The 44,619-nt window shown below is 73.2% G+C and carries 38 protein-coding genes and 2 CRISPR repeat arrays; of the genes, 12 read left to right on the forward strand and 26 right to left on the reverse strand.

Annotated features, from left to right (window positions below):
* Positions 1-77: 77 nt before the first annotated feature.
* A complete protein-coding gene (locus tag ACFRQN_RS09650) occupies positions 78-953 on the forward strand; it encodes a class I SAM-dependent methyltransferase (RefSeq protein ID WP_234348398.1) in 876 nt (291 codons plus the stop codon).
* Between the two features lie 21 nt (positions 954-974).
* Positions 975-2,047: a CRISPR direct-repeat array (repeat unit 29 nt; unit sequence GTTGCAAGCCCTCCAGGGCTGATCACGAC).
* An 89-nt stretch (positions 2,048-2,136) separates the two neighbouring features.
* Here ACFRQN_RS09650 and cas2 read toward each other — a convergent pair.
* The 14 genes from cas2 to ACFRQN_RS09720 all read right to left on the reverse strand — a co-directional run bounded on the left by cas2 (position 2,137) and on the right by ACFRQN_RS09720 (position 22,260).
* On the reverse strand, positions 2,137-2,400 hold the full coding sequence (cas2, locus tag ACFRQN_RS09655; protein WP_049652019.1) for a CRISPR-associated endonuclease Cas2: 264 nt from the start codon (positions 2,398-2,400) through the stop codon (positions 2,137-2,139).
* A gap of 6 nt (positions 2,401-2,406) precedes the next feature.
* Positions 2,407-3,387 (reverse strand): type I-B CRISPR-associated endonuclease Cas1b, encoded by a 981-nt coding sequence (gene cas1b / locus ACFRQN_RS09660; RefSeq protein ID WP_380739482.1) that lies wholly within the window; start codon positions 3,385-3,387, stop codon positions 2,407-2,409.
* Positions 3,387-3,908 carry a CRISPR-associated protein Cas4 gene (locus ACFRQN_RS09665; protein WP_380739484.1) on the reverse strand — a complete coding sequence of 174 codons (522 nt, stop codon included), beginning with the start codon at positions 3,906-3,908 and terminating at the stop codon, positions 3,387-3,389. The genes cas1b and ACFRQN_RS09665 overlap by 1 nt, the downstream gene beginning before the upstream one ends.
* Positions 3,905-6,325: a CRISPR-associated helicase Cas3' gene (cas3, locus tag ACFRQN_RS09670; RefSeq protein ID WP_380739486.1), complete on the reverse strand. Its 2,421-nt coding sequence runs from the start codon at positions 6,323-6,325 to the stop codon at positions 3,905-3,907. Before cas3 ends, ACFRQN_RS09665 begins: the two co-directional genes overlap by 4 nt.
* The gene (cas5, locus tag ACFRQN_RS09675; protein WP_380739488.1) at positions 6,307-7,014 is read right to left on the reverse strand and encodes a CRISPR-associated protein Cas5; all 708 of its coding nucleotides are present in this window, start codon (positions 7,012-7,014) and stop codon (positions 6,307-6,309) included. Before cas5 ends, cas3 begins: the two co-directional genes overlap by 19 nt.
* Positions 7,011-8,072 carry a type I-B CRISPR-associated protein Cas7/Cst2/DevR gene (gene cas7i / locus ACFRQN_RS09680; RefSeq protein WP_380739490.1) on the reverse strand — a complete coding sequence of 354 codons (1,062 nt, stop codon included), beginning with the start codon at positions 8,070-8,072 and terminating at the stop codon, positions 7,011-7,013. The genes cas5 and cas7i overlap by 4 nt, the downstream gene beginning before the upstream one ends.
* A complete protein-coding gene (locus ACFRQN_RS09685; protein ID WP_380739492.1) occupies positions 8,073-9,431 on the reverse strand; it encodes a hypothetical protein in 1,359 nt (452 codons plus the stop codon). It lies immediately after the preceding gene.
* Positions 9,432-9,481: 50 nt separating this feature from the next.
* Positions 9,482-10,246 carry a CRISPR-associated endoribonuclease Cas6 gene (gene cas6 / locus ACFRQN_RS09690; RefSeq protein WP_380739495.1) on the reverse strand — a complete coding sequence of 255 codons (765 nt, stop codon included), beginning with the start codon at positions 10,244-10,246 and terminating at the stop codon, positions 9,482-9,484.
* Between the two features lie 212 nt (positions 10,247-10,458).
* A CRISPR array of direct repeats spans positions 10,459-10,880; the repeat unit is 21 nt; unit sequence CAGCCCTGGAGGGCTCGCAAC.
* A 2,801-nt stretch (positions 10,881-13,681) separates the two neighbouring features.
* Entirely contained in the window at positions 13,682-15,100 is a 1,419-nt protein-coding gene (locus ACFRQN_RS09695) for a serine/threonine-protein kinase (protein WP_380739497.1), read from the reverse strand.
* Between the two features lie 12 nt (positions 15,101-15,112).
* Positions 15,113-15,874 (reverse strand): serine/threonine protein kinase, encoded by a 762-nt coding sequence (locus ACFRQN_RS09700; RefSeq protein WP_181970501.1) that lies wholly within the window; start codon positions 15,872-15,874, stop codon positions 15,113-15,115.
* A 142-nt stretch (positions 15,875-16,016) separates the two neighbouring features.
* Entirely contained in the window at positions 16,017-18,098 is a 2,082-nt protein-coding gene (locus ACFRQN_RS09705) for a glycosyl hydrolase family 32 (protein ID WP_380739499.1), read from the reverse strand.
* Positions 18,099-18,216: 118 nt separating this feature from the next.
* A complete protein-coding gene (locus ACFRQN_RS09710; protein WP_380739501.1) occupies positions 18,217-19,692 on the reverse strand; it encodes a hypothetical protein in 1,476 nt (491 codons plus the stop codon).
* Positions 19,689-21,263 (reverse strand): peptidoglycan DD-metalloendopeptidase family protein, encoded by a 1,575-nt coding sequence (locus ACFRQN_RS09715; protein ID WP_380739503.1) that lies wholly within the window; start codon positions 21,261-21,263, stop codon positions 19,689-19,691. The genes ACFRQN_RS09710 and ACFRQN_RS09715 overlap by 4 nt, the downstream gene beginning before the upstream one ends.
* Positions 21,264-21,276: 13 nt before the next feature.
* Complete coding sequence (locus ACFRQN_RS09720; RefSeq protein ID WP_380739505.1) at positions 21,277-22,260, reverse strand: alpha/beta hydrolase; 984 nt, start codon at positions 22,258-22,260, stop codon at positions 21,277-21,279.
* Between the two features lie 284 nt (positions 22,261-22,544).
* Between ACFRQN_RS09720 and ACFRQN_RS09725 the strand changes: the two genes are divergently transcribed.
* A complete protein-coding gene (locus tag ACFRQN_RS09725; RefSeq protein ID WP_380739507.1) occupies positions 22,545-23,909 on the forward strand; it encodes a wax ester/triacylglycerol synthase family O-acyltransferase in 1,365 nt (454 codons plus the stop codon).
* Position 23,910: 1 nt separating this feature from the next.
* Here ACFRQN_RS09725 and ACFRQN_RS09730 read toward each other — a convergent pair whose 3' ends face one another.
* The 9 genes from ACFRQN_RS09730 to ACFRQN_RS09770 form a co-directional block, all read right to left on the reverse strand.
* A complete protein-coding gene (locus ACFRQN_RS09730; protein WP_380739509.1) occupies positions 23,911-24,312 on the reverse strand; it encodes an NUDIX domain-containing protein in 402 nt (133 codons plus the stop codon).
* Positions 24,313-24,381: 69 nt separating this feature from the next.
* Complete coding sequence (locus tag ACFRQN_RS09735) at positions 24,382-24,987, reverse strand: NUDIX hydrolase (protein ID WP_380739511.1); 606 nt, start codon at positions 24,985-24,987, stop codon at positions 24,382-24,384.
* A 70-nt stretch (positions 24,988-25,057) separates the two neighbouring features.
* The gene (locus ACFRQN_RS09740) at positions 25,058-25,726 is read right to left on the reverse strand and encodes an HAD family hydrolase (RefSeq protein WP_049655842.1); all 669 of its coding nucleotides are present in this window, start codon (positions 25,724-25,726) and stop codon (positions 25,058-25,060) included.
* Positions 25,723-27,027 carry an MFS transporter gene (locus ACFRQN_RS09745; protein ID WP_380739514.1) on the reverse strand — a complete coding sequence of 435 codons (1,305 nt, stop codon included), beginning with the start codon at positions 27,025-27,027 and terminating at the stop codon, positions 25,723-25,725. Before ACFRQN_RS09745 ends, ACFRQN_RS09740 begins: the two co-directional genes overlap by 4 nt.
* Positions 27,028-27,131: 104 nt before the next feature.
* Complete coding sequence (folE, locus tag ACFRQN_RS09750) at positions 27,132-27,665, reverse strand: GTP cyclohydrolase I (RefSeq protein WP_049650735.1); 534 nt, start codon at positions 27,663-27,665, stop codon at positions 27,132-27,134.
* Positions 27,666-27,769: 104 nt separating this feature from the next.
* On the reverse strand, positions 27,770-28,852 hold the full coding sequence (locus ACFRQN_RS09755) for a phosphoribosyltransferase (protein WP_380739516.1): 1,083 nt from the start codon (positions 28,850-28,852) through the stop codon (positions 27,770-27,772).
* 29 nt (positions 28,853-28,881) lie between these two features.
* Complete coding sequence (locus ACFRQN_RS09760; protein ID WP_375877042.1) at positions 28,882-29,376, reverse strand: thiamine pyrophosphate-dependent enzyme; 495 nt, start codon at positions 29,374-29,376, stop codon at positions 28,882-28,884.
* Positions 29,377-29,462: 86 nt separating this feature from the next.
* Positions 29,463-29,972 (reverse strand): thiamine pyrophosphate-binding protein, encoded by a 510-nt coding sequence (locus ACFRQN_RS09765; RefSeq protein ID WP_380739518.1) that lies wholly within the window; start codon positions 29,970-29,972, stop codon positions 29,463-29,465.
* 9 nt (positions 29,973-29,981) lie between these two features.
* On the reverse strand, positions 29,982-30,287 hold the full coding sequence (locus ACFRQN_RS09770) for a hypothetical protein (protein WP_198959481.1): 306 nt from the start codon (positions 30,285-30,287) through the stop codon (positions 29,982-29,984).
* Between the two features lie 513 nt (positions 30,288-30,800).
* Here ACFRQN_RS09770 and ACFRQN_RS09775 point away from each other — a divergent pair.
* The 7 genes from ACFRQN_RS09775 (at position 30,801) to ACFRQN_RS09805 (ending at position 38,994) form a co-directional block, all read left to right on the forward strand.
* Positions 30,801-31,967 (forward strand): type III PLP-dependent enzyme, encoded by a 1,167-nt coding sequence (locus tag ACFRQN_RS09775; protein WP_380739520.1) that lies wholly within the window; start codon positions 30,801-30,803, stop codon positions 31,965-31,967.
* Positions 31,964-33,091 (forward strand): hypothetical protein, encoded by a 1,128-nt coding sequence (locus ACFRQN_RS09780; protein WP_380739522.1) that lies wholly within the window; start codon positions 31,964-31,966, stop codon positions 33,089-33,091. Before ACFRQN_RS09775 ends, ACFRQN_RS09780 begins: the two co-directional genes overlap by 4 nt.
* Positions 33,088-33,933: a hypothetical protein gene (locus ACFRQN_RS09785; RefSeq protein WP_380739524.1), complete on the forward strand. Its 846-nt coding sequence runs from the start codon at positions 33,088-33,090 to the stop codon at positions 33,931-33,933. The genes ACFRQN_RS09780 and ACFRQN_RS09785 overlap by 4 nt, the downstream gene beginning before the upstream one ends.
* Before the next feature lie 10 nt (positions 33,934-33,943).
* A complete protein-coding gene (locus tag ACFRQN_RS09790) occupies positions 33,944-35,044 on the forward strand; it encodes a Gfo/Idh/MocA family protein (RefSeq protein WP_380739526.1) in 1,101 nt (366 codons plus the stop codon).
* Between the two features lie 4 nt (positions 35,045-35,048).
* Positions 35,049-36,917 carry an amino acid adenylation domain-containing protein gene (locus ACFRQN_RS09795; RefSeq protein WP_380739528.1) on the forward strand — a complete coding sequence of 623 codons (1,869 nt, stop codon included), beginning with the start codon at positions 35,049-35,051 and terminating at the stop codon, positions 36,915-36,917.
* A gap of 67 nt (positions 36,918-36,984) precedes the next feature.
* On the forward strand, positions 36,985-38,184 hold the full coding sequence (locus ACFRQN_RS09800; protein WP_380739530.1) for a cytochrome P450: 1,200 nt from the start codon (positions 36,985-36,987) through the stop codon (positions 38,182-38,184).
* A 30-nt stretch (positions 38,185-38,214) separates the two neighbouring features.
* Positions 38,215-38,994 carry a hypothetical protein gene (locus ACFRQN_RS09805; RefSeq protein ID WP_380739532.1) on the forward strand — a complete coding sequence of 260 codons (780 nt, stop codon included), beginning with the start codon at positions 38,215-38,217 and terminating at the stop codon, positions 38,992-38,994.
* A gap of 141 nt (positions 38,995-39,135) precedes the next feature.
* Here the strand turns inward: ACFRQN_RS09805 and ACFRQN_RS09810 are convergent, their stop codons facing one another.
* On the reverse strand, positions 39,136-39,966 hold the full coding sequence (locus ACFRQN_RS09810; protein WP_117486936.1) for an SAM-dependent methyltransferase: 831 nt from the start codon (positions 39,964-39,966) through the stop codon (positions 39,136-39,138).
* Positions 39,967-40,281: 315 nt separating this feature from the next.
* Between ACFRQN_RS09810 and ACFRQN_RS09815 the strand changes: the two genes are divergently transcribed.
* From ACFRQN_RS09815 to ACFRQN_RS09825, 3 genes are all read left to right on the forward strand, one after another.
* On the forward strand, positions 40,282-40,845 hold the full coding sequence (locus ACFRQN_RS09815; protein WP_147409059.1) for an RNA polymerase sigma factor: 564 nt from the start codon (positions 40,282-40,284) through the stop codon (positions 40,843-40,845).
* Between the two features lie 92 nt (positions 40,846-40,937).
* Positions 40,938-41,540: a hypothetical protein gene (locus tag ACFRQN_RS09820; protein ID WP_380739534.1), complete on the forward strand. Its 603-nt coding sequence runs from the start codon at positions 40,938-40,940 to the stop codon at positions 41,538-41,540.
* A gap of 147 nt (positions 41,541-41,687) precedes the next feature.
* Entirely contained in the window at positions 41,688-42,260 is a 573-nt protein-coding gene (locus tag ACFRQN_RS09825; protein ID WP_375877031.1) for a MarR family winged helix-turn-helix transcriptional regulator, read from the forward strand.
* A 3-nt stretch (positions 42,261-42,263) separates the two neighbouring features.
* Here the strand turns inward: ACFRQN_RS09825 and ACFRQN_RS09830 are convergent, their stop codons facing one another.
* Positions 42,264-42,980: a gamma-glutamyl-gamma-aminobutyrate hydrolase family protein gene (locus tag ACFRQN_RS09830; protein ID WP_380739536.1), complete on the reverse strand. Its 717-nt coding sequence runs from the start codon at positions 42,978-42,980 to the stop codon at positions 42,264-42,266.
* Entirely contained in the window at positions 42,977-44,464 is a 1,488-nt protein-coding gene (locus ACFRQN_RS09835) for an aldehyde dehydrogenase (RefSeq protein ID WP_380739538.1), read from the reverse strand. The genes ACFRQN_RS09830 and ACFRQN_RS09835 overlap by 4 nt, the downstream gene beginning before the upstream one ends.
* Positions 44,465-44,619: the final 155 nt, after the last annotated feature.

Consider the following 44,619-nt stretch of genomic DNA (forward strand, 5'->3'; position numbering starts at 1 on the left):
GCTCGGAGCACCACCACGCTCCCCCACCGCTCCCTGGACGCTCCGCCATCACGTACCGTGTTCGGACCACCACAGGTTTGGGTACGTACCTCGGCGCGCCCGACGGCCGGGCGCCCACCGAGCAGGAGACCCAGCGGCCCATGGACCACAACCGCATCCCCCCGACCGTACGCCGGACGTACGGCGTCGACGACCTCAGCACCGCCCCGTCGTTCGCCGGAGGCTTCATCAACTTCGGCTACTGGCAAGGGATCGACCTCGCCGACCCGACCTCCGAGGACCGGGTGCGCAGCCAGGAACAGATGTACCGGCGAGTGCTGCGGGAGTTCCCCGAGCCGCGGGAGCGGCTGCGGCTGGCGGAGGTGGGCTGCGGCCGGGGGCTGGGCGCCGCCCTCGCCCTGCGGGAGTTCCGGTTCGCGGGCGTGACGGGCGTGGACATCCACCCCGACCAGATCGAACGGGCCCGCGCCGTCAACGCGAGAGCCCTGGCAACGTACCCCGATCGGCTGGCGTACACCCTCGGCTCCGCGGACGAACTCCCCTTCTCCGACGGCTATCTGGACGGCGTCTTCTCCGTCGAGGCCGCCCAGCACTTCCGCGAACTGACCGGCTTCGCCCGCGAGTCCGCCCGCGTCCTGCGCCCCGGCGGCCGGCTCGTCGTCGCCACCTTCTTCACCGCCCCCGGCCCCGACGTCGCCGAACGCCTCAAGATCCTCCTCGCCAGCTTCGCCGACGGCCTCGACATCGCCCACCCCCTCGACGACTTCACCACCTCCCTCACCCGCACCGGCTTCACCGACATCACCACCGAATCCATCGGCGCCGACGTCTGGCCCGGCCTCGACCGCTACCTCACCGACGCCGTCCCCGCCGCCCACTGGACCCGCCACTTCCTCCCCGCCTGGCGCGACGGCCTCCTCGACTACCACGTCCTCACGGCCATCCGCATCTGACCGGCAGTGAGCGGCCCTGGACCCGTTACGGCTCCAGGGCCGCTCACGACCCGGCAGGCGGTCGTCGGGCTGAAGACCCTCGGCATGTTGCAAGCCCTCCAGGGCTGATCACGACGACCTCCGTACTCAAGGGCGGACCGCTGCGCCTCCCGTTGCAAGCCCTCCAGGGCTGATCACGACGGCCGGGGTCCACTGCTGGCCGCCGATCGGTGCGGGTTGCAAGCCCTCCAGGGCTGATCACGACCAGCGGCAGGCCTCTCCCTCCTCCAGGTCCTCGTTGTGTTGCAAGCCCCCCAGGGCTGATCACGACAGCATCCACTCGGCGGTGACCGCCTGGCGTGCCAACCGGTTGCAAGCCCTCCAGCGCTGATCACGACGGGTTGCTGGCCTCGCCAAAGGCCGGCGCCCCCAAGAGTTGCAAGCCCTCCAGGGCTGATCACGACGGCGGTGTAGGGCGCGAGGAAGGCGTTCAGGCGGTGTTGCAAGCCCTCCAGGGCTGATCACGACGACCTCCGTACTCAAGGGCGGACCGCTGCGCCTCCCGTTGCAAGCCCTCCAGGGCTGATCACGACGGCCGGGGTCCACTGCTGGCCGCCGATCGGTGCGGGTTGCAAGCCCTCCAGGGCTGATCACGACCAGCGGCAGGCCTCTCCCTCCTCCAGGTCCTCGTTGTGTTGCAAGCCCCCCAGGGCTGATCACGACAGCATCCACTCGGCGGTGACCGCCTGGCGTGCCAACCGGTTGCAAGCCCTCCAGCGCTGATCACGACGGGTTGCTGGCCTCGCCAAAGGCCGGCGCCCCCAAGAGTTGCAAGCCCTCCAGGGCTGATCACGACGGCGGTGTAGGGCGCGAGGAAGGCGTTCAGGCGGTGTTGCAAGCCCTCCAGGGCTGATCACGACCGGTGGTTGTCGAGTACTGGGACATCGTGTACGCCCCCTGTTGCAAGCCCTCCAGGGCTGATCACGACACGCCGAGGTCAAGGACGAGTCGATCCGCGGCAAGTTGCAAGCCCTCCAGGGCTGATCACGACGTGGCCGCCCGTCTGGGGCGGCCCGTCCTCGCGGAGTTGCAAGCCCTCCAGGGCTGATCACGACCCGAGGGTAAAGCCCAAGGTCAAAGTACCTGCGGGCGCCACCGCAGGCAATGAAAATGCGGCGACCGGCCGGTACTGCAGCGGCACTGGTCACAGGATCTCGCCCGGCCCGCCGAGGGTGGCGCCGAGTGTTGCCCTGTCGATCATGTCCGGGGAGCGGGCGGTGTAGGTGACGATGCTGTCGTAGCTGGGGTCGATCACGCTATTGAGGGTGTGGGTGAGGGCGCGGTACTGGGCGGCGGTGAGTTCGCCGTGGAAGACGCTGCGCTGGGTCCAGTGGAGGTACTTGCGGCAGGTCTTCAGCACTTTCGGGTTGCGTTCGGCTGCGGTGTCGTAGACCAGGATGACGAACATCGGCGGCTACCACCAGGGCCGGAAGGGCTTGTACGGCGTGCCTTCCAGACACAGCCGGACGAGCTTGAGTGCTTCGAGGTGGATGAGCTCCTCGTAGCTGACCTTCCGCTTCAGCGTCCGGTGGTACACCGTCGTCGCGAGTTCCTCCCGGACGAGGGCGGCGATCTTCTTGCGGCCGTCCGCACTGAGTGCGGCGCGGCCGACTTCCGTCTCGAAGTCGCTGGGTTTGAGGTGCTTCTGGCTGGCGGCCCGTCGCAGTAGCCGTTCGGCGAGCAGGGGTTTGAAGGGTTCGGCGAGGTCGAGGGCGAGGGTGTTGCGGCGGCGGTCGGTGTCGCTGTGCAGGAAGCCGATGGCGGGGTGGAGTGGGGTGCTGCGCAGGGCGGTGAGGACGCGGGCGTAGGTGAGGGCGTTGAGGTAGCTGATGAAGGCGTTGCCGGCGTTGGTGGGTGGTCGGCGGGTTCGGCCGTTGAGGCGGAGCCAGGCGGGGAGGCGGGTGTCGAGGACGGCCCAGGCGGTGCGGCGGAAGTTGCCTTCCTGGCCCATGAGTTCGTCGGTGTCGTGGCAGTCGGGCAGGGTGGTGCGCAGGGTTTCGAGTGCCGGGTCGAGGAGGTCGGTGTCGAGGGCCCAGCGGAGGTTCTCGGCGGTGGCGAGGAGGAGTCCGCGCGCGACCGGGAGGCGTTGCGCGGGGTCGCCGGTGATCTCGACCTGTCGGCGGAGGACGGTGGCGGAGGACATGGCCTCGGCGGGCGCGAAGTGTCCGGCGTAGTTGCCGTAGTGGTCGAGGATGTGGACGGTGACGCCGTGGCGGCTGAGGAGGGACATCACGGAGGTGTTGAGGTCGACGTGCTCGAAGGCGACGAGGTCGCGGATGTCCGTGATGGGGATGCGGACGGGGCTGCCGTCGGCACGCTCGATGCGGATGCTGTCGTCCTCGCGGCGGATGCGGCAGGGTCCGGTGAGCCAGTAGGTACGGCCGACGGCGGGCATCAGTCTCCCCAGCAGTAGTCGAGGTAGGAGCAGCCGCGGCAGGCGGCACGGGTCCGGCGGTCGGGGGGTTCGGCCGAGGCGATGACGGCGCGGGCCTCGTCCTCGGCGGTCTCGGCCGCTTCCCGCGCCTCTTCGTTCCAGGGGACATCGGTGGTGCGGCGGATGAGGGGGTAGTGGACGGTGCCGCCGCGCACGTTGACGCCTCGGCGCTCCAACAGCAGGCAGTAGTGCCGGACTTGGGCGTCGTGGGCGGGCGAGGGGCTGCGGGAGGACTTGGTCTCGTGGATGACGGCCCCGGCGGTGACCCAGTCGATGCGGGCTTCGCCGAGGTCGACGTCCCGCCGTCGCGTGAACGTGGTCTCGCTCACGACCTCCCCGAAGGCGACGAGGTCGCTGCCGTCTTCGGGCCGGTAACCGCGCGTGTAGAGCCAGAGTTGGCGCGGGCAGTGGCGCAGGTACTTGATGTGGACGCCGCCGAGGCCCTGGTCGTCGCCGAGTGGACTCGCAGGGATGGGTTTCACAGGATCGTCTCCGTTTCGGCGGGCGGGCGGAGGCCCAGGACGGGGTCGTACTCGCCCTTGACGAGATGGACGCCTAGCGACCGGTCGAACGCGTGGCTGTAGGTCTTCAACTGCCCGTAGCCCAGCGGGATGAGCAGTCCGGCGGCGAGGAGCGGGTCCGCCTTCCTGCCGACCGCGAGTCGGCGGTACTCCTCGGTGTCCTCCTCCAGGAGCACCTCCACGGTGTCGAAGCGTTCGCCGAGGGACTTCGCGTACTCGGTGCGGTCGTGGAAGGGGTCGGCGAAGGTGAGGAACTCGGCGGTGAACCCGTCGCGGGCCTCCCGAGCCCTCTCAGCCCACCTGTGGCCCCAGTCGGTGTCGTAGGCGAGGGCGAGGAGGCGGTCGATGTCCTGTTCGCTGAGGTCGGTGGCGCCTTCCGCTGCCAGGGTGGTGAGCGCCGACCAGGCGGCCTCCACCGCACCCTGGTCGTACGGGCGGTGGCCGTCCGTCCGGTGGACCCGGAACTCGACCGCCCCGTCCGGGTGGAGGCCCCGACGGTTGACGCGTCCGGCGCGCTGGGCGACGGCCTCGATGGGGGCGTTCTCCACCGCGCCCCGGTCGAAGTCGAGTTGCAGCGAGACCTCCACCGTCTGCGTGGCCACGACCAGACCGCCTCGACGCGGCGCGTCGTCGGACCGGCGCTCGCGGTGGCGTTTCAGGAGTCGGCGTTCGATCTCGTCGCGGTCCTTGTTCTTGAAGCGCGAGTGGAGGAGCAGCGCGGCGTCCGGGTCGTCGGGGTGCTGCTCGCGGGCGTGGTCGGCGAGGGCGGCGAAGAGGGCCTGCCCCGCGGCAACCCTGTTGACGACCGCCAGCACGCTGTGCCCCTCGTCGATCCACCCTTCCAGCCGCGCGATGCTCTCCGGGTCCGTCAGCGCGAGCTCGTCGACGACCAGTCGGTGCCGCACCGGCGCCGTCCCGGGCTCGGCCCGGTGGCAGGTGACGGGCTGGTGCAGGCTCTCGTCGACGATGGTCAGCAGCGGCGGGGCGAGGGTCGCGGACAACACGGCGATCCTGCTGCCGAGTTGTTCCCACAGCCGCATCGCGGCGCAGAGCCGGCCGAAGGTCTCGGGGTCGTAGGCGTGGAGTTCGTCCAGGACGAACAGGGAGTTGGCCTGTTCGAGGAGGACGGAGGAATGGGTGGGCCCGGCGATGGCGGCGGCGAGGAGTTGGTGGGGCGTGGCGACGCGCAGGCGTTGGGTGAACAGGCGCATGGCGTTGGCACGGGCGCGGGCTTTGCGGGCGTCGTCCTTGGTGGGGCCGCTACAGCAGTCGTCCTCCGACGCCTCCGTGAGGAGGGTACGGGCGAGGGCGCCGTGGAGGAGGCCGATGTCGGGCTGCTTCTCCCCCGCGGCCGGGTGGAGGGTGTGCTGGAAGCGGCGTCGGGCGGCGTTGAGGGAGGCACGGTAGGGCAGGGTCCACACCACCCTGGGCATGCCCGCCATCGTCGCCAACTGCCGGGCAGCCCAGGAGAGTCCGGCCTCCGTCTTGCCGCTGCCCGTGGGGGCGATGAGGACGAGGTGGCCCACGGTCGTACCGGCGTCGTGCTGGTGCCGGTGCGGCGGGTACGGGAGCCGCGCGAGGTAGTCGGTGGGCAGCGGCATGTGGGTCTGGAGGTCCACGTGGGCGGAGCCGGCGTGGTCGGCCAGGGTGAGGGCGCCCTGGGCCAGGACGGCGAGCAGGCCCTGGTGGGCCTTCACCGGGAGCCTCCAGGCGGTGAGGACGTCCTGGAGGAGCAGGCGGGCCCGGTCGGCGAGCACCGGGTCGTTCGGCCCCGGTGGTGCGGGTTCGGTGCCGAGGGAGCCGGCCAGCCAGGCCAGGAGTTCCTGGTGCAGGCCGCGCGGGACCTGCGGCCGTGGGCCGTCCGGGCCGGGCACGTGGCCGAAGGCCTCGTCCCAGCGGGTCCGTTCGTTGTAGAGGCGGGACAGGGCGGGCTTGCCGCCGCCGAGGGAGGACGCCGCGTGGAGCGGCCGGTGGTGGCCGGCGACGAGCGTGGCGATCAGCAGGCGCTCCTCGCTGCCCCACCCCGCTGGCAGGGCCAGCAGGTCGACGTAGGCGAGGGAGAGGACCTCGTGGCGCTCGCCCCAGGGTTTGCCGCCGGGTTCGACCTGCCGTTGGAACAGTTCGGCGATCTTGCCCGCGTCGTGCAGCAGCGCCGCGACGCGTACGAGGCTCCAGAACTGCGGTTCGGTGGCGATGATGCCGGCGGCCCCGATGCGCGCCTCCAGCTGGGCGACCGCGTCGTGGACGGTCCGCAGGTGGGTGGTGAGGCGTTCGGGGTCTTCCCGGGGCAGCGACTTGGCCCGCAGGTCGGTGAGGGCGCGCCTTCGTGGTGGGGCCAAGGGTGGGGTCAGGGGTGGGGTCAGGGGGTCAGCAGCCATACGGCTTGGGTGTCCTCGTTACTGGTGGGTGCTTCTCGGTAGGCGCCGCGGACCGGTGCCGCCCCGGCGGGTTCGTCGCACCACAGGTACGGCGACCAGCGGGTGGTGAGGCGGTCGGCGGAGACGGTGTCGGCGAGGCGGTGCTCGTGGGCGGAGGGCACGTCGTGGCCGTCGGCGGGGGCGAGGGCGTGGCCGACGACCGCCCGCTCGGCAGGTTCGAGGACGACGTGGGCCAGTCCGGTGAGGTGGACGAGGTCCTGGGAGCGGCCCAGGCGCAGGGCGTGACGAGGCCGACGCAGCGCCCGGGCGAACCGGTCGCCGTCCGCTCCCGGTTCGGGCAGCCACAGGGTCAGGTGGACGTCGGCGAGGAAGGGCCGGTCCTTGGCCGTCGTACCGCCCTTTCCGGCCCGGATGCGGCCGCCGGCGGACGGGTTGCTGCCGTCGGCGGCGATCGGGTGGTAGGTCTCGGTGTCGGTGCCGTGGCCTTCCGACCAGGCCGCCATGCCGAGGACGAAGGGTTCGGCGTACGCGCCGGTGGCGGCCACCAGCAGCCCGCGGACGGTGGACGGCGGCGGCACCGGGAGAACGCGGGTGACACCGGGGAACAGCGGGTCCCGGAAGGAGGCCACGGGCGCGTGGAACGTCGCACGCAGGGCCCGTACCGGCCCGCCCGGTGGCGCCGGGGTCATCGCGGCTCCGGGTCGTCGAACCAACCGTCCAGCTCGCCCGCGCGCAGTTCCTCCGCCAGCTTGAGCAGAACAGTCCGGGGGTGGTCGACGACGATGGTGCCCTCGGCCAGCTGCCGCTCGCACTGCTTCTCGAAGACCTCGCGCGCCTGGTCGCGGAAGCCGGGCCGCCAACCGATCCGTACCGGCCCCTCCCACTCCCCCGCCCACGCTTCGAGCTCCTGGACCAGGACGTCCCCGCGCACCCGCACCCCCGTGTCGGGGTCGCTGTCGATCACGTGGCCCAGCGGGTTGATGCCGCCCTTGAAGGCGACCAGGACGATCAGCGCGGGGACCCGGTCGCCGTAGTGCAGGGCCTGCTTCGCCCCGCCGCTCAGGTGCGCGATCGCCTCGGGCAGCAGCGCGGCCCGGCGGCGCCGCTCCTCCAACGGCAGCCGGACAGCCGGCTGGTCGCGGAACGGGCCGGTGGTGGCGCCGAGCGCGGCGGCCTCCGCCACCTGGAGCGCCTGCTCCTGGGTGAGGTAGTTGGGCCGGCCCACCCCGTCCGCGCCGGGCAGGGTGAACGTGCCGATCCTCGGAAGGTCGAGCAGGAAGGGCGCGGCGAGGTCGGCGGTGTAGAACTCGTGGCCGTGCAGGACGGGTTCGGTCACCCCCCGGGACATGACGCCGAAATCCTCGGTCGGATAGGCGGGTTCGACGGACATCAGGGTGCCGAGCATGAACGGGCTGTCGCGCAGGGTGGTCGCCGCGTCGTCCTTCTTCGCACCCGCCCGCATGTAGCCGAACAGGTCGTCGTCCGCGTAACGGACCGGATCCGCCTGGGTGTTGGCCTTCTGCGCCTTGCCCTGCGCCTTGCCGACCCGGGTGACGGGGGACGGTACCGAGCCGCGCTCGACCATGGTCTCCCGGATCCAGCGACGCGCCGCCTGCGCGGACACGTACGGGTACTTGCGGCCCCTGATCCGCGCGAACTTGACGCGGGACACGGTCTCCTCGCTCCGCCCGTTGTTGGGTGCCCCGGCCTGCACGGAGAGCACCATCATCCCTGCCAGGTAAGCCATCTACGCCTGCTCCATCTCGTATGCGTCGTACTCGTCCTCGGCGTCCACGCCGAACGCCGGTTGCTCCGCCAGCTCCTCGATCTCGCGTTCCTGCTGCGGGTCGGGCTCCTTGCCGCTGATCGCGACCCCTCGGCGCTGGAGCATCACCGACACCAGCGCGAACAGGAGCATCCGCTGCTCCCAGGCGCGCGGCCGGCGCCCGATCAGCGGCTTCCACAGCTCGGGGCCCGCCAACGGCGTCTTGTTCCCGTCCAGTTGCAGACGCGTGTAGGCCTTCACCATGAGCGCGCCGAGCTGGTAGTCGTTGAGCGCGGCCCTGCGGTACTCGGCCAGGCGCCCGCGCGAGCCGTCCTGGGCGATCCAGTCGGCGATCAGCGTCGCCACCGGTTCAAGATCCGTTTCCATTCCGAAGACCTCCTCGGCGTAGGTGAAGGCGAGCCGGACCAGGGCCTCGCGGTCATCGACGCTCCACGCGCCGTCGGGATCCGCGAGGAGGCGGTGCAGCTGCCCGAGCAGCGGGCGGCTCCGCCCGTCCTCCGCCTCGAACAGCAGCCGCGCCGCCTCACTCGCGCCGCTCCTCCCGGCGTCCGGCCGGGCCAGGGCACGACGCAGCAGGTGCCAGCCACGGCGCAGCGGTGCGTTGCCGTCGACGGTGGCGAGGAAGGCCGGGACAGCGCGCCGGGTGCGGGTGACGCGCAGCCAGGGCTCCTGGTTGTCGTTCTTGAAGCTCCACAAGGTGGTCGCGCACAGGCCGTCGGTGGCGTCCCGCAGCGCGGCGAGGACGACGAGCTCGGGCCTGGCCCCGGCGGGCATCCCGGTGAAGCCTGCCTGCATGACGCGACGGGCACGCCGTACGTTACGGCGGGCGAACTCCCTTTCGGTATCCTGCTCTTGGCAGGACAAGACGGTGGCCGAACCGGCCGTCACCCAGGCGCCGTAGGGCAGCGTCCACATCGCGATCCGGCACCCCCGGCAGACCGGCCAGCCGGGGACTCCGGGCGGCAGGGTGTTCAGGGCCTTGCTGGTGTCGTACAGGGGGAGGTTCGACTTCGCCCAGACCACCACCGTACCGGCGCCGCAGAACGTGCACGGCCGCACCGGCCCGGACTGCGGGGCGTCCGGGGCGAAGAGCCTTTCGATGTCCGGCCTCAGCACGTTCGGGTCGGAGGGCCGCTTGCTGTGTGTGGCCTTCGAGTTCGGGTACAGCGCGAACAGGACCTTCCACCAGTCGTAGCGGCCGCCGCTGTCCTTGGGTGCCGTCGCGGCCGCCAGCACGTCCGCCACCAGGACGGACGCCATGGCGTCGAGGTCTGCGGCGCTCACCCGGCCCGGGACGTCGCGCTCGGCGATGACGGCCACGGCCCAGGCACCCGCCCGCTGCAAGGGATGACCGGACGCGACGAGGGCCGTCACCGTACCCACCCGAAGCCCTGGATCGTGTCCAAGCCCAGCCCCCAGGAACGGATCGCGTTCACGAACCGACCGTCAGCCTCCATCGCCACCCGCACCCGCGCCCCGATCCGCGGCGCCCCACGAACCGTGAACCGCCGCCGGGGGCCCGCCTCCAGCACCCGCAGACCGTGCGGGGCCGGCAGGCCCAACACGTCCGCTTTGTGCGCCAGGTTGTGCTGGAGGCGGTCGAGGTAGTGCTCGTCGCCCGGGAGCAGGTTCCAGCTCTCGTGCTTGAGCACGACCGGCGTCATCGTCTCCAGCTCCACCGACCCCTCCCCCGCCGGCAGCACCGCATCCATGTCCACCGCGACCCCGCGCACCCGCAACCGCGTTGCGCCCCACACCAGTTCATCGGCCCCCGCCAGCGCGCGCACCAGCACGGACGCGATCTCCGGCACCGGCGACCCGAACCACACCGAACCGTCCCGCGACGTCGAGTACACGCCCCTCTTCCGCGGCGCCCCCAGAAACAGCGGCCCGGCCACCCCCACCGGCTTCAGCGGCTTCCCCCGCCACCCGCCGTCGTGCAGGGCCTGTGCCAGGGCCTCGTCCTGCCCACTGAGCAACCCGTACACCACACCCCGCGCCGCCCCGTGCACGTCCTCCCACCGCACACTCGACGCATCCGGCGTCACATCGACCCTCACCCGCACCAGACTCTCCCGACCCGCGTGCCGCAACCCGAACACGCCGCAACGTAGTTGGGCGTAAACGATCGACACCGCATTCCTCACGATTTGGAGCAATAGCCAGCCATATGTGCTAGAGGCCCCGGCGTCACCGCCGCCAGCCCCGCGACGGGAACAGCGTCCACCCTCAGAGGCAGCAGACCCAAAGCGCTCTGACCTGCGATGATGCACTACCGCCGAGTCGCCGCAACGGCATCGCCGGAGGCAAATCGGGCACACCGCTGGACCTGGTGCTTTACCCTCGGGTGGTGATCAGCCCTGGAGGGCTCGCAACCCACCGGCGTTGATCCGGCCGGTGACCGTCACCATCGTGGTGATCAGCCCTGGAGGGCTCGCAACGGGCGACCGAGCAGCCGCAGTTCGCCACGAACAGCAGTCGTAACCAGCCCTGGAGGGCTCGCAACTCCCAGGGCGCGACGAACCAGTTGTTGAAGAAGCTCGTGGTGATCAGCCCTGGAGGGCTCGCAACGTGAGGGTCTTCGGGGCGGTGCGGTCGGCGCGCTCGCGTGGTGATCAGCCCTGGAGGGCTCGTAACATGACCAGGGCGCGCATCAGAGCGTCCCAGGTCGGGGTCGCAACCAGCTCTGGAGGGCTCGCAACCCCGTGGCGCGGAGCAGCGCGGCAACCGTGGCCCGCAGGTGGTGATCAGCCCTGGACGGCTTCCAACGCGATTCACTGGGGAGGGCAGTTCAGCGCCGCAGAGACCCTGATCAGCCTTGAAGGACACGACGTTGGTGGGCTCCGACAAAGGCCGCTAGCCTTGGCGGGCCGACGCTAGTTCGGTGCCCGTCGTGGCGCTGGTCAGGTTCGTTCTCATCAGCCCTGGAGGGCTTGCAATGAGCGCGCCATAGAGTTGGTCGACGCGCGCCATAGAGTCGGTCGAGGCTGGCGGCGGTGAAGTCCTCGGGCGGACACCGCCGCTGGCCAACACGCTCATCCGAACCAGTCTCGACAGCTCCGCGACCAACGCTCAGGGTCGACGTAATCACCCATGAGCGGTGCCAGTCCGCTCCCGGTGCCACTGCTCCCGAACTTGCTCGCAGGTTGATTTCATCGGAGCGAGTCATCTAGTTCGTTGATGAGCTCATCGGCATCGCGAGGGCCCACCTATCAAGACAGGCGTCCCACGATCGGGTGACATCAGCCTCGGGCAGGACTGCTCCCAAACCACACTCATCATCCGACATTTAGCCTCTCACCTGCGGCTTTATCAACTGTCGGATGCGGCAGCCAAGCCCAACGGCCAGCAGGCCTCGGACCGATCTATGAACAACCAACCGATACTGATGCTGCCTTGAGCGCGAAGACCCCAGCACCACGCGCGGCTTGTCGCCAAGGCCTCTGTCCCGTGGGGGGGATGACCAGGTGAACGTCTCGGAATCCGTTCTCGTGCTCGTCGACGCGCTGCTGGCCGCCGTCGTGCCGGGCGCTGCGGCTGCCCGCGTAGTGCCATCCGCAGCGATGCGTCCGGGTTGGCACCGCGAGCGGCGCGTTCAGGGACCGCAACCCCTCACCCCGCTGTACACCCGCCGGCGGCGGCTGGAAGCCCGAACAGATCCTCCGCCAGCTGCCGCGTGCGTCCTGAGGTCGGGGACCGAGGGTGCGCCGGAGCCGCTGGCCATCGCCTGTGGAGTCTCCCGGCTCCGGGTGCCTCTGGTTCCCCGGGCTCCCGGGAGGGCCGACGCGGCCGGTCGTTCCGGGGTGGGCACCCACAAGCTGGGTGTCGGCCCGGCCGCGTGATCTACGCCCCTCCAGCTTGTCGAATCACTGGAGGATAGAAGTGCAGTTTATCGAGTTACTGTGGCAGGACGAAGCTACGGTCAAGGCCGCGGGAGTAGTCCTGAGCATCGTGTTGGAGTGGTCCCTTCAGTTCATCAAGGGCCGCGCCAGGCGGCGGGCGGATCTGCCGCCCGGTACAACGGTGGAGCCGTCCGTACGGCGCCCGCGCCGTACCCGGCGATCGTCGCGTCGGGTGGCCGAGTTGAAGCGGTCGAGGGCTCGGTTCGACCGTGCCCCGAAGCCGCGTCCGAAGGGGGGTGGCCGGAACAGTGCCCGGCTGCGCCGGCCCGGGCAGCGCCGCCGTCCCGGCAGGCGTGCCTCTTGACGGCGGGCACGATCGGCCCGTGCGCCCGGAACTGGATGCCGGGCGTTCCGTAGAGCCGGTTGCAACGCCGTAGCGGGCTGCCAGGGTACAGAGTGGCCTCCAGCCCGCCCACCGACGGGTTACACGGGAGTGTGCGCCGGCGGCTCCTGGGGATGCAACTCCCCTGCCGGGGCGACATACTGGACGTCTCCCTGGGAAACCCCGGGCGTGCGGCTTCGTTCGCACGCCCGCGCTCTGCCTGCTCTGATGCACCGCCAGGGGCGATCGGCGGGTACCGGCCCCGGAGGTCCGGCCACAAGGGGACCATGAGACTCCGTGGATCGTGCGGGCCCGTCCGTGGTTCCGCTTCGTCGTCGTCCGTCGTGCCTCCGGTGCGGCGCTCCCGTGCGCACCGGGTGCTTCCGCTCGGGCGGCCGGGCGTGCTGCTCGGGGTGCCCATGGCGTTGTGCTGCCAGCTCGCGGCGGCGGCTCCCGCCCACCCCGCGTCCCGAGGACGGCGGGCTCCCCGCCCTGGCCGACCAGCCCCACGGCCAGCAGGCGTACGGCAAGGCCGACATCTACCTCTTCAAGGTGACCGAGGGCGTCACCTCGCTGAACCTGTACGCGCTCGGCCCGGGGGGCGGGGGCGCGCCCGGTGGCGGAGGTGGGGTGGGGGCGGAGGAGGAGGCGGTAACTGGACCTTCCTCGGTAGCGCCACGGGCGGCGGCGGCGCCGGAGGGGCCGGTGGCGGCGGGGGCGGCGGAGCGGCCCTGGCCAGCACCGCCGTGCCGGTGACCCCGGGCATACGCCTCGCGGTCATCGTCGGCCGGGGCGACGTCCCCGAAGGTCGGAGTGGCGGTGGCGGTGCAGGTGGTGGGGGCGGTGCGGCGGGCGCCACTCTGCGCCCGACCGAACCCGGTGACGCGGGGACGGCGGGGTCCGTCGGCGCGAGGCCCCGCAATGGCGGGGACACCTTCGTCCGCGTTCACAACGGTTCTGCGATCGCCGGATCCTCCGGGGCGGGGACGGAGGCGTGAGCGGCGGCGCGGGCCGGGGCGGTGGCAGCGGCACCGGCGGCAGCAGCGGCGGGGCAGGGGCGAGAACGGCGGCGCACCGCCGCCCGGCCCGGACGACCAGTCGGGTACCGGTGGCGGCAGCGCCAGGAACACCGCTGTGAGCACCGGCGGTGACGGGTACGTCCTGATCACCTGGCAGCCCGCCGCCAGGGCATGTCCCGCCCGTTCCGTCCCGCACACCCACTGCGCGGACGGGACGGGCGCGGTCGCGACGGGCCTGGTCGGCGGCGGCGCGGCCGTAGGACGGTGGCGACCTCGCGGCCGGGGTCGGGAAGGCCATTGGCGCGCAGGGCCGTTCTGGCTGTCCGGTCAGGGGCAGGGGTGCAGGGGTGGGCGGTCGCGGGTGCGGACGGCGGGGAGCCAGGCGGGGGTGTGGCCTGGGAGGCGGATGCGGTACCAGAGGGTGGAGGTGAGGTCTTCCTCGTTGATGACGGGGAGGCCGGTGGGGAGTTGGCAGTCGGCGTCGAGGGTGTCGTTGTGCCAGACGCGGACGGGGCCGACGTTGTCGGCGGTGTAGGGGCGCAGGGGGTCGACGGCGAGGCCGAGGCTGCACTGGGGGTCGTGGTCGGTGCGGTCCTGGCAGCCGCGTTCGGCGTTGAAGACGCGGACGTGGGCGGGCTGTCCGGGCGGCGGTTCCGGGTGTGGCCAGAGGGCGGTGGCGGTGACGGCGGCCGTGGCGCAGGAGGCGATGGCCAGCAAAGCGGTGCTCGGACGGCGCGGGCGGCGCGGGCCCCGGTCGGCGCGGATGCGCGCGAGCAGGCTCTCCGCCGTGTGCGGGGCGCGGGCGGCGTGGGTGGGGGCGAGGCAGTCGGCGGCGAGGGCGCGCCAGAACGGGGGGACGGCGGCGGCCAGTCGCAGGGCGGCGCGGCCTTCCGCGTACTGCTGGGCGGCGGCGCTGCGGGCGGTGGGGGTGACGCCGGGGAAGGGGCGGCCGCCGGCGGCGAAGACCTCGTGGATGACGATGCCGAGCGCCCAGATGTCCGCTGTGGTACGGACTTTGACGCCGTGTTCGCCGAGTGGCTCCGTCCAGCGTTCCGGCGGGAGGTAGTCGGGGGTGCCCATCGGGGAGCAGTGGCCGTGGGTGCCGGTGAGTTCGATGGCGAGGCCGAAGTCGGAGAGGCGGACCTCGCCGTCGGCGCCGATGAGGACGTTCTCCGGTTTGAGGTCGGTGTGGACCCAGCCGGAGCGGTGCAGGTGGGCCAGGCCTTCGCAGATGCCGGTGACGATCCGGGCGCCCTCGGCCTCGTCGACGCCGAGGGCGAGCAGGTCGCGCAGGGTGCAGCGGGCGCGTTCCATGACGAGGACGATCGCGCCGTCGAGGGTGGGCTGGTCGGGGGCGGCCAGGACGAGGGTGTCGAGCAGCCGGACCAGTCGGGGGTGCGGGGCGGTGCGGCCCAACTCGGTTTCCCGGCGGGCGGCTTCGGCGACCTGGCGGGCCTGGCGGGGGGCGAGCCCGGCGGTCGGCAGCACCTTGAGGGCGACCGTGCCGTCCGCGTCGTCCGCGCGGCCGGCCCCGCCGTCGGCCCGGCGGGCGGCGTAGACCGTCGCCCAGCCGCCCTCGCCGAGCAGCCCGGTGACGGTCCACTCGCCGACCCGGTGGCCGGCCGGCAGCAGTTCCTCGCCGTCCCCGGGGAAGTCCTGCTCGGGGACGGCCTCGCTGGGGACGCCCTCCCCGGGGACGCCCTCCCTCGGGACGGCCTCCCCGGGAAGGGCCGAGTCTTGCGGCATCTCCGCCCCTCCCTACCGTCCGGTGCGGGCGGGTTCGGGGGCCGGCAGGAGCGCGAGGTGCTCCTCGCGGACGATGCCGAACTTCAGGGCGAGCCCCACCACGGCCTCGCGTTTGCCGCTGCGGCGGTCCGCGCGGTCTCCGTCGGGCAGGTCGATGCGGAGCTTCTCGTCGGCGAGGTAGTCGAGGTGCGAGCTGACGGCGCGGGCGGTGAGCCGGGCGCAGGCGGGGTGGCCGTGCAGCCGGGCGACCACCTGCGGGGTGGTGGGGACGGCGGCCGGGGAGCGGTCGCGCAGCCACGGTTCGCAGAGTGCGACCAGGACCAGGAAGTAGGTGGCGGTTTCGTCCAGCGAGTACGCCGTCATGGTGCGGCTCTCCCGGGAGCCGCCGTGGGCGTCCGGGTCCAGGTAGACGTGGTCGGGCGCGAACACCTGGAAGGAGAGCGGGGTTTCCCGCCGGGAGGGCAGCACCACCCGGGAGAACTCGAAGGGGATCGGCGCGCCGATCCGCCGTGGCGGCACCCGCAGGTACTCGCCGGCGCCCTCCGGGTTCTCCACCAGGTAGGCGTGGGTGTTGCTGAGGTTGCTCAACTGCCAGTGGTCGTCGGTCGCGTGGATCTCGCCGGCCAGTCGGGAGACGGTCTCGTCGCCGAGGCGCAGCTCCACGGGGATGCGGGCGGAGCCCCGGCCGAAGCGGGCCCGTTCTCCCGGACCGAGCCGTAAGGTCACCGTGTCGTCGCCGTTCCCCTCCGGCAGGTGGACGACAATCCCGCTCACCGTTCCTCCGTCCCGCGCACCGCTCCCCCGTTTCGCGCGCCGGCTCTTGCCGGACGGACGAACGGTACCTCTTCGCGTACGACAATAAACCGGATGCCGCAGGCTACTTGACAAAGCGGGAGCGGAGGGTACAGGCGTTCGGTCAGCGCATCGGCGCCCCCGAACGCACGGGTGCCACCGCACCCATCGGCGCCCCCGACCGCAGCGGCGCCACCGGCCGGTCGCCGAAGGCGGCCCACGGCCGCCAGCCACCGCCGGGCCGGTCCTGGACGCGGGTGCGCACCCGGCCGTCCTCGGCCACCGCGAAGACGTGCAGCCGCCCGGTGGAGTCGGCTGCGGCCGAGGGCGGCGCCGCGAGCACCAGGCCGGGCTCGCCGAAGTCCTCGCCGAGCACGTCCGTCGGTGCCCAGGCTCCGGCGGGCGCCGACTGCCAGCGGTGGGCGAGGCGTTCGCCGCCCGGGGAGAGGGTGAAGGCCTCCAGCCGGCCGTCCGAGCCGGCGATCACCGGCGGCGCGGCGGTGGACCAGCCGAGCAGCGGCTGCCAGGCGTCCCAGCCCCCGCTGGGCACCGACTGGCGGCGGTGGAAGGCGGCCGTGCCGGACGGCGCGATCGCGGTGACGTTCAGCCGCCCGGTGCCGTCGCGGGCCACCCGCGGCGCGGCCCCGGCGGGCGTCCCGAAGCGCTCCCAGGCGGACCAGGTGCCGCCGGGCGTGGTCTGCCAGCGGTGCAGCAGCGCGGCGCCGCCGGGCGCGAGCGCGAACACCTCGAGCCGGCCGTCGGCGTTGGCGGCGACGGCCGGCGGCGCGCCCGCCGGGCCGCCGAAGCCCGGGTCCCAGTCGTCCCAGCCGGTCGAGCCGGGCGAGGACTGGCGGCGGCGGGCGATCAGGGCGCCGCCGGGGGCGAGCGCGAAGACCTCCAGCCGGTCGTCGGCGTTCCGCGCGACGGCGGGGGCGGCGCCGGCCGGGCCGCCGAAGGCCTCCCAGTCCGACCAGCCGCCGTCGCCCCGCTGGACGCGGTGGTGCAGGGCGGCGCCATCGGGGGCGAGCGAGAACACCTCCAGCCGGCCGTCGGCGTTGCGGCCCAGGACGGGCACCGCGCCGGCGGGTGTCCCGAACACCTCCCAGTCCGACCAGGTGTCGGTGTCCGGGCCGGTCTGGACCCGGCGCAGCACCGACCGGTCGGCGGCGTCGAGGGCGAACACGGTCAGTCGGCCGTGGACGTCCGGGGCGGCGACGGGGTTGTCCGGGCTCTGCCAGGGCGGCGGGGTGGACCGCCAGTCCAGCGGGGCCAGGTAGAGGCCGCGCCGGAACCAGCCGGCGGCGCTGGCCCACCACTGCCGCCCGTCGGTGACCACCTCCACCGCGTGGCCGGGCACATGGCCGGCGTAGCCGTCGAGGGAGAAGCGGAACGGGTCCTGGGAGGCGAGGACGTCGGTGCCCTCGTACCCGTTGCGCGGTCCGATGAACAGGTGGTACCAGCCGTCCCGGGCCACCACGAAGGGCGACTCGGTGACCGAGACGCCGTCCGCGGTGGTGGCCGCGTCGGCGAAGGCCACGCCGGGCTCGCCCCAGGTCAGCAGGTCGGCGGAGCGCCGGTAGCAGACCTGATGGCAACCGCCGGGGGCGGACAGCTCGGTGTAGTACATCACCCACTCGGCGCCGATCCGCAGCACCATCGGGTCGCGGGCGGCGGTCCCGCGGAACAGCGGACCGGACGGCAGCCTCGTCCAGGTGGACAGGTCGGTGGAGGTGGCGGCGTTGACCGCCGCCCCGGCGCGTCCGCCCGCCGCGTAGAACATCCAGTGCACGCCGCCCGACTCGACGACGTGCGGGGCCCACAGGTGCTCCTCGCCGAAGTACGAGGCGTCGACGGTCAGCGCGTCCGGGTGGCTCCGCCACGGGCCGGACGGGGAGGGCGCCGAGGCGTGCGCGAGCGAGACCTCGGCCCCGCTGTCGGGCGCCTGCCCGGGCGGCGCGCTGTCGCCGACGATGCTGAACAGGTGCCAGCGCCCGTCGGCCTGGACCAGGGTGTGGTCGTTGAGGTAGCGGCGGCGCGCGGTGGACGGGTCGTAGACGTGGTCGAACGGGCCGGCGCCGACCCAGACGGCGCCGGCGGGGACGGCGGGGACGGCGGAGGCCGCCGGGGCGGTACGGCCCGCGAGCGGGAGCACGAGGGCTCCCGCTCCGGCCGCCCGCAGCAGGCCGCGCCTGCTGATCGGGTGCATCGCTGCGCTCCAGAGGGTTTCCGGCGGGGCTTCCGGCGTCGTCAGCCGGCGGGGGGTCCGGGTGTGGCCAGTCGGCGGGGGTCCGGGTGTGGTCAGCCGGCGGCGGGTCCGGGTGTGGTCAGCCGGCGGCGGGTCCGTGGGTGGTGTTCAGCCAGGCCCACTCGGACCAGGTGGAGAAGCCGGTCTGCCACTTGTGGTGGACGCCGTCGGTGTTGGCGCCGAAGACCTCGATCCGGCCGTCGGCGTTGTTCGCCGAGCCGATCTCGGTGCCGCCGGTGCCGAAGGTGTCCCACTGGCCGTACGGGGCGTTCAGGCCGGTCTGCCAGATGTGCTGCGCCGTACTGCCGTTGATGGCGAACACCTCCACCCGGCCGTCCGGCGAACGCCCGCTGGTCAGCTGCGCGTCGGCGGGGCCGCCGGTGGCCTCCCAGCCGGACCAACTGGTCGGATCCGTCTGGTACTTGTGGTAGACGCCGGCCGGGCCGGAGGCGAAGACCTCGAGCCGGCCGTCCTGGTTGTGGCTGACGGTGAGGTCGTGGCCGCCGGTGCCGAAGGTGGAGTCCCAGGCGGACCAGCCGCCGTTGACGGCGGTCTGCCACTGGTGCTGGAAGACGCTGCCGTTGAGGGCGAAGACCTCCAGCCGCCCGTCGGGGGCCTTGCCGAGTTCGATCTCGCTGTCGGCGGGGCCGCCGCCGGTGCCCTCCCAGCCGGACCAGCCGCTGTTGGGCGCCGTCTGGTACCGGTGGAAGACGCCGACCGGTCCCGAGGCGAAGACTTCGAGCCGCCCGTCCTGGTTGGCGCCGACGGCGAGGTCGTGGCCACCGGTGCCGAAGTCCTCCCAGCCGGACCAGGCGCCCGACGGCTGGAGCTGGTAACGGTGCTGGAGGGTACTGCCGTTGAGGGCGAAGACCTCCAGGCGGCCGTCCACGTTCAGACCGATGGCGAGTTCGGCGCCGGCCGGGCCGCCGAGGTCCTCCCACTCCGACCAGCCGCCGTTGATCGCGGTCTGCCAGGCGTGCGAGACGCCGTTCTTCCCGGCCGCGAAGACTTCGAGGCGTCCGTCGGCGGACCGGGCCGAGACCACCCGGCCGGACTCCGCCGGGTACTCCAGCGGTGCGGGGCCGGGCTCGTGGTGGCCGAGCCGGTCGACGGCGGCCTGGGCCTCCTCCAGGTGCCGCACGTGGGCGCGCGCGCTGTAGGTCGACCACTGGTGCCAGTCGAGGCCGCCGTTGGAGATCCGGTAGGTCTGGTCGGCGTTGCACTGGGCGTCGTAGGCGCACGCGTCGGAGACCTCACCGTGAAAGTGGTCGTTGATCTCCCACAGGCCACGGTCGACGGAGTAGTCCGGGGTGTTGCCCTCGCGGTTGGAGGCCAGCGGGTTGCAGCTGGACTCGGCGAGGCCGACGGCGATCGCGGTCACCAGGGCCTCGCCCCGGAAGCCCGCCTGGTAGGCGACCTCGGCACACAGGTCGCTGCCGGTGGCGGCCGGAGCGGAGGGGGCGGCGACCGTCAGGCCCGCCGTGACGCCCAGGGCGGCGATCGCGGACAGCAGGGCACGGTGGGGCGCCCGGCGGGCGCGCTGCTGGCCGGTCACGGGGTGGCTCCTCGACTGACGGCGGGTCCGGGGGTGGTGTTCAGACTGACGGCGGGTCCGGGGGTGGTGTTCAGCCAGGCCCACTCGGACCAGGTGGAGAAGCCGGTCTGCCACCGGTGGTGGACGCCGTCGGTGTTGGAACCGAACACCTCGATCCGGCCGTCGGCGTTGGCGGCGGCGCCGATCTCGGTGCCGCCTCCTCCGAAGGTCTCCCACTGGCCGTACGGGGCGTTCAGGGCGGTCTGCCAGATGTGCTGCGCCGTACTGCCGTTGATGGCGAACACCTCGACCCGGCCGTCCGCGGTCAGTTCGCTGGTGAGCCGGGAGTCGGCGGGGCCGCCGGTGGCCTCCCAACCGGACCAACTGGTGGGGTTCGTCTGGTACTTGTGGTAGACGCCGACCGGTCCCGAGGCGAAGACCTCCAGGCGGCCATCCCGGTTGTGGCTGACGGTGAGGTCGTGTCCCCCGCCGCCGAAGGTCGCGTCCCAGGCGGACCAGCCGCCGTTGACGTCCGTCTGCCACTGGTGCTGGAAAGTGTCGCCGCTGAGGGCGAAGACCTCGAGGCGGCCGTCGGGGGCCTTCCCGAGCTCGATCTCACTGTTGGCCGGGCCGCCACCGGTGCCCTCCCAACCGGACCAGCCGCCGTTGGGCGCGGTCTGGTAGCGGTGGAAGACGGCGGCCGGTCCCGAGGCGAAGACTTCGAGCCGCCCGTCCTGGTTGGAGCCGACGGCGAGGTCGTGGCCCCCGCCGCCGAAGTCCTCCCAGCCGGACCAGGCGCCCGACGGCTGGAGCTGGTAACGGTGCTGGAGGGTGGTGCCGTTGAGGGCGAACACCTCCAGCCGGCCGTCCGCGTTCGGACCGATGGCGAGTTCGGCGCCGCCCGGGCCGCCGAGGCTCTCCCACTCCGACCAGGCGCCGTTGACCACGGTCTGCCAGGCGTGCGAGACACCGCTCGCCCCGGCGGCGAAGACCTCCAGGCGCCCGTCCGCGGACCGGGCCGAGACCACCCGGCCGGACTCCGCCGGATACACCAGCGGCGCGGGCCGGGGACCGCTCCCGGGGACGCAGGGCACGGTGACGCCGCGCTCCGTGAGGTACGGCTCCGGGTCGGTGCGCTGGGACGCGTTCGGGTCGGCCCAGACCCGCAGGTGCAGGTGCGGGCCCGTGGAGTTGCCCTCGCTGCCCATCAGCGCGATCTGCTGGCCGGCCCGCACGTCGTCGCCCTCGAACACGTCCCGCCGCTGCATGTGCCCGTACTCGGTGATGGTCCCGTCCGGGTGCAGGATGCGGATCCACTGGCCGTAGTCGGACACCGGGCCGGAGATGACGACCTTGCCGTCGCCGACCGCGTAGATCGGGGTGCCGCGGTTGTTGGCGATGTCGATGCCGTTGTGCTCCGCGGTGTAGTGCTGGGTGATGGCGCCGTCGGTCGGGCAGGCCGCCGCGAACCCGGCGGCAACGGCGGGAGCAGCGGTAGCGGCGGGAACGGCGACAGCGGGGGCGGCCGGGACGACGACCGGCAGCAGCAGGGCCACCACGGCCAGGGCCCGCCGCGAGGTGCGGGAGATCATCGGTGCGGCCCCCTCACGCCTTGCGGAGGCGGCCGATGATGCCGTCGATGTCGCGCCGCATCATGTCGGGCCGGATGAAGTGGCCGCCCGGCTCCTCGTGGGCCTCGTACGGGATGCCGGCGCCGTCGAGCAGGGCGCGGAACTCCCGCTGCCCGGCCAGCACCGCGGTCTCGTTGAAGGTGTCGAAGGGGTTGGTCGGGTCGGGGCTGGTGCCGGCGACCAGGAAGATCCGCTTGTTGCGGTAGCTCTCCAGGCGCTCGACCGGGTTGTCGGCGGTCACCCTGGCCTGGTCCCACAGCGGCGCGCCGTAGATGGTGCCGCCGGCCAGGTCCTTGACGGCGGCGGAGACGTTGGCCCAGTGGACGACCGCGCCGTTGTCGCGGCGCAGGCTGGCCGGGCCGGAGTGGGCGCTGACCGAGGCGAAGTGGCCCCAGTACTTGGCGGCGTACTTCAGCGCGCCGAAGCCGCCCATGGAGAAGCCGGAGACGGCGCGGCCCTCGGGCTCGGCGAAGGTGCGGAAGTTGGCGTCGACCCACGGGATCAGCTGGTTGATATGGAAGGACTCCCAGTTGCGGGGGCCGACGTTGGTGCTGACCGGGTTGGAGTACCAGCCGGCCTGCCCGCCGTCGGGCATCACCACGATCAGGGGCTTGCCGATGGTCCAGTCGCGGACGCCCTGGCGGTCGAACTCGATGAAGTCCTGGAGGCCGCCGTGCAGGAGGTAGAGGACGGGGTAGGTGCGCCCGCTGGTGTGGTAGTCGTCGGGGAGCAGCACGTTGACGGCCGGGTCCCAGCCGATCTCGGCGGTGTGGAAGCGGTAGTACCACATCCGGGCGTCGGCCTCGCCGCGGTCGGTGATGTGCAGGCCGAAGCCGTCGTCGGCGGCGTGGGCGGTCGAGGCCGTCGCGAGGACGCTCGCGCCGCCGAGCGCCAGCGCGGCGCCGAGCCCGCCGGCGGACTTGAGGATGCTCCTGCGGGTGGGGTGGTTCGCGGTCACCGTGACCTCCTGAGGGCGCGTGTCGGCGGCCGGTCCGCGACCGCCGGATGTCCGTCGTTCGGACGGTTCGGACGGTAGCCACCCGCCGGGGGACGCGGAATCCGGAACCATACGGACTGACAGCGGCGGGGCCGGGCGCGGAGACTGGTGCGTTCCCGGAGCGTCGGGTCGTCGGCCCGCGGACAGGTGCCGATTCGGCCGCGCGTCCCTGTCCGACGGCGCGCTCTTGTCCGGCGGTGCCGCCGCCACCAGACTGGTGACCGGACGCGGACAGGAGGGGTGCTGTGGCCAGGATCAGGATGCCCGACCGGGTCTTTCTCGCCTTGGAGTCCGCCACCACTCCCCAGCACGTGGCGCTCCTGGCCACCTTCGGGCCGCCCGCCGGTGCCGAGCCCGGGCCGTACGTCCAGCGCCTGTTCGAGCGGCTCGTCGCCGCGCCCGTCGCGGCCCCCTTCACCTTCCGGCCGCGCCACGCACGCTGGGGGGCCTTAGACGGCACCTGGGAGGTGCTCGCCGGGCAGGACGTCGACCGGTCGTACCACCTGCGCCGCTCCGCGCTGCCCGCGCCCGGCGGCGAGCGCGAACTGACCGACCTGGTCTCCCGGTTGCACGCCCGGCCGCTCGACACCACCCGGCCGCTGTGGGAGTGCCATCTGATCGAGGGCCTGGCGGACGGCCGGTTCGCCCTGTACGTCAAGGTGCACCACGCGCTCACGGACGGGCTCGGCGTCCAACAGCGCCTGCGGCGCATGCTGAGCACCGATCCGCGGGACGAGGGGCTGCGCCCGCTGTGGAGCATCGCCGCCCCCGCCGACCACAGCACCGGGGCGGAAGGACCGACGGCCCGCGGGCTCGCGGCCACCGCGCTGGGCCTCGGCCGGGCCGCCAGGACCATGGCGCGGGGCGTGCGGGCCAGGGCCGACCGCACCCGCGCGGTGCCGTTCCTGGTCCCGCGCTCCCCGCTGAACGCCGCCGTCGGGCGGCAGCGCCAAGTGATCACCCGCAGCTACGAGTTCGACCGGTTCCGGGCGGTGGCGAAGGACGCCGGAACGACCGTCAACGACGTCCTGCTGGCGGTGTGCGGGGGCGCCCTCCGGCAGTGCCTGGCCGCGGCCGGGGCGCTTCCGGCGCGGTCCCTGACCGCTGGCACCCCCGTCTCGACGAGGGAGACGGGCGACGCGTCCACCGCCAACTCCTTCGCCATGACGGTCATGAGCCTCGGCACCGACGTGGCCGACCCGCTGGAGCGGCTGCGCGCCGTGGCCCGGTCCAGCGCGCTGGCCAAACGGGAGCTGGGCGAGCTGCCGAAGGGCTCCACCGGGCTCTACGGGGCCCTGTTCACCTGGCCGTTCGTCGCGCAGAACGTGCTGGGCCTGGGCGGCGCGACCCGGCCCCCGTACAACGTCGTGGTGTCGAACATCCCCGGCTCCTCGCAGCGGATGTACTTCGCCGGCTGCCCGTTGGAGACGGTCCACCCGCTGGGCAGCGTCTGCCACGGGGTCGGCCTGTTCATCGCGGCCCGCTCGGCGGGCGGCCGGTTGAACCTGGGCCTGGTGGGGGACCGCTCCCTGCTCGCCCCGCTGGACGGGCTGGGGGACGCGCTGGGCGACCAACTCGGCCTCCTGGAGGAGGCGTTGGGAACGACGTAGGTCAGCGCAGCAGCCCGTCGACCCGCAGCCGGTCGAAGATGATCCGGTCCACGGGGGACGTCCGGTGCCGGTCGGCGTGGGTGAGCCACACCAGCTCGGCGATCTCACTGGCCGGCGCGAGCACCCCCTCGTACGCGGCGGTGTAGCAGGTCATGCGGACGACCACGCCCTGGCCGTGCCCGTGGGCCTGGGCCTCGAAGACGCCCAGCAGGGCGGCCGAGTCCCGTACGACGGCGACGGACAGCTCCTCCTCGATCTCCCGGCACAGCGTGTCGAGGTCGCTCTCCCCCGGCTCCCGCTTCCCCCCGGGCAGGTAGTAGGCGTCCTTGCCGTGGGACCGCGTGCTCAGCACCAGGCCGTTCTCCAGGTGGATCCACGCCACCTTGTCGATGAGCGCCGCCATGGACCAGTCCTCCTGTTGCTCCGACCGGTTGCTCCGGCCGGTCCCCGAGGATACCGCCCCCACCGGCCCTCAGCCGTCCAGCAGTTGCTCCGTACAGGTGGTGACGACCTGCCGCACGGCGTGGGTCAGGTCGGCCGCCAGCGCTTCGTCCAGCGTGAGCCAACGGGGCGCCTCGCCCTCCTCGTTGACGGTGACGCGGCCCCCGTCCGGCACCGTCAGCAGGTACACGTGCCAGACGTGCGCGTCGGATCCGCGTCGGCAGGAGTCGCCCGGGATCGGGAACGTGGCGACGAACCGGAGCCGGTCGCCGGCGGTCAGGCCGACCTCCTCGCGCAGTTCGCGGGCCGCGGCGTCGGCCGGGTCCTCGTCCCGGTCCACATGGCCGGCCGGGACCGTCAACGCGTAGGGGAACGCGACGCGTTGGAAGAGCAGGAACCTGTCCGCCGGATCGCGGACGAAGACCGCCGCGGTCTCGTGCCAGTACTCGCCGTCCTCGGCGGACCACCAGGAGATGCCGGGGTCGATGACGATGGCCCGGGCGCTGCGCCCACCGCAGTTGCCGCAGCGGACCTCCCGCCTGCCCCCGGCCGTGGTCCAGGCGACGGGGCCGCCCCGGCAGAGCACACAGTACTCCGCGTAGGTGTCCGGGGCCGGGCGTAGCGTCTCGATGTTCATCCTGGCCTTCCGCGCCGGTAGACGCCCACGGGCGCCCACGGACGCCGGCGGGCGGGGTGCGCCGCCCCGGTCAGGGCAGCAGGTCGGGCAGCTGCCGTACGTCGTCGAGGACGTGCTCGGCACCGGCCCGTTCGAAGTCCTCGCGCGTGTGGAAGCCGGTGGCGACGCCGACGAAGCGCAGCCCGGCCCCGGTGGCCGCCGCGAGGTCGATGAGGGCGTCGCCCACGTACCAGACGTCGTCCACACCGACCCCCCTTCCGCTCAGCGTCGCCAGCGCGGCGTCGAACACCCGGGGGTCCGGCTTGTGGTGGGGGCTGTCGTCCGCTCCCTGGAGCAGGACGAGCCGGTCCGTCCGCACGCCGATCCGTTCGACGTCCCGGAGGGCCGAGAGGCGGTTGGTGGACGTGACGACGCCGACGCCGACGCTCCGGCGCCAGAGCTCGTGGACGACCTCGACGGCGCCGGGGAGGGGCCGTTTGAGGAACTCCTCCTCCAGCGAGAGGTTCGCCTCGCGCATCCGTTCCAGGGTGTCGCTGTCGCGGTAGAGGGCGCGGATCATCGCGTCGAAGGGCTTGCCCCAGTGCAGCGCCAGCTCGGCGTCCGTCAGGTCGATCCCGTAGAACCGCCGGGCGACCGCCTTGTGGTGGGCCCACTTGACCTCCGCGGTCACCACCAGGGTGTCGTCCAGGTCGAAGAGGACGACGCGGGGCCCGCGGCCCGCACGCGTTCCGGACGTCATGACGTGAGATCCCTTCCGCCGGGTCCTCCGTACGGTACCGCCGCCCGGTCCCCCGCCGCCTCCGCCTGCCCGCCGCGTGACCGGGGTCGGGCGGGACCGCGCGGCGCGGGCAGGGAGACCGCCAGGAGCAGCGCGACGCCGACCACCGTGAAGGCCAGCGCGGCCAGCCCGGCGCCGGCCCATCCGGCGCCGTCCACGGCCAGGCTGAAGGCCGGCGGCCCGACCAGCGTGCCGAGGCTGCCGAGCTGGGCGACCAGCCCGTTGGTGACGTCGGCGCGCCGGGGGCTGCCGGCGATCCGCGGCACCGCCGCGAACATCGCGGAGATCATCACCCCGTCGACCACCAGGCCGACGCAGGCCAGGACCATCACGGCCACCACGGGGAGGCGCAGCGCGAAGACCAGGAGCGCCGAGACGGGCAGCAGGGCCAGCACCGGAGTCATCGCGAGCAGCCCGACGCCCCGGCGCAGCAGCAGCCCGCTGAGCGCGCTGCCGAGCACGCTGCCGAGGGAGACCACGGCGGCGACGACGCCGGCGGTGGCCGTGGAGGCGCCGCGTTCCTCCGTCAGGAACGTGGGCAGCAGCACGACGATCGCGACCCCGGCCAGGCAGACGCAGGCGAAGCTCAGCGCGAAGAGCACCGGGGGGATCCAGCCGGTCCGCGGGGGCGGCGCTCCGGTGCCCTCGGCGGCCGGGTCCGCCGTCGGCCCGCGGGCGGCGGCGGGGCGGGTGGCGCCGACCGCGACCGCCAGCACGAGCGGGAGGAGCGCGGTCGCGCCCATCCAGCCGCGCCAGCCGATCGCGCCGCTGACCGCTCCCCCCAGGGCGGTGGCCAGGGCGAGTCCGGTGGGGACGCAGGTGCCCCACAGCGCCAGCGCCGTGGCCTGCGCCCGCCCCTCGGCCAGCCGGGTCAGCATGATCGGCCCGCCGACGAAGACCAGGAGGTAGCCGAAGCCCTGCGCGGTGCGCGCCGCCAGCAGCGGCGACCAGCTGCCCGCGAAGGCCGTCGCCGCCACGGACAGGGTGGTGAGGACGAGCCCGCCGGCCAGCGCCTTCCGGGCGTCGAGCCGGCTGATCCACCACCCGGCGGGGACGCCGAGGACGGCGCTCACCGCGGTGATGCTGGAGGTCGCCCAGGCGAACTGGCCGAGGGAGAGGTGCAGGTCCCCTCGGATCTCGGACCCGAGCGGGGAGAGCGCGCCCAGCCCGAAGGCGGCGAAGACCCCGGAGAGCCAGGTGGTCACGATGGCCGGCCACGGTGACCCGGTGCTCTCGCGGCGCGCGACACCGTTCTTGCGCATGGTTCGCTCTCCAGGGAAGTGGACGGGCTGACGGGCGGGCCGGCACCGGCCGGTCGTGTGATGAGAGGGGAGGAGGAGTCGGCACCCTCCCATCACACGACGCGTCAGTGCTGCGGGCCGTAGGCCGTCAGCAGTTCGACGTCACCGGTCACGTACGTCGTGTCGGTGATGACGGTCTGGTCGGACGGGCCGCGGCTGCACATGCACATGTGCCGGCCGCTCGACTCCACGCGGACGGCGCGAGCCCCGCCGGAGGCCATGATCTCCTCGGCGATGTCCTTCACCAGGTGCTCCTGGATCTGGAACCGCTTGCTGAAGGCCTGGACCAGGCGCGGGAACTTGCCGAGCCCCAGGATCCGGTTCCCGGGGACGTAGGTGATGTCGACCTTGCCGTAGAAGGGCAGGAAGTGGTGGGCGCAGATCGAGTAGTAGTTGATGTCGTGCACCCGGACGACGCCCTGGTGGTCGCCCTCGACCAGGACGGTCGTCTTGAGGATCTTGGAGGTGTCGGTCTCGTAGCCGCTCAGCAGCTCCCGGTACGCGCGGACGATGCGGGGCTCGCACTCGGGTTCGGTGTACCAGTCCAGGGCCCGCTTGTCCGTGGTGACGTTGTCCCGTAGCCACTCGGCGATCGTCATGTGGTCTCCGTTCTCGGTCCGTCCGGCGGACTCCGCCGCCGGCCTCGCCGGGGCTCCGGCGAAGTCTTCTGGTGGGGTGGGAGGTTGAAGACCGTCGGCGGTGCTCAGCGCGGCGGCTCCCCGGGTGCCAGGCGTGCGTCGGCGTAGGCGTCGAGGGAGGCCGTCTCCGCGTACTCGTGGGCCCGGCGTCCCAGCGCGTGGAGTTCGGCGTGGTCGACGCCGAGGTGCCGGACGTTCTCCGGCGCCGCCCAGCCGATCCCCTCCAGCCAGTCGTCCAGGGGGCGGGCGTACCGGTCGAGTCCGGCGGTGCTCCGGCCCAGGTCGGCCAGCGAGAGTCCGGCGTCGCTCCCCCGCCGTCGTACCTCCGTCCACCAGGCCGCCCGGAACCGCCGGTGCTCGCCGGGCGTGAAGGCGCGCACGCCGCCGTCGTAGACGGCGCACTTCTCGAAGAGGCTGTCCCGGTGGCCCAGCCGGTGCAGTTCGAAGTCCGGGGTCGACCAGCGGGGGGACCGCAGGAAGTCGAAGGGCAGTTGGGGGAAGGCCTGCCCGAGCCGGGTGCGGTCGGGCAGCTCGAACAGTGCCTCCAGGGCCACGATGACGGCGCTGAACCGCTCGCCCCGGTGGGCCAGTTCGGCGAAGTAGTCCCGCAGGCGCCGCACACCCTGCCGGGATCCGACGGTCAGCACCAGGTAGCCGGCGATCTCCGCGCCGCGGCCGTGCGCCGCCTGCCGGGCGGCCCGGAGCACCTTCTCCACCGTCGCCCCGGTGCCGATGATGTCCCCGAGCACCAGCAGCTGCCGCCCGGCGAACTCCCAGCGCTCGTAGGAGATGTCGAGCGGGTGGGCGGCTCCCCGGTCGGTGCCGACGAAGCTCACCGCCTCGGGGTACCCGAAGCGGTGCGACAGCGCGCTGTCGACGCCGAAACTGAGGCCCCCGCGCAGGATGGTGACGACCGTCGTCGCCTCGGTCGCCAGGGCTCCGGCCACCGCCGGATCGGCCTCCGCCACCAGGTCGAGCGCGGTCGACACCGCGGTGCCGAGCAGCGAACGGTACCGGTGGCCCGAGACGGCCGGGTCGGTGAGGAGGGTGCGCGAGGCCGCGGTCGAGCAGACGAGGACCCTGGTCGGGGAGCCGGCGGGGTCCAGGCCGTAGCAGGCCGCGTCGTCGCTGTGCAGGAGGTACTTCACCGGATGATCCACCAACTCCACGGATAGGGTCACGGTTTGAGCGCGGGCCGCCTCGGCGTTCGCCCGGTGCGTTCGGCCAGCACCCGCTCCACCTGGTACGAGGACTCGACGCCGTCGACCGTCTTCAGCGCGTCCGGTGCGGGTGCCGGGTTGTGCACGGAGGCGATCAGCACCGTGCCGGACAGCGGCAGCACCTCCGGCACCTGGTGCGGCGCTTCGACGAGGACCGACTTCAGTCCGACGGCGCCGAAGAGCGCGCTCCAGTCCAGGGCCGTCCCACGACTGGGCAGCCCGCCGCCGGACTCGTACAGGTGGTTGTCGATGACGGCCAGTGTGTAGTTGCCGAGCCTCGGCAACTGGTCGCCCAGTGCGGTGAGTACGGACAGGTTCATCAGGAAACCGCCGTCGGTGTCGATGCCGACCACGGACAGCGGGGCCGCCGCCATGGCCATTCCCAGGGAGATCGCGGTGACGTCGCCCATGGTGTCGGTGAAGAGGGTGTCGGCGGGACGGAGCGCGTACATCACCTCGCTCGTCCGACCGAGCGGCGCGACCGACACCGAGTCCGCGGGGAGCCTGGCGTACAGGGCTTCGAGGAATTCGGCGGTTTCTATGGCGCACCCCTCAGTTCCGCCGTCATTCCGGCGTTCGCCACGAGTGCCACGCTCCGCTGCCCGGTGTCGAGCGTGGCGTAGGCCTTGCGGAGGCATTCCGCCAACTCCGCGCAGGAATGGACGTCCGCGGTCACCAGGGAGAGCATCGCCGTGTGCCGGTGCATCGTCTCCTCGTGCGGAATTCCCCACCAGTTCGGTTCGCCGAAGGCCCCGCGCCGGGAGATCAGCAGCGCGGTGTGCAGCCGGTGGCTCATGGTCAGCCGGGCCAGGGTCTCGCAGGCCCGGCGCAGCCCCGAGTTCTCCATCACGACCAGCGGACGGGCGCCGGCCAGTCGGGCGCCGGCCGCCAGGCCGACCGCCGTGGCCTCGTCGTTGACCTGCACGTACCGGATCTCACGCCGTGCCGACGCCTCCCGGCACAGCGGTGCCAGGAGCGAGTCGGGCACCGCGTAGACGATCTCCACGCCCGCCTCGACGAGCGCCTCGTACGCCGCGACAGCCGACATGGGGCAGCCTCACCTGGTGGTGGCCAGCAACTCGACGATGATGTTCGAGTAGTGGCCGTCCCCGATGTTCCGCAGCAGGTGCGGCTGTCCGGCCTCGTGGTAGACGGCGTCGCCGAGCTTGTCCTCCCCGACGTAGCCGGTGCCGTCCTTGTGCACGGTCTCCGCCCGGCCGCTCTCCGTGGCGACGTAGACGTAGTCGCAGGGGTGCTGGTGGATGATCGTCTCCTCCCCCGGGTCCAGCTCCAGGACCCACACCCTGACGCGGTCGTCGGAGTAGACGAGTTTGGTACCGACCTGCTCGATGTGCTCCTGCATGTGCGTACCCCGATCTGTCCCGTGAGCCGCTGCTGGTGGCGTGTTTCGCGTGACCGAGAATCTGCGGGTATCGAACGTCGTCAGACCACGGCCGATGCCGAGACTCTAGAGGCGCGCCCAACGGACAGCAACGGACCACCATCACCCCAACTCGTAATGAGCCAACCTGAGTTGAGCCCACCCGCGCACGGGGCGGCGCCTCGGGAGACGGATCCGCCGACCCGCCGGACCGACGCCTGACCAGCCGTCTCCCGGCGTCCGCCGACCGGCCGGGGAAACCGGAACCCCGTCATCCGGAAGTGGCATGACATGACCGAAAGCAGCCACCGGGCTCCAGGGGGCCTTGTCCTCCCCGGCCCGGCGGGGTCTCCTGAAGCCCGTCAGAAGGTGCGCCCGCACGACTCATGAGGAGCCCTCGGTTCTATGGACGTCGAGGTCGGGGAAACGACGACGAGAACGGCGTTACCGGAAACCCGGTGGGAGACACCGGCCTACCTCTACGACCTGGCCGCCGTGAGCGACGCCCACCGCCGCCTGGTGGGCTCACTGCCCGGCCCGGCCACCCTGCTCTACTCCCTCAAGGCCAACCCGCACCCCGCCGTCCTCGGCCGGCTGGCGGCGCTCGGCTGCCACGCCGAGGTCAGCTCGCCCGGCGAACTGCGCGCCGCCCTCCAGGCCGGCTTCCCGGCCGACGGGGCGCTCTACACCGGCCCCGGCAAACGCGACGAGGACGTGGCCGGGGCCCTCGCGGCGGGCGTCCGGCAGTTCTCCGTCGACTCCCCGCACGCCCTGGACCAGCTCGACCGGCTGGGCCGCGCCGCGGGCACGCGGGTGCGCGCGCTGCTGCGGGTCAACCCGCCCGTCCCCCCGGCCGGGGCCGGTCTCGCGATGACCGGCGGCCCCTCCCAGTTCGGCGCCGACCTGGCCTGGGTGCTGGAGCGGCCCGAGCTCTTCGCGGACCGGGAGCACGCGGAACTGGCCGGCCTGCACCTCTACATGGGCAGCAACCTGACCCGGGTGGACGCGCTGCTCGCGGTGTTCCGCTACGGGCTCGACGTCGTGCGGCGGATCGAGAAGGCGCTCGACCGCCGGCTCCCCGTGATCGACCTCGGCGGAGGCTTCGGCGCACCGTACGCCGTCCCCGGCGAACTGCCGCGGTTCGACGCGCTCAGGAGCCGGCTCGACACCCTGCTCGAGGAGGGGCTCCCCGGCTGGCCGGACGGGGAGCGGCGGGTCGTCTTCGAGTCGGGCCGCTACCTGACGGCGGGCTGCGGCCGGCTGCTGACCAGGGTGCTGGACGTCAAGCGCTCGCAGGGGCGGCGCGTCGTCGTCCTGGACACCGGCGTCAACCACCTGGGCGGGATGTCGGGGCTCCGCAAGGAGGACCGGATCGAGCCGCGCTTCCAGTGCGGTGACGATCCCCACGCGTCCGCCGTCCCCGACGGGACCATCGTCGCCGGTCCGCTCTGCCACCCGCTGGACGTCTGGACCAGGGACGCGCGCCTTCCGGACGTGGCCGTCGGAGACCTGCTGACGGTGCCGAACGTCGGCGCCTACGGCCTGCACGCGGGGCTGGCCCTGTTCCACTGCCACCCCATGCCGCTGGAGGTGGTGCTCGACGGGGAACGGGAGGTCGCCCGCGGCAGGTACGTCCTGGGCCGCGAGCGGAGCCCGCGGTGATCCGCGCCGTCCCCGGCCACCACGTCGTACACCCCGACCACCACCTCGTGAGCCCCGACCCGGGCTCCGACGTCACGACCCGCATCGAGGCCCCCGCCACGGGCGCGTTCACCATCGTCATGCGCGACGACACCTCCTACTGCGTACGGACCCTGGGCCGCGCACCGGCCGGGTGCGGCACCGTGTCGCCGGGCGGCTCGGCTCCCGCCGTCGCGGAGGCCTACCGCGCCTTCCAGCGGGACCTGAGGGACGCGCTGCGCACGGTAGTGCCACGGCCGGGCGGCCTCCGGTTCCACCTGGTCGACGCGCACCGGCTCGAACTGGCGGTCCGCCGCCGGGTCACCGGCGGGCCGCCGGTGAGCCTCGATCCGCTCCTCGACCGGGCGGTCCGGCCGCTGCGGGTCTCCCGGGGCTTCCTGCTCGGCGGCCGCCGGCAGGTCGGGCTGGTGCCGCGGCCCGGCGCCGCCCCCATCCGCGACCAGATCGCCTCGCTGCCACCGGACCCGGCCGGGCGGGGCTACACCCTCATCGAGGACGACATCGCCACCGGCGGGACCGTCGCCGCCGTCATCCGCCTGTTCCAGGACACGGGACGGCGGGTCCGGCACGTCATCCCCGGTATCCGGCTGGGCGGTTCGGCACATTCCCCCATCCTGGGCGCCACCGTCGACCCCGTGCTCCACTACCGGACCGCCGCCGCCGGGCCGGACGGGCCCGCCCTGGAACTGCTCGACCCGCGGAACTTCCTGCTCGGCCTCTCGGGGCTCGTCGTCCGGCTGCCGGACGGAACGTGGGGCCGCACACCGTACTGGCTCCCCTTCGTCCGGACCTCGGCCCGACTCGGCAGCCCCGCCGGGGCCGACCGGGAGTTCGCCGTCCTCATGCTGGAGGCCAACGCGCGCTTCTTCGCCCGCGTCGACCAGCTGCTGCGGCGCACCCTCCGGGTGGCCGACCTGCGACCCGACGCGCGCCGGCCGCTGTTGTCACTGGGGATGGCGGAGCCGGGCGAGCCGGTCCGGTCCGTCCTGCGCAAACTCCAGACGGGGATGGAGAGTTGGTCCGAACTGATCGCGGAGGTCGAGGAGCGGGGCACGGACGTGCCGGCCGGATCGGCCGCCCGGTGACCGGGCCCGGCCACGAGCCCTTCGCCGTGGTGCTCCTCGACGTCAACGGCACCCTGGTGCCCTCGGTCCCCAGCGGCCCTCCGGACGCCCTCGCCCTGCAGCGCTTCCGGCGGCTGGTGCGGCACCTGACCTCCGCGGGCGTCGCCGTGGGCCTCTGCTCGGACTCGCCGCTCCGGCAACTGCGGGAGTTCGGCACCCGGATCGGCCTGGGCACGGCGCCCGGGTTCCCGGTGATCGCCGAGAACGGCAACGTGGTCGCGGTCGACGGGACCGTGCGCGTCACCACCCCGTTCCCGGCGCTGCGGAGCCTTCGCGCCGAGGTGGCGGAGGCGGCCGCCGCCCACGGACTGACCCGGGTCGGCGACGCGGTGGCCCCCGAGTTCGGGGGCCGGCCGCCGACCGGCCGCACCTGGGCCTTCGGGGCGAACCGCCTGGCGTCCGCCAGCGTCTTCGGGCCCCCGGACTTCATCCACGACGTACGGCACCGGCTGACCGGCTGGAGCGCCGGGAGCCGCGTCGCCGTCTCCGTCGAACTCGGTCCGGGCGGCTCGTACGCCGGGATCCACCCCTATCCGCGCACGGAGTCCGGAAAGCGCGTGGCCCTGGCCGGACTGGCCGCGCGCGACCCGAGGAGCACCCTCCTCGTCGGGAACTCGCCCGCCGACTGGGTCCCCGGGGTGCCGGGCGTCAGGTGCGCGTTCGTGGCGGACCCCGCCGTGCCCCGGCACGTACGGGACGCGGCCTGGTACGTCTCGCCGGCGGCCGACCTGGAGGGGGTCGTCGACGTCCTGGGGCACGTGCTCCGACGACAGCCGCCGGCACCAGGACCAGCCCGTTTCTGAGGAGGCCGATATGGTACGTGTCCGTGTGGGGGTCGTGGGCTGCGGGATGATCGCGCAGCTGGTGCACCTCCCGTATCTGGCGGCGCTGCGCGACCGCTTCGACATCGTGGCGCTCTGCGACCGGTCCTACGACCTGGCCCGGTCGGTGGCCGAGCGCTTCCACGTCCCGAACGCCTACGCGGCCGTCGAGGACATGCTGGCGAAGACACCCGAACTGGACGCGGTCCTCGTCCTCACCACCGACCACCGGGAACCGGTGCTCACCGCCCTGGAGCACGGCAAGCACGTGTTCACCGAGAAGCCCCTCGGCCACACGATCGCGGAGACCGAGGAGGTGATCGCCGCCGCCGACCGCACCGGCTCCAAGGTCATGGTGGGCTACATGAAGCGGTACGACAGCGGCGTCCGGCGGGGCCTGGAGGAGATCGCGCGGATCACCCGGCCCGTCATGGCGAGGATCCACATCGTGGTGGGCCCCGAGTACGGGAACTGGATCATCCCCGAGCTGTCCCGGATCACCCGCTCCGGCGATCCCGACGGGGCGGCGGGGCCGGACGAGCGGCGCGGCCGGGTCGCCCGGGAGTTCGGCGCCGCCTCGCCCGAAGCGCTGGAAGCGTACATGGACATGTTCGGGGTGTGGAGCCACGACGTGAACGTCTACCGGGCCGCCTTCCCCGCGCCGCCGGCCTCCATCAAGGCGCACTGCTCGCCGGACGGCACGACGCTCACCGCCTCGCTCCTGTACTCCGACGGGTTCCAGTGCGTCTTCCAGGGCTCGTCCACCTCGGTCCGCCGGTTCGAGGAGAGCCTCACCGTCTGGGGCGAGGACCGCACGGTGATGCTGGACATCTCCAACCCCTTCCTGCCCAACGCGCCGTCGACCGTGCGGATCTGGCGTGACGAGGCACCGGCGGGGCCGGGCGTCGGCAGGGGGGCGGCCGTGGAGGAGACCGTCACGGGGTCCTACGAGGAGGCGTTCAAGGCCCAGCTCGCGCACTTCCACGAGTGCGTCGGCGCGCCGGGAGCACAGCCCCTCACCAACGCGCACGAGGCGCTCCTGGACACCCGGCTGATGATCGACATCGTCCGGGCAGCAACGGAACGGCCGTAGCGCCGTGAGCGGTTCCCCGCACGACCTCGGCGGAGCACGGGCCGACGCCGGGGCACAGGCCGACGCCGGGGCGCGCCTCCACCGGCTGTTCGCCGAACAGGTGGCGCGCACACCGGAGGCGCCGGCCCTGCTCTGGCAGGGCCGGCGGATCTCCTACCGCCGGCTCCTCGACAGGTCCCACCAGCTCGCCCGGTTCCTGCTCGCCCGCGGGACCGGCGCGGGGGACCGCGTCGGGATCTGCCTGGAGCGGGGGCCGCACCTGATCAGCGCGCTGTTCGGCATCCTCCGGGCCGGCGCCGCCTACGTCCCGCTCGACCCCGACTACCCCGTCGAGCGGTTGCGGTACGTCCTGGAGCACAGCGGCGCCGCCACCCTGCTGACGCGGAAGGGCCTCACCCCGCTCTTCGCCGACTACCGGGGCGGGATCGTCGACCTCGACGACGTCCGGACCCACCTCGACACGCTGCCCACCGAACCACCGGCCGGCTCCACTTCAGCCGGCTCCGGAGCGGACCCCGCCTACGTCATCTACAGTTCCGGCTCCACCGGCAGGCCCAAAGGCGTCCTGGTCGGTCACCGCTCGCTCGCGAACCACAGCTCCGCGGTGAACCGTCACTTCCGGTTCGGGCCGGGCGACCGGGTCCTGCAGTGCCGGCCCCTCGGCTTCGACGCCGCCGCCGAGGAGATCTTCCCGCCGCTCCTGCACGGCGCCGCCCTGGTCCTCGACGGCGACCCGCTCCGGCAGACGTACCGCGCCCTCACCCGGCAGGTGATCGACACCGGGACCACCTTCCTCAGTGTCCCCACCGCCTTCTGGCACGGCTGGGTGCGCGAGGAGGACTGCCTGGTCCGGCTGGCCGAGGAGTCGTCGCTCCGTCTGCTGGTCGTGGCGGGCGAGCAGGCGTCGCGCCACGCCCTGCTGACCTGGCGGCAACGGGTCGGCGAGCGGATCCGCTGGTGCAACGTCTACGGCCCGACCGAGGCGACCATCACCTCGACCGTCTTCGAACCGGGGGCCGACTGGAGCCCGGACCGCTTCTCCTCCGTCCCCATCGGCCACCCCGTCGCGAACGTGCGGTGCCACATCCTCGACGAGTCCCTGGCCCCCGTCCCGGCGGGCACGGTGGGCGAGCTGTACCTGGGCGGCGCGGGCCTGGCCATCGGCTACCTCGACGCGCCGGCCCTGACCGCGGAGCGCTTCGTGGCGGACCCGTTCCCGGGAGCGCCGGGAGGCCGCCTCTACCGCACCGGGGACCTGGCACGGTCGGACGCCGACGGCTGCATCGAGTTCGTCGGCCGCCGGGACCACCAGGTGAAGATCCGCGGCTACCGGGTCGAGCCGGGCGAGATCGAGGCGGTGGCCGGCGAACACCCCGCCGTCCGGGCGTGCGCCGTGGTGCTGGACGACAGCGACCCGGACAACCCGGCCCTGGGCCTTCACGCGGTCGTGAACGCTCACATGGCCCTGACGGAGCGGGAGTTGATCGGCTTCCTCCGCCGGAGACTGCCGTGGTACATGGTTCCCCCCGGCGTCCGCTTCCTCGCGGAGCTGCCCCTGACACCGCACGGGAAGATCGACCGCGCCGCCCTCACCTCCCCCGCGGACACCGGCTCCGCCGACGCCGGCGCCGCGTACACCGCTCCGCGCACACCGGTCGAGGCCGCGCTGGCGGCCATCTGGGAGGAGCTCCTCGACCGGCGCGACATCAGCGTGGACGCCGACTTCTTCCAGCTCGGCGGCCACTCCCTGCTCGCCGCCGGCCTGATCACCCGGATCCGTACGCGGCTGAACGTCAGCCTTCCGGTCCGCGTGCTGTTCGAGTCCCCGACCATCGAGGGGCTCGCCGCGGCCGTGTCGGACGCCCTGCTCTGACCGCGCTCCCGCCGACCGTTCACACCCCACTTCCACCTTCCACCTCCACCGACATCCGGAGCCATGGATGACCATCGACCTGTCGGATCCGCTGCTCTACCAGACCTCGGATCCGGAGCCGGTGTGGGCACGGCTGCGCGCCGAGCAGCCGGTGTACCGGAACGAGCGGGCCAACGGCGAGTTCTTCTGGGCGGTCATGACGCACCGCCTGTGCACGGACGTGCTGACGGACCCCCGGGTGTTCAGCTCCGAGAACGGCATGCGGCTGGACTCCGACCCGCGGGTGCTGGCCGCGGCGGCGGGCCGGATGCTCAACGTCACCGACCCTCCCCGGCACGACAGGATCCGCAAGGTCGTCAGCTCGGCGTTCACGCCCAGGACGGTCGACCGGCTGGAAGCCACCATGCGGCGGACGGCCGCGCGCGCCATCGAGGAGGCGGTGGCCGAGGGCGGCTGCGAGTTCACCCGCGTCGCGCAGACGCTGCCGGTCTCGGTCATCTGCGACCTGATGGGGGTCCCGGAGGCCGACTGGGAGTTCATGGTCGACCGGACCCGCTTCGCCTGGAGCTCCACCGCGCTCGACGCGGCGGAGGAGGCCAGGAAGGTCCAGGCCCACACCGAGATCCTCTGCTACTTCCAGGAACTGGCCGAGGAGCGGAGGAAGCAACCGCGGGACGACCTCCTGAGCGCCCTGGTGTGCGGCGAGATCGACGGGGTGCCGCTGACCGAACAGGAGGTCTTCTACAACTGCGACGCCCTGATATCCGGCGGGAACGAGACGACCCGGCACGCCACCGTGGGCGGGCTGCTGGCCCTCGCCCGCGACCCGGAGCAGTGGCGGATGCTCCGGGCGGACCCCGGCCTGATGCCCTCGGCGATCGAGGAGATCATCCGCTACACGTCCCCGGTCATGCACTCCCTCCGCACGGCCAGGGAGGAGGTGGAACTCGGCGGGCGGCCCGTCCGCGCCGGCGACCACGTCGTGGCCTGGCTGCCGTCGGCCAACCGCGACGAGGAGGTCTTCGCCGACCCGGAGCGCTTCGACATCGAACGCTCCCCCAACCGCCACCTGGGTTTCATCGTGGGCAACCACTACTGCATCGGCGCGGCGCTCGCCAGGCTCGAACTGACCGTGCTGTTCCAGGAACTCACCCGGCGGGTCCGGACGGTCGAGGTCACCGGCCCGGTCCGTCGCCTGCGCTCGAACCTCCTCTGGGGGTTCGACTCGCTCCCGGTGGCGTTCGTCCCGAGCCTCGAAAACCACTAGCGGAAGCCGATCCGAGGAGGCCGGTCACCAGTGCCCCGTACCGTGCGAAGAGACGCTCTCCTCCCCGACGCCCGGCGCACGGTGGAGACGTACGAGCGGAACCACGACACCCGCTTCACCCACCTGCTGCGGTTCGAACCCCAGGTGCTGGAGTCCCTGCACGCCCCGGGCGAACTGCCGGACAGCGTACGGGTCGCCTCCGACCAGCACCCCGGCGTGGTCGAGCGGATGGCGGTGGTCACGGCGGTCGCCAACCTCCCCGAGCAGCAGGCGGCGCACCGCCGCCGCTACCTCCGCGCCCTGCTCGACATCTACGGCATGCTGCCCGTCCGGGTGGCGGACGCCGCGTCCGTGCCGGGGGCGGTCGTCGTCGCACCGGAACGCGAGGGGCGGATCCTGGCCGAACTGCTCGGTGTGCTGCCCCGCCACCAGGGCTGGACGCCGCAGGCCAAGCGCATGCCCGCGGCCGGCGGCCTGCTGGTCGGCGTCGACCACCGGCTTCCCGCCCGGAGCGACCGGCTGGTGGTCGTCGACGGCGTCGTGGCCAGCGGAGTGACCCTCATGGCGGTGATGCACCTGACGGCCCGGCCGGGCGCCGCCGTCGACGTCTTCACCTGCCACGCGACCGCCGAGGGAGCGCTCGCGCTGGCCCGGTACGCGGAGCGGCGGGAGGTCTCGTTGACGCTCCACGTCGGCCACCTGTCGGGCGTCCTCGACGAGAGGTTCTACTCGGTGGACCCGGAGGACCGGGCGACCCTCCTCCTGGGCGACATCGGCGACACCATCAGCCCGGTCGCCCCGGGGACGTAGGGAGGCCGGAGCGGTACGGCGGCTGGGCCGCCGCCGTACCGCTCCTCCCCGACGGGCGGTCGCGCGGTGAGCGGGGCCGATTCGTCGTGACGGGCTTTCACACCGCGGGCGGCGGACTGCCAGACTGGTGCCGGGGGCCGGTCAGGGGCGGATGGCCACGGCGGCGAGGCAGGACGCCTCGGCGTCGCTGACGTGCGGGGCGTCCGGTTCGGGGCGCCAGCGGGGGGTGGAGGTGATGCCGGGGGCGAGGATGTCCCAGCCGGTGAAGAACCGGGCGAACTCGTCGGCGGCCCGGGCGCGGACCGGGTTGCCGTTGTCGCGGTAGACCTGCTCGATGCGGGCCGCGTCCTGGGGGGCGTAGTCGGGGGTGAAGTGGCTGATCACCAGGGCGGAACCGCGGGTCGGCAGCGCGTTCCCGAGCGTCTCGGCGATCTCGTGGGCGCCCTCGGGGACGAAGTGGAGCAGGGCGACGAGGCTCAGGGCGATCGGCCGGGTGAAGTCGAGGACACCGGTGGCGCGGACCGCGTCCAGGAGGGCGTCGGGGTCCCGGACGTCGGCCTGGACGTAGGCGGTCCGCCCTTCGGGGCTGCTGCGCAGGAGGGCCTGGGCGTGGGTGAGGACGATGGGGTCGTTGTCCGCGTAGACGATCCTGGCCCGCGGTTCGATGCCCTGGGCGATCTCGTGGAGGTTGGGCGAGGTCGGGATGCCGGTGCCGATGTCGAGGAACTGGGTCACGCCGCCGCGGGCGAGCGCGCGGGTGGCGCGGTGCATGAACGTCCGGTTGGCGCGGGCCGCCGACCGGGCCTGGGGGAAGACCGCGAGGGCGTGCCCGGCGGCCTCCCGGTCGGCGGGGAAGTTGGTCGTGCCGTCGAGGAAGTAGTCGTAGATCCGCGCCGAGTGCGGGCGGTGGATGGCGAGGTTGACCTCGGCGCCCGGCGGAGTGGCGATGTCGTCGTGCTGCTCTGCTGCCATGGTGCGTTGTCCCCCTGCGTCGGCGTCATGTCGTGCCCGCAGGCCGGCGCGCCACAACCCGTGGCGCAGCGTGGCGAACCCTTGCGCGGGCCATCGTTCAGCTCAACGTGACGATATCTGATCACATGTGACTGATCACCATCTGACAAGTCATCACATGCCAGTTCATACAAACCTTTTTGGGATCCCCTTCACATCAGGCTTTTCAGGACGATTGGATGTCCGTACGGAGGACGGCCGTTCTCCACCTGACTCCACCGTTCCCGACCCCCGGGTCGGCCGAACGTCGTCCGCACGGGCGACGAGGAGGATCATTTGACCAGCGACGACGAGTGGGCAGCCGTGCGCCCCACTCATCGGCTGTCCTACCAGGCTTTCTGCGACAGCCGCGAAGAGACCTGGCGCGGAGTCGCCTGGGCCCGGTTGCACGACCAGGAACTCGTCGACCAGGCGGTCCGCAGCACCCGCCGGGAACTGGGGCAGGACTGGCTCGGCGCGCTGAGCCAGCCCGACATCGAGGCCCACGCCTGGATGATCGCCAAGCGGTGCATCGCCGACCGGGAGATGAGCGCCGGCCAGGCCCCGCCCAGCGCGGTCGTCCCGGACTGGATCGTCGCCATCCGAGGCGCCCAAGCCCTGGCCCGCGTCAGCCTGGAGAACCTCGACAACGACTACGAGGAGCTCTACAAGGCGATCCTGCGGCTGCCGGAGCGCCAGTACGACATGATCGTGCTCCGCTACATGCTGGACATCGACTACCCGACGATCGCCACCTACCTCGGCATCACCGAGACCAACGCCCGCACCACCACCAGCCACGGCCTGGCCAAGCTCCGCCGCCTCCTCGGCACCGACACCACCATGGGGGACATGCAGTGACACGGGGACACGACCGCCGGGCAGCCACCCCCCGGAACCGGTACGACGGGAACGGCGACGGACCCGACGGACCGGTCGAGCTGCCCGACGGCGTGTCCGGTCCCGACCTGCGCCGACTCGTCCGCGCCCGCGCCCCCCTGGGCGCCGAGCACCTCCAGGCCCGCCACGAACTCGACCTCGCCGCGACCCTGATCATCGCCCAGCCCGAGGCCGCCGACTCCCTGGAGGCCCTCACCAACAACCGGCGCCGCATCCACCCCGGCGGCGCGCTCGTCCTGGCCGCACTGCTCCACCTCGCCGGACACGACGACGGCTGCCAGTTCTGGCTGCAGTTCGCCGCCGGCGGCGGCAGCACGACCGCCGCCAGCTGCCTCTCCTTCCTGCACGCCGCCCGCGGCGAGTTCCGCGACGCCGACTACTGGCGCAACCAGGCCGACCAGCTCGCCGCCGAAGCCCGTAACCCGACCGCGCCGCCCGCGCCCTGGCCCGGCCGGCCGCTCCCCCCCGCCGTGTGGGCCGACACCCTCGCCGCCTGCCACGACGGCCTGACCCTGCGCCTGCCACCGCGCGTGGCCGCCGTCGTCCACCAGCTGCCCGTCGCCACCGACGACGAGGACCACGGCGAGATCCCCCAGCCCTCCCCCACCCTCGTGGACGACCTCGCCCACGCCTCCGCCCCCGCCGCTCGCGCCTGAGCCCCGACCCGCCCCGCCCGGGCGGTCGCGCCGCGGGTGGGCGGATCCGGCCATCTAAGATGCCTGAGTCACTGGTACGGGCCCAAACCTCCGTGCCGGCGGCGCAGGCCATGTCCGATGCGGTGACGGCGAGACGAGGGAGCACCGGTGCCCAGCCAGCGGTCCATCAACGAGGCGGAGCGGCTCGTCCAGGCGAAGCTCGGCGGCATTCCGATCCGCCGGGAGCGGATGGCCGCGGTGGCCAACATCTACCGGGCCGCCTCCGCCGTCCGGCAGCACCTGGAGAACTCCGTGCTGCGCGGCTCGGACCTGACCTGGACCGCCTTCGTGGTGCTGTGGGTGGTGTGGGTCTGGGGCGAGTCCGAGACCCGGCACGTCGCCGAGGAGGCGGGGATCTCCAAGGGGACGCTGACCGGGGTGTCCCGCACGCTGGAGTCGCGCGGACTGCTGCGGCGCACCGACCACCCCACCGACGGACGGCTGGTGCTGCTCGCGCTCACCGAGGAGGGCGAGGAGTTCATGCGCGAGGTGTTCCCCGCGTTCAACGAGGAGGAGTCCTTCGTCACCGGCCGGCTGAGCGACGCGGAGTGCGTCGGCCTCGCCGACGGGCTGCGGCGCGTGGTGCTCCAGGTCGAGGAGTCGGGCGAGGAGCGGCGCCGCTCACTGCTGAACGGCGAGGAGCCCGCCCCGCGCCGCAGCGGCCGGCGCGCCCGTCGGTAGGACTCAGTCGGCGGCCCGCACCAGGGCGTCGAAGAGGCGCTGCTGGGCCGGGTCCTCGTGGGCGGCGTCCTCGGGGTGCCACTGCACGGCGGCGAACCAGCCCTCGTAGTCGGGGAGTTCGACGGCCTCGACGGTCCCGTCGGCGGCCCGGGCGGTGACGGCCAGGCCCTCCCCGAGGCGTTCCACGTGCTGGTGGTGGTAGCAGGACACCCGGACCTCCCCGGCGCCGGTGATCCGGGCCAGCGCGGAGCCGGGCGCGAGCGGGACGGGGTGCCGCAGGTGGCGGTGGTCCCGTCCGGGGCCGCCCATGTCCTGGTGCAGGGTGCCGCCCAGCACCGTGTTGACCACCTGGAGTCCGCGGCAGACGGCCAGCAGCGGCAGTCCGCTCGCGAGGGCCCGCCGGGCGAGTTCCAGGTCGAACGCGTCCTGCTCCTCGTCCACGTCGTAGACGGCCTCGTGGGCGTCGGGCGCCCCGTAGCGGTGGGGTGCCAGGTCGCCGCCGCCGGGGAGCAGCAGCGCGTCGAAGCGGGAGAGCCGGGCGGCGACCTCCTCGGGGTCCGCGGCGCCGCCGGGCGCGTGCGGGTGCAGGGTGGCGGGCTCGCCGCCGGCCCGCCAGACGGCCTCGACCAGCGCGCGGGCGCTGACCTCCGCGGCGTACCGCAGCGCGGAGGTGGTGGCGGCGAAGCGGGCCGGCACGGCGATCAGCGGGCGACGGGTCACAACTGGATCCAGGTGGTCTTGAGTTCGGTGTACTTCTCCAGCGCGTGGGCGGACTTGTCGCGTCCGTTGCCGGACTGCTTCATGCCGCCGAAGGGCACGGTGAGGTCGCCCTCCTCGTAGCAGTTGACCCAGACCGTACCGGCCCTGAGGGCGCGGGAGACCCGGTGCGCGGTGGACAGGTCGGAGGTCCACAGGCCGGCCGCGAGGCCGTACTCGGTGGCGTTGGCGAGGGCGACGGCCTCGTCGAGGTCGTCGAAGGCGAGGACGGAGAGCACCGGGCCGAAGACCTCCTCGCGGGCCAGCCTGCTGTCGGGGGCGACCCGGTCGAAGACGGTCGGTTCGAGGTAGGAGCCGCCGGTGCCGGTCAGGGTGCGCCCGCCGCCCGCGCGCAGGCGGGCGCCGTCGTCGAGGGCGGTGCGGACGTGGCCGAGCACCCGGTCGAGGTGGTGCTCGCCGACCAGGGCGCCCATCTCGGTGGCAGGGTCGAGGGGGTCGCCCACCCGCAGGGCGCGGGCGCGCGCCACGACGGCCTCGGTGACCTGCTCGGCGACGGAGCGGTGGACCAGCAGCCGGGAGGGCGCGGTGCACATCTCGCCCTGGTTGAAGAAGATGCCCCAGGCGGCGGTGGCCGCGGCCCGCTCCAGGTCGGGGGCGTCGGGCAGGACGATGTTGGGCGACTTGCCGCCCAGCTCCAGCCAGACCCGCTTGAGGTTGGAGTCGGCGGAGTAGCGCAGGAAGTGGCGGCCGACGGCGGTGGAACCGGTGAAGGCGAGGACGTCCACGTCGGGGTGGAGGCCGAGGGCCTGGCCGGCCACCGGTCCGTCGCCGGCCACGACGTTGAGCACGCCCGGCGGCAGCCCGGCCGCGAGGCCGATCCGTCCGAGCAGCAGGGCGGACAGCGGGGAGTGCTCCGAGGGCTTGAGAACGACCGTGCAGCCGGCGGCCAGGGCCGGGGCGATCTTCCAGCCGGCCAGGGTGAGCGGGAAGTTCCACGGGACGACCGCGCCGACGACCCCGGCGGGCTCCCGGGTGACGAGGGCGAGGGCGTCGGGCGCGGTGTGCGGGGACTCGTCGGTGAGCTTGTCGGCGAGCCCGCCGTACCAGCGGAAGGTGGTGATGACGGCCCGCAGTTCGATGTCGTGGGCGTCGGTGACCGGTTTGCCCATCTCCAGGCTGATGGTGAGCGCCAGTTCGGTCCGCCGCTCCTCCAGGAGGTCGGCGAACCTCAGCAGGATCCGTCCGCGGTCGGCCGGGGAGAGCCGCGGCCAGGGGCCGTGGTCGAAGGCGCGGCGGGCGGCGGCGACGGCCGCGTCGACCTCGGCCGGGCCGGCGTCGGCGGCCTCGGCCAGCACCCGGCCGTCGCGGGGCGACACCACGGGGAACGCGCCGTCGCCGGGTTCGTCGGCGCCGTCGATCAGGTGCGTGACGGCCGGTTCCAGCGCCTCGGCCCGGCGCAGCCAGTCGTCGTGGGTGGCGAGGGTCATCGGGTCCTCCGGAGCACGTGGGTGCGGGGTGGGTGGCGGGCGCCCCGCCGGCGGGGGGGGGCCGGGGGGAAAGAGAGCGGGGGGGGGGGGCCGCCCCGGGGGCGGGGGCGGGAGGGGGGGGTTGGCCCGCCCAGCCCCCAGACCACCCCGCCCGC

The sequence above is a fragment of the Kitasatospora sp. NPDC056800 genome (assembly GCF_042789775.1).
In the GTDB taxonomy this organism is placed as follows: Bacteria; Actinomycetota; Actinomycetes; order Streptomycetales; family Streptomycetaceae; genus Kitasatospora.

Coding starts and splice junctions, on each gene's coding strand:
- cas2 (WP_049652019.1), bottom strand. CDS start 2,400: ATGTTCGTCATCCTGGTCTACGACACCGCAGCCGAACGCAACCCGAAA.
- cas1b (WP_380739482.1), bottom strand. CDS start 3,387: ATGCCCGCCGTCGGCCGTACCTACTGGCTCACCGGACCCTGCCGCATC.
- cas3 (WP_380739486.1), bottom strand. CDS start 6,325: ATGGCTGCTGACCCCCTGACCCCACCCCTGACCCCACCCTTGGCCCCA.
- cas5 (WP_380739488.1), bottom strand. CDS start 7,014: ATGACCCCGGCGCCACCGGGCGGGCCGGTACGGGCCCTGCGTGCGACG.
- cas7i (WP_380739490.1), bottom strand. CDS start 8,072: ATGGCTTACCTGGCAGGGATGATGGTGCTCTCCGTGCAGGCCGGGGCA.
- ACFRQN_RS09695 (WP_380739497.1), bottom strand. CDS start 15,100: ATGCCGCAAGACTCGGCCCTTCCCGGGGAGGCCGTCCCGAGGGAGGGC.
- ACFRQN_RS09705 (WP_380739499.1), bottom strand. CDS start 18,098: ATGCACCCGATCAGCAGGCGCGGCCTGCTGCGGGCGGCCGGAGCGGGA.
- ACFRQN_RS09715 (WP_380739503.1), bottom strand. CDS start 21,263: ATGATCTCCCGCACCTCGCGGCGGGCCCTGGCCGTGGTGGCCCTGCTG.
- ACFRQN_RS09730 (WP_380739509.1), bottom strand. CDS start 24,312: ATGGCGGCGCTCATCGACAAGGTGGCGTGGATCCACCTGGAGAACGGC.
- ACFRQN_RS09735 (WP_380739511.1), bottom strand. CDS start 24,987: ATGAACATCGAGACGCTACGCCCGGCCCCGGACACCTACGCGGAGTAC.
- ACFRQN_RS09740 (WP_049655842.1), bottom strand. CDS start 25,726: ATGACGTCCGGAACGCGTGCGGGCCGCGGGCCCCGCGTCGTCCTCTTC.
- ACFRQN_RS09745 (WP_380739514.1), bottom strand. CDS start 27,027: ATGCGCAAGAACGGTGTCGCGCGCCGCGAGAGCACCGGGTCACCGTGG.
- folE (WP_049650735.1), bottom strand. CDS start 27,665: ATGACGATCGCCGAGTGGCTACGGGACAACGTCACCACGGACAAGCGG.
- ACFRQN_RS09760 (WP_375877042.1), bottom strand. CDS start 29,376: ATGTACGCGCTCCGTCCCGCCGACACCCTCTTCACCGACACCATGGGC.
- ACFRQN_RS09765 (WP_380739518.1), bottom strand. CDS start 29,972: ATGTCGGCTGTCGCGGCGTACGAGGCGCTCGTCGAGGCGGGCGTGGAG.
- ACFRQN_RS09770 (WP_198959481.1), bottom strand. CDS start 30,287: ATGCAGGAGCACATCGAGCAGGTCGGTACCAAACTCGTCTACTCCGAC.
- ACFRQN_RS09790 (WP_380739526.1), top strand. CDS start 33,944: ATGGTACGTGTCCGTGTGGGGGTCGTGGGCTGCGGGATGATCGCGCAG.
- ACFRQN_RS09800 (WP_380739530.1), top strand. CDS start 36,985: ATGACCATCGACCTGTCGGATCCGCTGCTCTACCAGACCTCGGATCCG.
- ACFRQN_RS09810 (WP_117486936.1), bottom strand. CDS start 39,966: ATGGCAGCAGAGCAGCACGACGACATCGCCACTCCGCCGGGCGCCGAG.
- ACFRQN_RS09835 (WP_380739538.1), bottom strand. CDS start 44,464: ATGACCCTCGCCACCCACGACGACTGGCTGCGCCGGGCCGAGGCGCTG.